The organism is Flavobacterium sp. T12S277, assembly GCF_048514875.1.
Taxonomy (GTDB): domain Bacteria; phylum Bacteroidota; class Bacteroidia; order Flavobacteriales; family Flavobacteriaceae; genus Flavobacterium.
The window spans coordinates 173,014-217,949 of sequence record NZ_JBLYEG010000009.1 but is presented as its reverse complement, the minus strand read 5'-3'; the positions used below and the strand labels follow the sequence as shown (position 1 = coordinate 217,949).

Annotated in this window: 27 protein-coding genes and 1 riboswitch (1 of these 28 running past the window's edge); of the genes, 5 read left to right on the top strand and 22 right to left on the bottom strand. The window is 38.2% G+C overall.

Annotated elements, in window-relative coordinates; translation table 11 throughout:
• Positions 1-808: 808 nt before the first annotated feature.
• The 5 genes from pbpC to ACN1CN_RS14535 all read right to left on the bottom strand — a co-directional run bounded on the left by pbpC (position 809) and on the right by ACN1CN_RS14535 (position 11,532).
• Positions 809-3,184, bottom strand: a complete 2,376-nt coding sequence (pbpC, locus tag ACN1CN_RS14555; RefSeq protein WP_419136169.1) for a penicillin-binding protein 1C — start codon at positions 3,182-3,184, stop codon at positions 809-811.
• A gap of 137 nt (positions 3,185-3,321) precedes the next feature.
• Positions 3,322-8,997 carry an alpha-2-macroglobulin family protein gene (locus ACN1CN_RS14550; RefSeq protein WP_419136168.1) on the bottom strand — a complete coding sequence of 1,892 codons (5,676 nt, stop codon included), beginning with the start codon at positions 8,995-8,997 and terminating at the stop codon, positions 3,322-3,324.
• Between the two features lie 254 nt (positions 8,998-9,251).
• Positions 9,252-9,884 carry a hypothetical protein gene (locus ACN1CN_RS14545; protein ID WP_419136167.1) on the bottom strand — a complete coding sequence of 211 codons (633 nt, stop codon included), beginning with the start codon at positions 9,882-9,884 and terminating at the stop codon, positions 9,252-9,254.
• Positions 9,885-9,896: 12 nt separating this feature from the next.
• Positions 9,897-10,340: a nucleoside deaminase gene (locus ACN1CN_RS14540; protein WP_173964272.1), complete on the bottom strand. Its 444-nt coding sequence runs from the start codon at positions 10,338-10,340 to the stop codon at positions 9,897-9,899.
• Positions 10,341-10,419: 79 nt separating this feature from the next.
• Positions 10,420-11,532, bottom strand: a complete 1,113-nt coding sequence (locus tag ACN1CN_RS14535) for a Fic family protein (RefSeq protein WP_419136166.1) — start codon at positions 11,530-11,532, stop codon at positions 10,420-10,422.
• Positions 11,533-11,695: 163 nt separating this feature from the next.
• Between ACN1CN_RS14535 and ACN1CN_RS14530 the strand changes: the two genes are divergently transcribed.
• Both ACN1CN_RS14530 and ACN1CN_RS14525 read left to right on the top strand, forming a co-directional pair.
• Positions 11,696-13,483 (top strand): 1-deoxy-D-xylulose-5-phosphate synthase, encoded by a 1,788-nt coding sequence (locus ACN1CN_RS14530; RefSeq protein ID WP_419136165.1) that lies wholly within the window; start codon positions 11,696-11,698, stop codon positions 13,481-13,483.
• 32 nt (positions 13,484-13,515) lie between these two features.
• Positions 13,516-14,517 (top strand): DUF3078 domain-containing protein, encoded by a 1,002-nt coding sequence (locus tag ACN1CN_RS14525; RefSeq protein WP_419136164.1) that lies wholly within the window; start codon positions 13,516-13,518, stop codon positions 14,515-14,517.
• A 4-nt stretch (positions 14,518-14,521) separates the two neighbouring features.
• Here ACN1CN_RS14525 and ACN1CN_RS14520 read toward each other — a convergent pair whose 3' ends face one another.
• Complete coding sequence (locus tag ACN1CN_RS14520) at positions 14,522-15,868, bottom strand: deoxyguanosinetriphosphate triphosphohydrolase (protein WP_264526219.1); 1,347 nt, start codon at positions 15,866-15,868, stop codon at positions 14,522-14,524.
• 63 nt (positions 15,869-15,931) lie between these two features.
• Positions 15,932-16,417 (bottom strand): Lrp/AsnC family transcriptional regulator, encoded by a 486-nt coding sequence (locus tag ACN1CN_RS14515; protein ID WP_419136163.1) that lies wholly within the window; start codon positions 16,415-16,417, stop codon positions 15,932-15,934.
• Positions 16,418-16,574: 157 nt separating this feature from the next.
• On the opposite strand from ACN1CN_RS14515, the gene metE reads away from it, so the two are divergent.
• Positions 16,575-18,899: a 5-methyltetrahydropteroyltriglutamate--homocysteine S-methyltransferase gene (gene metE / locus ACN1CN_RS14510; RefSeq protein ID WP_419136162.1), complete on the top strand. Its 2,325-nt coding sequence runs from the start codon at positions 16,575-16,577 to the stop codon at positions 18,897-18,899.
• 290 nt (positions 18,900-19,189) lie between these two features.
• On the opposite strand, the gene ACN1CN_RS14505 is transcribed toward metE, so the two are convergent.
• Together ACN1CN_RS14505 and ACN1CN_RS14500 are read right to left on the bottom strand one after the other, a co-directional pair.
• Positions 19,190-19,765, bottom strand: a complete 576-nt coding sequence (locus ACN1CN_RS14505; protein WP_419136161.1) for an outer membrane beta-barrel protein — start codon at positions 19,763-19,765, stop codon at positions 19,190-19,192.
• A 198-nt stretch (positions 19,766-19,963) separates the two neighbouring features.
• Positions 19,964-20,542: a porin family protein gene (locus ACN1CN_RS14500; protein WP_264526216.1), complete on the bottom strand. Its 579-nt coding sequence runs from the start codon at positions 20,540-20,542 to the stop codon at positions 19,964-19,966.
• Positions 20,543-20,686: 144 nt separating this feature from the next.
• Between ACN1CN_RS14500 and gldA the strand changes: the two genes are divergently transcribed.
• Both gldA and ACN1CN_RS14490 read left to right on the top strand, forming a co-directional pair.
• Positions 20,687-21,583 (top strand): gliding motility-associated ABC transporter ATP-binding subunit GldA, encoded by an 897-nt coding sequence (gene gldA / locus ACN1CN_RS14495; RefSeq protein WP_419136160.1) that lies wholly within the window; start codon positions 20,687-20,689, stop codon positions 21,581-21,583.
• 502 nt (positions 21,584-22,085) lie between these two features.
• The gene (locus ACN1CN_RS14490) at positions 22,086-24,206 is read left to right on the top strand and encodes a TonB-dependent receptor domain-containing protein (protein WP_419136159.1); all 2,121 of its coding nucleotides are present in this window, start codon (positions 22,086-22,088) and stop codon (positions 24,204-24,206) included.
• A 427-nt stretch (positions 24,207-24,633) separates the two neighbouring features.
• On the opposite strand, the gene ACN1CN_RS14485 is transcribed toward ACN1CN_RS14490, so the two are convergent.
• From ACN1CN_RS14485 to ACN1CN_RS14425, 13 genes are all read right to left on the bottom strand, one after another.
• Positions 24,634-25,788, bottom strand: a complete 1,155-nt coding sequence (locus ACN1CN_RS14485) for a PepSY-associated TM helix domain-containing protein (RefSeq protein ID WP_419136158.1) — start codon at positions 25,786-25,788, stop codon at positions 24,634-24,636.
• Positions 25,789-25,880: 92 nt separating this feature from the next.
• Entirely contained in the window at positions 25,881-27,125 is a 1,245-nt protein-coding gene (locus ACN1CN_RS14480; protein WP_419136157.1) for a DUF4374 domain-containing protein, read from the bottom strand.
• 37 nt (positions 27,126-27,162) lie between these two features.
• Entirely contained in the window at positions 27,163-29,508 is a 2,346-nt protein-coding gene (locus tag ACN1CN_RS14475) for a TonB-dependent receptor (RefSeq protein ID WP_419136156.1), read from the bottom strand.
• A 293-nt stretch (positions 29,509-29,801) separates the two neighbouring features.
• Complete coding sequence (locus ACN1CN_RS14470; protein WP_419136155.1) at positions 29,802-31,211, bottom strand: pyridoxal phosphate-dependent decarboxylase family protein; 1,410 nt, start codon at positions 31,209-31,211, stop codon at positions 29,802-29,804.
• 308 nt (positions 31,212-31,519) lie between these two features.
• Positions 31,520-32,743 carry a dicarboxylate/amino acid:cation symporter gene (locus ACN1CN_RS14465; protein WP_419136154.1) on the bottom strand — a complete coding sequence of 408 codons (1,224 nt, stop codon included), beginning with the start codon at positions 32,741-32,743 and terminating at the stop codon, positions 31,520-31,522.
• Between the two features lie 177 nt (positions 32,744-32,920).
• Entirely contained in the window at positions 32,921-33,577 is a 657-nt protein-coding gene (locus tag ACN1CN_RS14460) for a class I SAM-dependent methyltransferase (RefSeq protein WP_419136153.1), read from the bottom strand.
• A 284-nt stretch (positions 33,578-33,861) separates the two neighbouring features.
• Positions 33,862-34,818 (bottom strand): methylenetetrahydrofolate reductase [NAD(P)H], encoded by a 957-nt coding sequence (gene metF / locus ACN1CN_RS14455; RefSeq protein ID WP_291285888.1) that lies wholly within the window; start codon positions 34,816-34,818, stop codon positions 33,862-33,864.
• 140 nt (positions 34,819-34,958) lie between these two features.
• Positions 34,959-37,634 (bottom strand): methionine synthase, encoded by a 2,676-nt coding sequence (gene metH / locus ACN1CN_RS14450; protein WP_291285887.1) that lies wholly within the window; start codon positions 37,632-37,634, stop codon positions 34,959-34,961.
• 531 nt (positions 37,635-38,165) lie between these two features.
• Complete coding sequence (locus ACN1CN_RS14445; RefSeq protein WP_419136152.1) at positions 38,166-39,170, bottom strand: homocysteine S-methyltransferase family protein; 1,005 nt, start codon at positions 39,168-39,170, stop codon at positions 38,166-38,168.
• Positions 39,171-39,446: 276 nt separating this feature from the next.
• A riboswitch (SAM riboswitch) is annotated at positions 39,447-39,561 on the bottom strand.
• Between the two features lie 693 nt (positions 39,562-40,254).
• Positions 40,255-41,307 carry an NAD(P)/FAD-dependent oxidoreductase gene (locus ACN1CN_RS14440; protein ID WP_264526205.1) on the bottom strand — a complete coding sequence of 351 codons (1,053 nt, stop codon included), beginning with the start codon at positions 41,305-41,307 and terminating at the stop codon, positions 40,255-40,257.
• Positions 41,308-41,495: 188 nt separating this feature from the next.
• Entirely contained in the window at positions 41,496-42,077 is a 582-nt protein-coding gene (locus ACN1CN_RS14435; protein ID WP_264526204.1) for a precorrin-2 dehydrogenase/sirohydrochlorin ferrochelatase family protein, read from the bottom strand.
• A gap of 105 nt (positions 42,078-42,182) precedes the next feature.
• Positions 42,183-42,956, bottom strand: a complete 774-nt coding sequence (cobA, locus tag ACN1CN_RS14430) for a uroporphyrinogen-III C-methyltransferase (RefSeq protein ID WP_419136151.1) — start codon at positions 42,954-42,956, stop codon at positions 42,183-42,185.
• A protein-coding gene (locus ACN1CN_RS14425) for a nitrite reductase (protein ID WP_419136150.1) crosses the window boundary here: on the bottom strand, positions 42,949-44,936 show its 3' portion. 103 nt of this gene lie beyond the right edge of the window; only the last 1,988 of its 2,091 coding nucleotides appear in the window; the start codon falls outside the window, past its right edge; its stop codon occupies positions 42,949-42,951. The genes cobA and ACN1CN_RS14425 overlap by 8 nt, the downstream gene beginning before the upstream one ends.

Genomic DNA, 44,936 nt, shown 5'->3' with positions numbered 1-44,936 from the left:
GAAAAAATATAGTTTTTAATCAAAACGGAGGTGGTCATTTTGCTCCGGAATTAGGTGGTCATTTTGAACTGGAATCAGGTGCTCACTTTAAAACGGAATGGGGTGATCAATATAACCGGAATTTGCAGATTATCCACTAAATGATATAATGCAAATTTTTCATGTCATAAAACGTTCGTTTTAACATAAATCACTAATAAATAGCTATTTAAGTCCGCATATTTAAAAATTAAAATAGTATTATCCCCGCCTTAATAGATATATTTTTATCTGTTAAGGCGTTTTTATATGGAATAAACTGCATTTTATAGATATTAAATTATCTCATCCCCTAACCGCAACACTAACCCCAAAGCTAACCGCAAATACAATAAAGTTAGCTTCTCAAAAGAATCAATATTTAAGGTTTTTGAGCATAAAAAAAGCCGTTTAAATAATATTTTAAACGGCTTTTAAAGAGTGCTTACTTCCTGTTTTTAAGGTGCTAACGGTAGTTTTAAGGGTATATTCATTTATATTTGTAATTGCCATCATTTAAAGTGTTTAATAGTAGCAATTAAAAGGTATATAATAAGTAGTTAATATACTTTTTGTTTTGAGTTGGTTCGACAGCCTTTTTAGGCTTAAGCACTGATTTTAAGGGGTTTTTCAGGGGTTTTTATGTTTAGTATATTTATACTTTTGGTTATACCCCCTATAAAAGCTTCGACTTCGCTCAGCCTGACACATAGTACCCCATAAAGAATTGACATTTGGAATTTGGAATTTGGAATTTGGAGTTTCAAAAAATTGGAATTTCCCCTCCCTCTTACTCCCTCACAATCTCGATTTTTCTTCTAATTTCATTACCAAATGCATCAACAACTGTAATGTAATGTGTTCCTGAAGTTGGAGTAACAGGCAGTTCATGAAACGTTTTTGTGGTTGCTTTATAAACGTCATCCACATACCAAAAGAGCTCTTTATCCCTCTCCGAATAGGCTACTTTCAGGATTACCGGCTGGACTTCGCTATTAAAATTCTTCGTTAAATAAATTTTGCCGTTGGTCTTCGGATAAATAAAATCCATTGTTGTGGTTTGTGTACCCTGACAGCCCTCTTTAAACGGAGGCAGTGGCAGGTATTCGATGTGCTGGCTCTTGTAATACCAGGCCATAACCGGAGGCAAAACAAACCAATTTTTAGTCACTATATTATCAATGTTTTCACAGCTGCTATTCACCTGAAATTGTTCTGCACGATCCAAATGAACAGTTTTATGGTACGGACAAACGGCTGTCGATTTTCCTTTTTTGGGAACCCATTGTTTTATTTTCGGACAACCGTCTTTGGCTAAGTAACCGCTTAAACGACACACCTCAACCTCTTCTAAATCCTTATAAGGCGTTTGAAACCATTTTTGTCTTGGCAATAAATTAAAAACATCAAATAAAATTGGTGCTGCACTTGTGACTCCCGTTAAAGTAGGTCGGCCCTCGCCTGTTGCATTTCCAACCCAGATTCCTACCACATATTTTGAATTTGTACCAATTGCCCAGGCATCGCGATTACCAAAACTGGTCCCGGTTTTCCAGGCAATTTTAAGAGAGCTGTCGTAAAACTTCCAGGCTTCATCTCCTTCCGGTCTATTGACCTCTTCCATGGCATTGTAAGTCGCCCAAATTGATCCGGCGCCCAAGATGTTCTTCTGATCACTTTCTGAGCCAAAATGGGGCTCAAAATCGTTCTTGTAATTTAACTCTGTAAATTCATTCGTTCGGTATTCTGCCTGATTCTTAACATAATAATTTAAAGTAGAAGACAGATTTGCATAGGTTCGGCATAAATCCCACAAATTACTTTCGGCTCCTCCCAAAATAAGCGATAAGCCATAATGATCCGGTGTTTTATTAATGTCGCGCAATTTAAACTTTTGCAGTTCTTCATAAAATTTATTAACTCCAAACTCCTGCAGCATTAAAACCGACGGAATGTTGAGTGAGCGCGATAAAGCCCGATGTGCGGGCACTGCTCCATCAAAGGTCAGATTGAAATTTTGCGGTGTGTAACCTGCAATCTGCGTTGGTACGTCGGCAATCAAAGTGTTGGGCAGTAATTCGCCATCGTCCAGCATTCCGGCATATAAAAGGGGTTTCAGGATACTTCCTGTACTTCTTGGTGCGTCGATAATATCCACATCTTTTTGGTGGTCTTTATCCGTTGGAGCATTACCAACGTAGCTGATCACATTTCTATTGGAAACATCAATTACCAGAATCGCCAGATTGTGCACCTCATTCTGCTTGTATTGATTGTAATAGTATCTCGCAATTTGATTGACTCTGTTTTGCAAAGCATAATCAATTGTTGTTTTGACCCTGGTTCCTTCCTCGTTTTTAGCCACTCTTTGTAACAGATGCGGTGCTATTTGTGGCAAATCGTATGGTTTTTGCGGCAAAGGTTCTTCAACTGCAAGTTCATAGGTTTGTTTGTCAATTACACCTTCCTGATGCAATTTTAGCAAAAGTCGGTTTCGTTTGTTCAATAATTTTATTTGATTTTTACCCGGATAAATTAAACTCGGTGCATTGGGTAAAACTGCCAGTGTCGCATTTTCTGCCCACGACAATTGATTCGATTGTACACCAAAATAACGCCACGCGGCCATTTCGAGTCCAACAACATTTCCTCCAAACGGAGCATGAGCCGCATACAATTCGAGAATTTCATTCTTAGAATAACCCAATTCCAATCGGGTCGCGAGAATGATTTCGATCAGTTTTTCAAAATAAGTTCTTCCCTTTCCTTTTCGGGACAGTCGGATCACCTGCTGTGTCAGTGTACTTCCGCCACGAACTACTTTTCCTGCTTTTCGGTTTTGCTTGATCGCATTTACCATCGCAACCGGGTTAAAACCGGGATGTTTATAAAAGTACTCGTCTTCAAAATAAACGATGCATTTCTTGAATTTATCGGGTACGCTGTCCTGTGCCGGAAAACGCCATTGTCCGTCACGGGCGATTTTAGCGCCAAGCAGTTCTCCTTCTTTACTTTCAATAACCGTTGAGTACGGCTCTTTAAACAACGTTCGGGGTATAGAGAAATAATAAATCAGCAAGAGCACAAATGCAATTGCTGATTTTATTTTATTCTTTTTAATCCAGTTTATAATGCGTTGTGAAAACGCTATTAATCTATTTTTCAAAGTTTAGTAATGATTTTAGCCCACGGGTTTTACAGATTAAACAGGTTCGCACAGATCTTTTTTATTGGATTAGACTGAATTAAATTTAACCCGTGAACATCCGCTTAATCCGTAAAACCCGTGGGCCATTTTATTTTCTATTTCACAACCTCAACCCAGAATCCTTTTGTTCTGGCCAGGAATGTATTGTCGTACATGGCTTCGCATTGTAATCCCGGTAAATAATAATTCCCTAAATAGGACGCGTTTAACAATATTCGGAATACTTTGGTTTCTCTGGCTTTCATTCCAAAATAGAAATTGGTTCTGTCGTCGCGAATGTCAATATAGTCTGCGATATTATTGGTTGCATCACCGTAGTCGGTGAAACGGGTATTAACGATTTCAAATCCTGAAGGCAAAATTTGCGACAATGCCACATTCTGAACGCTTTCATTTCTTTGATTTCTTACCGTAACTTCTGCCACAAACTCGGTTCCCTGACTGATTTTCGAAACATTAATGACACTGCCTTTTCTATTTTTGAAAACAATATTGGCAGAAACATCACTCTGAATTGCATTTTCCTGTCCTATTGGTAATATTCCGGTATTTAAAACACGAACATAAACGGTGTTGTTTTTAAGATTCTTTAAAACCACACTATTCGCACCTGCCTGAACAACTAAACCTCTGTCAGCGATTGTTTTTTGCGTGTTTATGGTTTCGCCTTTTCCGTTTTTGCTGAACTGAAGGTTGATTCCTTTTGGCCCGTTACTCGCCGCAAATTTAGACATCGCATACAGGCAGTATGCTGTTGTTTGTGTGCTCATCCATTGGTTTGTCGACATTTCTTTTGCCAGTTTTGAAGCCATAGTGAATGCTTTTTGCGTTTGTCCTAAAAGAAGCATCGTTTCTAAAGCCATTGCTCTGTTTCTTTCGCTTGAACCATAGTAGTAATAATTATACTCATTGGATTCATTGTCGATACTGGTACGCAATAATAAATTTTGTCCGGCTGATTTTTGCCCGGCCAAAACATATGCGGCTGCCAGTCGAAGCTTACTTTCGTTTGAAATCCCTTTAGTTTCACGCAATCTGTTCATCGAAGACAAATCGGCATTGCCTGCCAGTGCCAATGTATACAATCTATAGGCCTGAGCAAGATCATTGCCATACTTCGCTTCAAAACGCCATTGTTTGGCTTCTTTTTGCTGGTATGAAATCCATTTTGATTTGAAGTTAATTGGTAAAACATACCCTTTTTTCTCTGCTTCAATCAGGAAATGTCCGGCATATGAAGATCCCCAATCATCGGCGGTTGTATTTCCCTGCCAATACGACAAGCCTCCGGACGGCAATTGAAAACTTCCTAATTTCGTAATTCCGGCAGTGATATTTTTCTGAATGATTCCTTTTCGGGTATTGTCCAAATCGACAATATCACTTAAAAACAACTGTGGAAAAACAGACGAAGTCGTTTGCTCTACACAGCCATGCGGATACTGGATAAGGTATTGCAGCCTTCCATTCAAATTGATGGTTGGCATTGACGAAACTTCCAATCTGGCTTTATTACTTCCTGAAACTCCAAAGGTTTTCCATGTAATTGTTTTGGTACTGTTTGGAGGTAAAACAACATCGGTATAGGTATTGGTAACCGGATTAGGATTGGTCATATCGATTTCTACATCATAAACTGATCGCTCTTTTCCGGAGGTCGCAATTACCTGAACTTTAGCAATTCCGGTAGCAGAACCTACTACCAGATTAAAATAGGCCATCTTTTCGTCAGGCTGTGTAAAATTCAGACTTTGGGCAGCACTTCCCATTACTTTTAATCCGTTGCTCGTTTTAAGCTGAAGGGTTACTCTTTTAATATTTTTTTCGGTCGCAAAAACAGTAACCGGAAGGGTCACTTTTTCTGAAGGCGATATTTTTCTTGGCAACGAAGCCAATACCATCAACGGACTTTTAACCGGAGTTGCTTTTTCTACACTTCCGTAAGCACTTGTATTGGCATCACCCGCCACAACCATGGTTCGAACAGAACCTATGTATTTTGGTAATTTTAACTGATGTGCTTTTGTCTGGCCTTTTTCTAATTTAAACGGTCCGTAATACAGCACTACAGGTTTGAATCGGTTGGCTTTTTTGGCTTTTCCACCACCTAAATCCTGATCTCCACCAATACTGAAGATTTGATTTATTTTTCCGCCATAGGCCCCGATTACGTCATCGTAAATATCCCAGGTTTTAACTCCTAAAGCTTCGCGAACATAAAAACTATCCCAGGCATTTGGTGTTTTAAAACGGGTTAAGTCCAGAAGTCCTTCATCTACAACTGCAATCGTATAGGTCATTTCTTTACCGGTTTTCTCTCCCACTTTTACCGTAAAAGTCTGCTCCGGTTTTAAAACATCCGGCATGGAAAGGGTTGGTGCTAAAATGGTGTTTTTATCTACTACTTCGATTGGAACGATTCCGTACATACGAATAGGCGAATCGTTTTTAGTCGAAGCATGCGGCTGTAAAAGTGTGATGTTAAAATATACGTTTGGCGCCATCGCTGCCGTAATTGGAACCTCCACTTTGGTTTCGCCCTGTTTTGTTTTGGCCCAGATGGTCTGCACCACTTTTGAGCCGTTTTCAATCGAAATCAAAGCACGGCCACCTTCACTTGACGGGAACGAAATTTGCGCTTTTTCGCCTACCGCATAATTTTTCTTATCGGTAGAAAACACTAACATATTGGCTGTAGACGCATCTCTGTTACGAGTTTTTCCGGACCATACTGGCCAGTCAATATTTACCGTTAAAGCAGTTGCATGTCCATCGGTATTATCCGCAACACGTATTAAATAGCGTCCCCATTCTTCATCGCTTAAAGAAAGATCAATACTTCCTTTCCCTCTTGAATCGGTATCGATCACAAGGGTTTTATAAGAGGTGGTCGCATTTGATGAATTATAATTCGAGAGATTATCGCTAGAAGCATCCCACCACCAGCGCCAGTCTACTTTAAACACTTTTACTTCCAGATTTCGAACTGATTTTGGTCTTCCGTTTTCATCCACGGTAACAATATCAAAACTGTTGTTCTTTCCGGTTTCCAGCATTCCGTATTTATTAGGTTCCGGTGCTTTTATCCCTACGTAGGTTTTGTAAGGCGAATAGGTGGTCGAAATAACATCGGTACTGAAATCGCCTCCTTCTTCATATACTTTTGTAATAAATGAAGCGCGAAGCATTCCCGGAGCCTGTCCTTGCAGTTTTGGCTGAATAGGAACTGAAACTCTTCCACTCTCGTTTAATTTTCCGGAGAAAACATTGATTTCTTCCGTGCTGAACTGGCGTACCAGATCGTCAAAATTAAATTTCTCATAGCCTTTAAAAGTAGTCGTTTGCTGCGAAAATTTCGCCTGCATTTCTACATTCAGATTTTTTGCAATGGCACCATGAAGCCAGGTCACTTCAAGATTGCTGTTGTTCGGATAAGAGGACGATAGCGTTTTTCTGGAGAACGTATTCTTGATTTTTAAACGATTCGGTTTGATCGTTTCTATTTTTATGCTTTTGTAAAACTTAGCACCTCCCACGCTTATCATTGCTTCCCAGTTTCCGGTTGGCGCATCGGCACTTGTCGGAATTATAAAACTATAATGATTCAGGTCATTTGTTTTCTGAATGGTCTGATAGGTCGTTTTACCATTCGGATCGTTAAGTCGCAATTTAATTGGATGTGATTTCGGAAGTTTATTTGACGCATCGTTTAAGATAAAGGACAAATACACATTATCTCCCGGACGCCAAACGCCACGCTCTCCATAAATAAACCCTTTTAAACCTTTTTGCAAAGTCTCTCCTGCAACATCAAAATTACTCACCGATAACGAATATCCGTCATCCAGTTTCACATAAGTCGATTGATCACCCAAAGTAACGATAGCGAAATAGGCAAATTTATTGAGCTGAAACGAAGCAATTCCTTCGCTGCTCGTAGCCGCAGTCGCAATTTTTTGCTGTTGAAAGGTGTACAAATCCACTCTTGCGTTCGAAACAGGTTCTGTGGTTACAATATTATTTACGGCAAATAAGTACGATTTATTTTCACCTCTTTTGGCTATAACTCCCAAATCTGTCGCTAAAATATTGGTCGCAATTCGGGCATTGTAATAGTAAGATCCTGAACAAGGGTCCTGACTTTCTCTCCAGTCGTAGTCGTCATAATAGTAATCATCGTACGAATTGCCACTGTAGTTTACATCATCTTCATCTACCTCTTCTTCCTCTTCACCTTCTGAATCTCCTTCAGACGTTTCACATTTGTACAGTGAATATTTCTTTTTGTAAACAAATTCTACGCGATAAATAGCTCCCGGTTCAGGCGTAATTATTTTAGACAAATCCAAAGCAAAGGTGTTCCATTTCGCCGGATTTATCAGTTTGCTTTCGATTAAATTCAGTGTGGTTTTCGCCACCGGCTGCGCCACTTTCTTAAGGTTCTGACTTCCGTTCAGCTCATTGTATTGCAGGAACTGAAGAATGTTATTTTTGTAAATTTTATACACTTTTACATCTACAGCACTTAGATTTACCGCTTCAAAATTCAGTTTCAAATTGTTTGAACTTGGTAGGATAGTTCCGTTTTTAACAAATCTAACGTTCGGTTTTATCTGGTCAAAATTGATTTTTTCGGTATAATTTGCGTCCATCTTTTTGCCGTACTGGCTCTCAATTCCCTGAAAAACTTCAAGCAGCAATTCCCCCGATAAAACTGGTTCCGGCTCTGGACTAGCTTCCTCTTCCTGAACTACCACCACAGCACTATCGGTCGCTACCGCTGCAGAATCGACCACAACAGCTGCAGAATCAACCGCTATAGCTGCGCTTTCTTCTACCGCTACCGGCACTGGCACTTCTTTTTTCTCCGGGGCTGTATTGCTAAAATATACTTTCAGCAGGTTTCCCTGAGTCGAAAACTTGAGATTGTTGGTATTCTGAATCGAAACCAATCCTTTAAAATCCTGGCCTTTTTCTAAGGGCTCCGAAAAATTAATTACAACGGATTGATTGCTTCCCTCGGGAATATCAACTTTTACAATTTTAAATTCTTTTAAACCCGTAACGGCATAATCCAATTGCCCTTTCTGGTCGATATCAAAATCACCGCCATCGTATGCGATTTCCAGATTCGAAGCTTCTAAATAGCGTTGAATACTGTCGATTTTAAAATTGAATTCTTTGGCTGAGCCTGATTTTTTCTCGAATTTAATTTTAAGATCACTACCATTCTGACGGGCCGTAATTAATTTTTTAGCCGTTTCGACATCCATATTGTCTGCCGTTTTTAAAACGCAGTTCAGATACTGGTAATCTTTGCTGTACGACTGAATATCCATCGTATTGATGGTAAAATCCTGTTTGATTGTTTTGACTGTGAAGTTGAATTTCGAAAGTGTCTCCTCCTTCTCTTTCGGAATGGTGATGAGCTTGTCTAAGTTTAAGGTCACCTGATATTCTGTTCCTGCTTCTAATTTTTTCTCCGGAATAAAAGCAATCGTATTGGTCGAAAGTGCCACTACTTTTCCGCGCACATTTGGCGAAATATCAAATAGATCGTCGTCTAATTCCTGATTGACTTTCCATTCTTTTTTATCAAAAGCCAAAACGACTCTAATGTCAGATTCCGACGAGACGATTCCTCCCGTAAAACTGACAATGTACTCTTTGAATAATGAAAAATCGGAATTGAAATCGGCAGCTGATTTTCTGCCGCAGGATTGAAAAATAAAAAACACAAAAAACGCGAGAAATAGTCCTTTTACTTTCACTTTAATTTAGAATTACAAGGTTTATGAATTTGGAATTGACAGCATGTTTTAGCTTTAACCGCTCTATGATTAACTAGTGGTTTGTCAATTATATTGCATAAATATAATGTATTTTTCTAAATCTTTTAAGAGGAAAATTCAGCAGAGTGAATTATTTAAATGCTCTTGAAAGCAAAAATGGTTTTTAGCGCTTTCAGTAGCTATTTTCTATTCTTTTCTTACCAAAAGAAAACCTTTCATCAAACAGCAGTTTTTTACAATTCTACCCCCAGCTTGGACAATACTTTATCCAAGGCTATAAAATGTTCTTTGGTGTTTGCGGCATAAAACAGTTGATTCGTATCCTGCAATACAATTACATCGTCATCGTAATTACCGTAGAAACTTATTCCTCCAAGCCATTGCTTAAAAGAGCATCCTTTATTTTTGAAGTTGGCACGAATAAAATTCAGTTCCTCCTGTTCTAATTCGTAAAATGTATTAGCAGGGAACTGTAGTGCAAAGCCCGCCTGAAGAAAAGCCATTGCAGTAAAAAAACCGCTTAAAGTTTCTGTTTCCAAATTCCAGTTTTTTTCGTCTTCGCTCATGTATACCGGCGGATCAGCTTTTGACAAATCCTCTTTACGGATTCCCCAAACACAAGCCTTTTGATTTTCAGAATAAAAGATCAAATAATCCTTGTGTGTATAATATTGAAAACGCTCCGGTACGATTAATAAATCCTGCGTATGGTTTAGGTCTTGAATTTTACCCAACTCGGTATAATAATCCACAAATACCTGAGGAAGTTCGCCAAAGATGTTTTTAACAACATTCATTTCACTAGCTGTAAAACCACTAGATTCCGTGAGGTGAAATAGTTTTTTTATTATTGAAAAATCAGTCATGATTTATAGTAATTATTTCCTTCTCTCCACAAAAAAACGTTTCATTAAATCGGCAGCTTCATTGGCCATGATTCCTGAAACTACAGTCGTTTTTGGGTGCAATTTGGTACCCATGGTCATAAAACCACGCTGCTCATCACGTGCGCCAAAAACAATTTTTGAAATCTGACTCCAATACAAAGCTCCCGCACACATCTGGCACGGTTCGAGGGTAACATATAAAGTGCAGTCTTTGAGATATTTTCCGCCCAAAAAGTTAGCCGCAGCGGTTATGGCCTGCATTTCGGCATGAGCCGTAACATCATTAAGCAATTCGGTTAAATTATGACTTCTTGCAATGATTTTATCGGCAACTACAATGATTGCTCCAACAGGAATTTCGCCTTTATCAAAAGCCATTTCAGCTTCCTGCAAAGCTTTTTTCATAAAATATTCGTCGGTGAAGGGATTTATCATAAGTGCAAAAATAGGTTTTTTTGAAATAATTTCCCCTGAGTTAAAATCAAGAAAGCGCTAATAAAAGTGAAGCTTTTACTTATTTTTTGATAACCAGGTTCAAATCATACGAACGATTTCGGCCTTCTCCTCTTGGCATCAAAATCTTTTTTTCTGTCAAATCCTGTAAATCTCTTGTTGCAGTTGCTCTTGAAGTTTTAGCAATTGAAATGTATTTTATTGCCGTCATCCCGCCCACAAAACCGGAAGTTCCTTTTTCGAACATTTTCAAAACAACTTTTGTCTGTCTCTCATTCATTCTATCCTTAAACTCGTCCATAAATTTGCTCTTACTTAATGTAAAAAGTATAATTTGTTTCGCATTTTTTTGAGCGTCTAAAATCAAATTAGAGAAATAAAAAATCCAATCTGTAATCTCCATAGTGCTTTGCGCTTCTTTTAAAGATTGGTAGTACTTTTTTTTATTTTTCTCAATCGCACTTGAAATACTCATTAAAATGGGTCGATTTAAAGATTCCGAAAGACATTTTTCAGCAATAGCCCTTCCAATTCTTCCATTTCCATCTTCAAACGGATGAATGCTTTCAAAATACAAATGTGCAATAGCTGTTTTAATTAATGCTTTTTTAAAATCCGTGGCTTTGACTTCAAAAGCATTGTACCATTGAATGAATTTTTTCATTTCATCCGGAACCTGTTTGGATGGAGGTGCTTCAAAATGAACCGTTTCTCTACCATAACTTCCGGAAATAATTTGCATAGGTTCTTCTCCGGATCTGTAATTTCCAGGACTAATATGTTTTGAATATTCCATCAAAATACCATGCCATTGCTTTATCGAAAATTCCGTTAGTTTATCTGAATAGGCATTCCTTATTGTGACCATCAGCTTTCCAATTGCCTGTGCATTTTTATTTCGAATAGGATCAAAAACACCAGCAATCCCTAAATTTTTCTTAATAGAAGACATTATATCTTCTCTGCTAAAAAATTCTCCTTCTATTTCAGAAGTTTTAATCGCTTCCGAAATCATAAATTGTAAAATAGTTTCCTGCTGAATTATCGTTGACAAGGAATCGACAAGTCCTTTTACCTCTCCTGTTTCAAATGCAAATTCAACACATAATGAATCTATTACAGTATCATCATATGCGAATTTTTCCCAGTCCGGTAACTGCCAATTGTAGCTCATGAGGCAATAAATAAAATTAATCGCCTCAAATATAGCGATTTTTTGAGGCAATTAACGCTTTTAATTGCCTCATTTCTATAAAAACCATCTATTTAAGGTTCGCGTTAAACATTCAAAAAACAATAATTAAATTTAAAACCGTAAATTTGCTTTTTACCTTACAATGAAAAGCAACTTACTCTCCAACATACACAATTCCGCCGATTTACGCTTGTTACCCGAAGCGCAACTTACTCAGGTCGCACAAGAATTACGCGATTTTATTATTGATGTTGTTTCGGTCAAAGAAGGGCATTTAGGATCCAGTCTGGGTGTAATCGAATTGACTATAGCGCTGCATTATGTGTTTAATACGCCTGACGATTTATTGGTGTGGGATGTTGGCCATCAGGCTTACGGTCATAAAATTTTGACGGAGAGAAGAGCCATTTTTCATACCAACAGGCAACTGGAAGGTATTTCCGGTTTTCCAAAAAGGAGCGAAAGCATTTACGATACTTTTGGTGTAGGACATTCCTCTACTTCTATCTCGGCGGCACTTGGAATGGCCATTGCCTCAAAACTAAAGGGTGATTTAGACAAACAGCATGTTGCGGTCATTGGCGATGCGTCGATTGCTTCGGGAATGGCTTTCGAAGGTTTAAATCATGCCGGAGTTACAGATGCTAACCTTCTGGTGATTTTAAATGATAACGCTATCGGAATCGATCCGAGTGTGGGTGCTTTGAAAAAGTATTTAACAGCCGTTAAAAACGGGAAAAACCCAAAGCAGAATAACATCATCAAATCGTTAAACTTTGATTATTCGGGTCCGATTGACGGTCATGATCTTCCGACATTAATCAAAGAACTCCATCGCTTAAAGAAAATAAAAGGCCCAAAGTTCCTTCACATTGTTACCACAAAAGGAAAAGGTTTACAGCAAGCCGAAGAAAATCAGGTAAAATATCATGCACCCGGAAAGTTTGATGCTTCGACTGGAGAGGTTTATTCAAAATCAGAAGAAAACTTAGCGCCCAAATATCAGGATGTTTTTGGTTTGACTGTTTTAGATTTAGCCAAAAAGAACGAAAAGATTATCGGAATCACTCCTGCAATGCCCTCCGGAAGTTCGCTTAAATTTATGATGGACGAGATTCCGGAACGTGCTTTTGATGTGGGAATAGCCGAACAGCATGCCGTAACACTTGCAGCCGGAATGGTTACACAGGGTATGATTGTGTATTGCAATATTTATTCGACTTTTTTACAGCGCGCTTACGATCAGGTCATTCACGATGTTGCACTGCAAAACTTGCCAGTTATTTTTTGCCTGGACCGAGCAGGCTTGGTAGGCGAAGATGGTGCGACACATCACGGTGTTTTTGACATTGCCTATTTACGAGCTATTCCGAACATTATTATTTATGCTCCGCTCAATGAAATTGCTCTACAAAATATTTTATATACCGCTCAGTTAGGATTAAATCACCCCATTGCCATTCGATATCCAAGAGGCCGTGGCGTTTTACCAAATTGGGAAGTAGAAAATTTCGGACATTACAAAAAAATTGAAATTGGCGCAGCGACCTGCTTAAAAACGGGAACAAAAACAGCCGTTTTATCCACCGGAACAATTGGAAATAATGTAACCGCAGCACTAAGCGAATGTGCCAATTCTGACACTATCGCCCACTACGACTTTCCTTTCATTAAACCACTAAACATCAACATTTTAAATGATATTTTTTCAAGCTTTGAGAGGATCATTACGATCGAAGATGGTGCTATAAATGGTGGTTTTGGAAGTGCCATTTTAGAGTTTGCAGCCTCAAACAATTTCAAAAATACTATCGAAGTTTTAGGTGTTCCCGACAAGTTTATCGAGCATGGAACGGTAAATCAGTTACAACAATTGTGTAAAATTGACGTTAAAAGTTTGGTAAATCTTTTTTCAAACGACACAAAATAATTATTTTGCGCTGTCAAAAAATAAAAATCACAATGAAATTATTGCGTTCTACCCTTTTGCTTCTGTTGCTTTTGTGTACTTCAAATAACTTTGCCCAAATCATCCAAACGACTTTAGACCCGGGTGAATTACCTGCTCCACCGTCAAACTGGACGAAAAAAAATCAACTGGGTTTTGACATTTCTGAGATTGCTTTCGTAAACTGGAGTGCAGGGGGAACAAGTTCGATTTCAGGACTTTTTAAAGGCGAATTTAACCGAACTTACGTTAGAGGAAACCACAAATGGGCGAATGAACTTATTATAAAATACGGTTTAAACCAGCAAGACGGTACCGAACTCCGAAAAACCGATGATGCGATTTTATTCAACTCGACTTACGGTTTTAGAAAAGATACCATCTCCAATTGGTATTACTCGGCAAAATTCAACTTCAATACGCAATTCACCGACGGATACAATTACCCGAATAAGGATGTTGCGATCTCCAGACCTTTCGCACCTGCTTATGTCTTTCTTGGAGCCGGAGCTGAAAACTCTAATAAAAAGAAAAACAGAACGCTTTACTTCTCTCCAATAACCTTAAAAACTACTTTGGTTCTGGATCAGGCCTTAGCCAATCAGGGAGCTTTTGGGGTTCGAAAAGCGACTTATATGGTAGACCCTATGGATCCAAATTCTAAAATTTTACTTGAAAACGGACAGAAGGTTAAAGCCGAATTTGGTATTCTGCTTACCGGATACATGAAAACCGAGATTTACAAAAATATCTTTTACGAAAACAGACTGAGTTTGTACACCGATTATCTGAACAAATTTGGAAATGTCGACATCGATTATGATACCCGCCTGGACCTTGTGGTAAATGCTTATGTAAAAGCCAATATTGGTGTACACCTGGTTTATGACGACGATATCAAAACCAAAATAGACGTTTGGGATCCTGCTACCGGAGCGACTTCGCAAGTTAACAACGGACCAAGAGCCCAGCTAAGACAAGTCTTAGGCGTGGGTCTGGTTTATGCTTTTCAATAGCGTATTACTTATTTTTTCTTCCGTTGATTGTTTCAAACAATTCAAGGGCATTCCCGTCAGTTAACAAAGAAACGTAGTGACAAATATGCAGCAAACGTTCGTATAAATTGGTTTTCTCTAAATGGTGTTTTTCAGGCAGCATTTTCAAAAGCAGTTTGTCATAGTTTGAAGCTGTTCCTTCGTATTTATTGTTAAAAGCAGTTATAAACTTGTCCAGTAAGGTCTGGATAATCTGATAGCCTACAATTTCTTTTTCAACCACTTCACGGCTTTGGTAGATTTTATCGACACTTAGCTTGATAATATCATCCATTTGTGCTTTGTATTTGCTTTTATCTGTTAAGGCAAAAGGAAATTTACCCTGTAGAATAGCCTCTTCATTTTCAACAAAAACATTCACAGCATCATTAATCAGGGTTCCGATAGCCAACGCACGTAAATAACTAATTCGGTCTTCTTTTGTTGTTAAAGTCTTGTATTTGGCTACTCCGATATTGTCTTTTACCAGTTTGATTAAGTATTCCAGCGCATAATCCTCCGAAACTAATCCCAGATTTATTCCATCTTCAAAATCGATAATGGTATAACAAATGTCGTCAGCCGCTTCGACCAAATAGGCCAAAGGATGTCTCTCAAAACCAATATCGTCTCCGGATTTGTTGACAATCATACCCATATCATTGGCCACCTCTTCAAAAAATGATTTGTCGGTTTGAAAGAAACCGTATTTTTTATCGGCGATATTCTGCGTTGGTTTTTTAGGTAAACTTTCTTTCGGATATTTCATAAAAGCGCCCAGCGTAGCATACGAAATACGAAGTCCGCCCTCGATTCCCGGGCGACTAGCCGTAAGAACCGAAAAACCGTTGGCATTACCTTCAAAATCAATTAAATCCTGCCATTGTTTTGCCGTCAACTGCTCTTTGTATTTCAATCCTTTTCCTATCGAAAAATATTCGCCAATTGCTTTTTCTCCCGAATGTCCAAAAGGGGGATTTCCAATATCATGCGCCAGAGAAGCTGCTGCCACAATGGCCCCAAAATCGTTCATATGGTAGCCGTGAACTTCTTTTAAATGAGGGTATTTTTCAATGATTTTTTTCCCAACCAAACGTCCAAGAGAGCGTCCTACCACCGAAACTTCCAAACTATGTGTTAATCTGGTGTGTACGAAATCTGTTTTTGAAAGCGGAATTACCTGAGTTTTATCCTGTAAAGAGCGAAAAGCTGCCGAAAAAATAATTCGGTCATAATCAACCTCAAACCCCAGTCGCGTATCGTCTTGTTCTACACGTAATCTTTTGCTAGTGTCGCCTTGGCGCTTGAGTGATAAAAGTTGTTCCCAGTTCATTTTCAATTTTAGATTTCAGATTGTTGATTTTAGACTTTTGGATCTAAACGCCAAAAATACGTTTTATTTTAGGATAATATTGAAGAAAAATAGGCCCCAGATTAAAAAGATTAACGCTGATTTGTCGGCCACGAATTCACGAATTAATCTAACCGCAATGATTTGCGATAATTTGTTCATTACAAAATCCTGATAACTGGCCATATCCTGAACCAGAATCTTGAGCATAAAATCGTAATCACCGGCAATATTATAACACTCTATAATTTCAGGAAGGGCTACGATATCTTTCACAAAATTACTTCCTACATTTTTAGCATGCTCTTTTAAACGCACATTGCAAAAAACAATCATCCCGCGATTCATTTTCTTCTTATCCAACAAGGCCACATATTTGGTGATATATCCGTCACGTTCCAGTCTTTTTATACGTTCATAAACGGGCGTTACAGTTAGAAATAATTTGCTGGCAAGATCTTTTGTATTGATATTGGAGTTTTCCTGAAGGTATTTCAGAATCAATAAATCGGTTTTGTCTAAGTTTTCCATAGTATTTTTTACGGCTAAAGTTCTTCTTACAAGATTTTATCAGTAATATAATCTTTTAAAATCAGCTTTTAAAATACATTTTACTGAAATACAGCTCAAATATAAGTTATAAAATCCAATACAATAAATTTGTACAGTAAAAAATACTGAATCAAAAATGAAAACAAATAATTTAGGATACCCAAGAATTGGTAGCAACAGAGAATTAAAAAAAGCCTGTGAATTGTACTGGGCAGGAAAAATATCGGCAGACGAGTTAATCGAAACCGGAAGAGACATTCGTCGTAAAAACTGGTATTTACAATCGGAAGCCGGAGTAGATTTGATTCCGTCTAATGACTTTTCGTTTTATGATCAGGTTCTGGATCTGACTTTAACGGTTGGTGCAATTCCGGAACGTTACCACGAACTGGCAAAAACAAACAGTTCTATCGACCTGTATTTTGCTATGGCAAGAGGAGCACAAAAAGACGGTCAGGATGTTGTGGCTATGGAAATGACAAAATGGTTCGATACCAACTACCATTATATTGTTCCTGAATTTACGAAGAATCAAAAATTCGAATTGTTTTCTGAAAAAATCATTACTGAATTCAAAGAAGCTAATACTTTAAAAATTGCTACTAAACCTGTTTTGATAGGACCTATCTCTTACTTGCTTTTGGGAAAAGAAAAAGAAGAGGGTTTTCACCGTATTGACCTGATTGACAAACTGCTTCCTGTGTATTTCGAAATTTTCAAAAAACTGCAAGAAGAAAATGTAGAATACATTCAACTTGATGAACCTTTCCTGGCGTTAAACTTAACCGATAAAGAAAGAAGCACCTTCACAAAAGTATACAACGAAATTCATCAAAATTTCCCTCAAATTAAAATAGTTCTGGCCAACTATTTTGATTGTTTTGGAGAAAACCTAAGCACCGCTTTGGCTTTGCCGGTGAATACCTTTCATTTAGATTTAGTGCGTTGTCCTTCTCAATTAGATGATATTTTAGAATCAGGTCAGCTGGCTCCCAACACCAGTCTTTCTTTAGGTGTAGTTGACGGAAGAAACATCTGGAAAAACGATTTCAGCAACTCTTTACAATTGATAAAAAAAGCCACGGATGCATTGGGAGAAAACCGAATTCTGATTGCGCCATCCTGCTCTTTAATTCACAGTCCCTGCGATTTAGACTTAGAAACAAATGATGCAACGCTGACTCCTGAAATCAAACAATGGCTTGCTTTTGCCAAACAAAAAATCAGCGAAATTGTGGTATTGAAGCAATTTGCTTCTAATGAAACTGACATTAAAAACTCGGCAGATTACGAACAAAATGTGATCGCCAACAACAATCGTAAAACCTCAACATTAATTCACAATAACGAAGTTAAAACGCGTGTTGCCGGAATTACAGCTTCAGATGACAAGCGTAAAAGCACTTTTGCAACCCGCAGAAAAAGTCAGATCGAAGCTTTAAACCTGCCTTTATTTCCAACCACAACGATTGGATCTTTTCCTCAAACCGCTGAAGTGAGAAGCTGGAGAGCGAAATTTAAAAAAGGAGAGTTAACGACCGAACAATACAATGACTTAATCGAAAAAGAGACCGAAGCTACGATTCGTTTTCAGGAAGAAACAGGAATTGACGTTCTGGTTCACGGGGAATTCGAACGCAATGATATGGTGGAATATTTTGGAGAACAATTGTCCGGTTTTACTTTTACCAAAAATGGCTGGGTACAAAGTTACGGAAGCCGCTGTGTGAAACCTCCGGTTATTTATGGCGATGTTTCAAGACCAAATCCTATGACGGTAAAATGGTCTAAATATGCACAATCCCTGACTCCGAAATGGGTTAAAGGAATGCTTACCGGGCCGGTTACTATTTTGCAATGGTCGTTTGTACGTAACGATCAGCCGCGTTCGGTAACCTGCACACAAATTGCTTTGGCGATCCGCGATGAAGTAGTGGATTTGGAAAAAGCCGGAATCAAAATTATTCAGATTGACGAGCCTGCCATTCGTGAAGGTCTGCCTTTGCGAAAAGAAGAATGGGCCAACTACCTGGATTGGGCCGTAAAAGCATTCCGTATTTCTGCAAGTGGTGTTAACGACGATACACAAATTCACACCCACATGTGCTATAGCGAATTCAATGACATTATCCAGAATATCGCCGATATGGATGCCGATGTGATTACGATCGAATGCTCGCGCTCTCAAATGGAACTTTTAGACGCTTTTGCCAACTTTAAATATCCTAACGAAATTGGTCCCGGAGTTTATGACATTCACTCCCCACGTGTGCCTTCAAGTACCGAAATGGTTCGCTTGTTAGAAAAAGCAGCTGCGGTTATTCCAACAGATCAATTGTGGGTAAACCCGGATTGCGGTTTAAAAACCCGTCATTGGGATGAAACCAAAAAGGCTTTAATCGAGATGGTTGCTGCAGCCCAGGAAATGAGAGCAGCAGTTGAAAGCACCGCTACTTTTTAATTTTATTTGAATATATTTTGTTTTTTTACTGCCAACCGGCGGAGTCGAAACTCTTGTAGTTATGATTTTTTTCGACTTCGCTAGGGTTGGCATTTTTTTTAGCAGCAGAAGATTTTTTTTTCAAAAGACCTTCAGTCCCGCTATCCGTTATATCTTTTATGGCGAACCCCGCCACAAAAGGATAGCACTTCTATCGGGGCTAAACGACAAATTTTACTTTTCATAAGATAGGCAATAAAAAAAAGCATCCGCTGCGGCGGATGCTTTTCAATTTTATATTAAATCTGCAATTAAAAGTTTTTAGAAATCCCGATGTTAACTGTTTTACCAAAATTAAAAGAGAACTTACTATAGTCATCATCAGCATAATTTAATGTTTCATAGCTTAAACCTCCAATACTAAAATTTAAACCAAACCCTTTCTTCATATTAACAAAAAGAGCCGGAGTCAGACCGGAATAAAAACCGTCTATTTTACGATTTGATACAAGTGATCCATTTACATAATTTTTGCCTTTTTGATTTTGAAAACCTGCTCCTAAATCAGCAAAAACCGAAAAAGTTTCACTCAACGGCACAGTATATCGTACAAATGCTCCCGTTTTAAAATTGTTAGCTTTACCTTCTCCCTCTCCAAACTCACTTTTTGAAGATTGTACCGAAAATTCTATTCCAGCAGTCCAGTTGTCATGAAATTGATATCCAACTTTTGGTAAAAAATCAAAACTATTGTTTTTCACAGGCGAAGTTTCCCTATCAATTTTTTCAGAAGTATAACCAATATTTCCACCAACTAAAATTGTCCCCTTTTGGGCATTTGCAAAGCCAAAAACTGACAATGCAAGAATAAGTAGCATTTTTTTCATGTGTGATATTTATTAATATTTTACATAAAAACAACAACAAGAATACCAACATTGGACACGATTACACTTATTAACAATCACTTAAAAAAGAAGACTGTTTTACAAATGAAAAATGAAGAAAACAAAAAGGAATTGTTACCATAAAAAAAAAGCACCCGCCGCGGCGGATGCTTTTCTGAAATTGAATATCATTTAAGACTAGAAGTTTTTAGAAACTCCGATGTTAAATGTTCTACCAAAATTAAAATTGAAGTTTTTAACTTCTGGTCCATTGTTATCATAGTTTAAAGTGTTGTACCCTAAACCACCAATGTTAAAGTTTAAACCAAAACCTTTTTTCATGTCGATAAAAAGAGCTGGTGTTACACCAATGTACATACCATCTGCTTTTGCAGTTGAAGTAATTGGTCCAGTGTACGTTTTATCTTTTGCACTTTGAAAACCAGTTCCTAATTCAGCGAAGAAAGAGAAAGTTGGATTCAAAGGAATAGTGTAACGTAAAAATGCACCTAATTTAGTAGTGTTGTTTTTAATTTCGTTTACTCCACGATCTTCTTTACTTGAACCAAAAGAAGCCTCACCCCCTACAGTCCAGTTGTCGTGAAATTGGTAACCTACTTTTGGAGAAAAATCAAATTCATTCGTTTTAACCTCATTGTTTCCTAAAGTTCTGGTTTGAGAAGTGTAACCAATACCACCACCAACTAAGATTGTTCCTTTTTGTGCGTTTGCAAAGCTAACCATAGCTAATGCAAGAACCACCAACATTTTTTTCATTATAAATTATTTTAAATTTGATTTCCTTTTAACAAGAACGATGCCGCAACGACTGGCTTTTATATTTTTTTTATGATTTCTTTAAAAGATAAAAATGTAGTAATCGAGCGTATTTCTGTTTACTTTTGTAGCAAATAAAAAGTCATGTCGATAGCAGTAAACAACATATCAAAAAGTTACGGAACTCAAAAAGCGCTAAACGAAATTTCATTCTCTATTGAAAAAGGAGAAATCGTCGGATTTCTTGGTCCAAACGGAGCAGGAAAATCTACATTAATGAAAATTTTGACCACCTATTTGTTGTCAGATAACGGCTCAGCCCTTGTAAACGGTCATGATGTCATGACGAACGCGAAAGCAGTTCAACGTTCTATTGGCTATTTACCCGAGCACAATCCGTTGTATTTGGATTTGTATGTTCGTGAGTATTTGGCTTTTAATGCCGATGTTTATCAGGTTCCAAAATCAAGAATCGAAGAAGTCATTCAACTGACAGGACTGTCAGGTGAAAGCCATAAAAAAATAGGACAATTGTCTAAAGGATACCGCCAGCGTGTGGGACTTGCCAATGCTTTACTGCACGATCCCGAGGTTCTGATTCTGGACGAACCTACTACCGGACTGGATCCCAATCAGTTGATGGAAATTCGAAACGTAATCAAAAATGTAGGGAAAAATAAAACCGTTTTTCTGTCTACACATATTATGCAGGAAGTAGAAGCCATTTGCGATCGTGTCATTATTATTGACAGAGGGCAAATTGTGGCCGACAAAAAATTAGACCACCTGGTTTCTGAAGATAAAGCACAAGTAATTGAGGTTGAATTTGATTATCAAATCGAAGAACAGCTTTTGGCAAAACTGGAAAATATTACGGCTTATAAAAACACGCATGATATGACCTGGGAGCTTACTTTTGTGGCGGACAAAGATATGCGTCCGGCTATTTTTGACTTTGCCAATGCAAATGGATTAAAGACACTACAGCTGAATCAGAAAAATAAAAACCTCGAAGCCGTCTTTAGGGAAATCACAAAATAACCCCCCGGGACTCCGCTTCTTTTCAAAGATAAAACCAATTTATGCTGCTTCAGGATAAATTGGTTTTCTTTTTTTTACTCCGCCTCTCTTCCGAGCTTTTTCCAAAATCCATGAAGCCTTGTTTTTACTGGTTTTAGCATCGATTTCACCTCCTTATTTTCAATTTTTCAGTTTTTCATAAAAATAAAAACCCCTAAAAATCAAGGAGTTAAAATATTTGTCGCAAATTTTAACTATATTTATTTAGACTTATTATAAATAGTGTTATATTTGACAACTGAAACTTCAAATAACATTCCATGTTTTCCATACTCCTCCCTATAAAAACGACCGTTTTCAAGTTATCAAACCGTTTGTCACTTCTTCAAGATATGCTTTCTGACAAACTCGAACAGCTCGTTCTACAGTAGAACACGACTGCCAGAGAATATCAACTTTCTGCTTATACGCCAGATAAACAAATTACTTTAAATCCCCTATCGCATAAAATATTACAAACATCATGAAGCATATTATAACATCTATTGTACTCGCATTTTCAGTCTACGGATACTCGCAGACAGAAAAAGGAAGAGACAGCATCGTCGAAACCTCGATCAATGCACTAGATGAAATTGTAATCACAAAAAAGAAAGTTTTATATACTCAAAAATCAGATCGATTGGTTTTTAATGTCGAAAACAGCATTGTTTCTGAAGGAGGTACTGCTTTAGACGTTTTATCACGCGCTCCGGGCGTTGTAGTGTCTCAGGACGGAGAGTTATCGATTCGCGGACAACAGGGTGTCGGGGTAATGATTAATGGTAAATTAACGCAGCTTTCGCAAAAAGAACTAGCCAATTACCTAAAGTCAACCACCTCATCCAATATCAAACAAATTGAAGTGATTACCAATCCTTCTTCAAAATACGACGCTACCGGAAAAGCCGGAATTATTAATATTGTTCTAAAAAAACCCAATGCAGGCGGACTTAAAGGAACGGTGTTTACCAATTATGGAAGAGGCCGTAAAAACCGAACAAATTCAGGCGTAAACCTGAGTTACAACAAAGATAAGTTTGGCGTTTACGGAAATTACAGTTACACTTTCAGAGGAGAAGAAGAACGCAAAGAATTCGATCAGATTCAATATACGGACAATACCCGTCAAACCCTTTCGACAAAAAACCATCAGACTTCGATTACTGACGAACCGCTGACTTCTAATAATTTTAAAATTGGAACCACTTATGAGGTTTCTCCCAAAACCAATTTAGAAGTATATGTGGATGCAAAACTGGGCCGTTACGAAAACATTGCCAATGGTAAAAACATCTTGCTGAATGCCTTAGATCAGGTGCAGTTTGATGCCTTTACCTACAATGACAGCAAAGAAAAATGGAACGATTATACCTATGGTTTCTCCGGCGTTCACAAGTTTAATACCGAAGGAAAAAACATGTCTTTTGATTTGGAATATGAAACATCAAAGTTCAGATCAAATCAGTTTCAGAGTGCCAAAAACACCAATCCTACAGCTGTAGCTGTTAACGACCGCAGAGGTTTTATTCCGTCGCAGTTGCGTGTTTTTACAGGAAAAATTGATTTCGTCAATCCGTTAAAAGAAAAACAATCTATCGAATGGGGAGTTAAAGCTAGTGTGAAAAACAACGACAATCCATCGGTTTATGAATATTACGATAACAATCAATGGATCGTTGATGCTAATTCAACCAATCATTTTGAATACAAAGAGCAAATTTATGCCGCTTACGCCAATTATAAATACCAGCTCGAGAATTTCAATATTCAGGGAGGTTTAAGAACCGAATATACGGCCATAAATATTTTACAGAAGACCTTAAATGAAGAGCACAAAGACGATTATTTAAAATGGTTTCCGAGTGTTTCTTTGAAATATGAGTTAAGCAGCGATCATTCTTTGCACGCCTCCTATAGTAAAAGAATCAACAGACCAAGTCAGTTTGATTTAAATCCGTTCCGTTTTTATGATGATTCATTCAACTATTCACAGGGAAATCCGAATCTGGTTCCTGAGATTACACATTCAACAGAAATTGGATATGCCTGGAAAAGTGCTTTTATGGCTTCGTTGTATTTCAGCAAAACCAAAGATGTTTTTACAGAGGTTTACGATTACAATCCTGCCAATAACACCACGGTGACTTCTCAAATTAATGTGGCGAAATCATACAATTATGGGGCAAACATTACCAATACAGCCGAAATTTACAAATGGTGGTCGGTGAATACCCTTTTCAATATTTTCGAAAACAGGTTTATGGGGAATGTAGTGAATACGGATAAAATTGACCCGATTGTTACTTTGAATCTAAGTGTTCAAAATTCCTTTACGATCACCGAAAGCTGGAAAGCCGAAGCCAATGCACAGTACCAGTCAAAATCTAATCTTGGGATTTATGAAAGAGATGCTTTTTTTGATTTTAGTATTGGTATTTCAAAACAGGTGCTGGCTAAAAAAGGAAATATCAAACTTAATATTACAGACATTTTTAATACTAATAATTTTCACATCAATTCGGTTATAGCGCAAACGAGCATCAATAAAAGATATGATCTTGACAATCGTATTGCCACTATAGCCTTTACATACAGAATTTAATATTTTGGATCTTTAGTTTCCTTGTTTTTGTTTTTTTTTTGAATGAAAGAGCCTGTTTGTAGTTAGCAGGCTCTTTTTGTTTGTGGGGTTAACCGTAAAGTATAGTGTTTTTTGCTCGCTAAGACGCAGAGACGCAAAGTTTAATTTTCTGGCGCTTAACATCTTGTTGGGATTATTTATCCAGAGCACACTACCACAAATAAAAACCTTGAAAATGATATTGAGACCTTTGTCAGACTGAGCGAAGTCGAAGTCCCCCCAAAGTAATTCGACATACATAATTTCTACTCCTATTCGTCTAACAATCGCATAAGCCTGCCTGCTTTTCATTCCTTACCAAGCAAAAAAAAGTCTTTTGAGGAATCTTACTTCACACAAAAGACTTTAAGGAAACTAACTAACACTAAACAACTAAAATCAGATGAATTTACCCTTTTGATTTTAGTTTTTTCTTTCTTCCCCACCAGATATAAAATCCGGTAAGGGGTAAACTGGCACAGATTAAACTGGCGGTGAAATAAATGATCTTGGTCGACAATCCTCCTATTGCACCAATATGGAGACTATAATTCGATCGCATCAACCAATCCGAAAAACGTTCGTTACCAATATATTTTTCTGATTTCGGAAGTAATTCAAGCGTTTTGGAGTCAAAATACAGATCTCTCCAAATGCCTTTGTGCATATCCGTACAAGCATAAAAATCTTCTTTAGGATCATCGGGAAAATGAATGATGACCGCTTCTTTATTTTCCTGGGCAATTTCTGTCCGAACCTTTTTCCAGATAAAATCGGCAGCGGCCAGCTTATCCAGTTGGGGCTTAGACAGAGGCTTTGCGGCCGAAACCGTTTGTTCTTTTACTTCTTCCCATCCACCACTAATCCAGTACGTACTTTCTCTTAACCAATGAAAACTCATTAACAATCCGGTAAACGAAATTAATAGCGCCAGTATAAGTACATAAAACCCCATTACATTGTGCAAATCATAGTTGAGACGTTTGAATTTAGCATCCCACTTTACTTTAAAACTACTGTTAATGGTTGTTTTGTTCCATTTTTTCGGAAACCATAATATAAGTCCGCTGATCAGCAAAAAGAAAAAAATAAAGGTTGCCCAGGCTGTGATCTGCGCCCCAATATCCCGTTCCAACCAAAGATTTCGATGTCCTTCGTCGATAATATGAAAGAAATCTTCATGATCTACCATTCCGGTAATTTTAGCCGTATAGGGATTTACATAAATCAACGAATCCGATTCGATATCGACTTTAACTGATTTGTCTAAACCATTATACCAGACCCCATGAATTTCTTTGTTGGGCAGTACTTTTTGCACAGCGGCATAAATTTGAGAAGGAGGCAGCAATCGCTCCGGACTTTGAGCCTCGACATTAAGCCAGGGCGAGGTAAGCTGTTTGATTTCATGCTCAAAAACCAATATGCAGCCGGTAATTGCCATGATAAATACAATTATTCCCGAAGCAAGTCCCAGCCATAAATGCAGCCAGGCGTTGATTTTACTAAAACGTGATTTTCCTTTATTGGGCGGCTTGCCGGTACGGCTTTTAAAAATATTCATTGCAATAATAATTAGGAACTAAGATGGTATTGATAAACAAAACGGTTTGAGGATTGTTTCGTAATCCTCAAACCGTTTAAAATTGCATTACTTTAGTAGGTAAGTTTACCAATTGAAGGCAAGTAAAGACCTTCTTTGATAAGCGCTCCGGCTTTTGCAGCACCGGTTGCAATATCAATTTGGTACACGCGGGCTTGTTCTCCTGTTACAAAACTTTTGTACGCTTTTCCGTTTTCTACAAACATACTTCCCAATCCGAAGAATTCATCTCCTCCATGATCCGGCAATCCTGTAACGGCTAAAATGGTTTTGGCAGATAAATCAAGTATAGCCGATTTGAAAATAGGTTTGGTACCAAGGAAACTATAAACGGAATTGACAGCATCAACCTCGTTAGGAATATAAGAGATAAAAACTTTTTCTCCTCCTAAAGGATACGCAGCAAGAACTTTTCCTTTTAAGGTACTTGACTGAAGGTCGAAAAAGTAACCCGGATCAAACTTGGCATCACCTTTTCTAATACGTAAAACTCCGGAAGAAACTCCTGTAACCGGATAACCTCCTGCACAGGCATTAGACGAGAATGTATACACATCTCCTGATTCTGTCTGAACAATTCCGGTATTGGTATAATAAAGTCCAATGGCGGTTGTTCTCGCATCTTTTATTGTACTTACATATTCCAAAGAAGGGTATTTGTAAACTCTTACCGTAGCATCCGATGATAATACTTTATTGGTTCCGTCACTAACATCTTTGGTATAAACCGGAACAAAAAGTTTATCTCCGGAAACCGCCGCTCCTGTTGGCCAGTATAATATTTTTTTATTTGCCGGATTAACGCTAAAATCGTTAAACTTACGACCATCGATAGAAACTGTAGTCGGATTGTAAATCATCAATTCATAATCGGATGAACTACCGTCCCAGGTTGCCCCAATATTGATCATTTTTTTATCGTCGGTATATCCTACAGCATACGAAGACTCAAAAGAAAGTTTATCTCCTGCTGCTAACTTTCCGGTATTATTCAAACGAAACGATACTGATCCTTCGTCTCCGGTACTTAGGGCAAAAAAGGTATTATTCACCGGAAAACAGCTTCCTTCCTGCTCGATTCCAACTCCTTTTGCACTAATTTCTCCGGTCATTAACTGATCTGTAGAATTAAAATCCAATATATACTGCGTATAATCGGCCAACCAGTACGATGCAACATATTTAGTTCCATTTACAGCTGGCGTTTCCTCTTTCGACGAATCATCACTGCTGCATGAAAAGGTAGATAATGACAGAAAAGCCAATGCAAAGCATTTTGCGAATTTGTTTACAAACATGATTATAATTATTTAAGGGGTTATTATTAAAATTGAATTACTGCAGAAAGTATCTGAACTTCACTGAAAAAGCACGTCCCGGTTTTTGAACCTTAAAGTAGTCGTACACCTTTACATCCGTAATGTTTCGACATTCGAAAGCCAGATTGTATTTGCCGTGCAGGAAAGAATAAGCCACCATGGCATTTTGTGTAAATTGCTCGGGGATTGCTTTTTTGGTTTCCAGACTTCCCAATACCGGCCATGTCAGATAAAAAGCATCGATATAATTGGCACTTACGTTTAAAGAAAGTTTATCGTCCTGATATCTGATATTTTTAAAATTAAACGTCAGGTCAGCATTTCCGTAGAAGATTGGAACGTTGGGCAATTGTGCGTTATACAAGGCGTCAGGACTGGTTGTTCCCGTTTTGAATTTGTTTTTATTGAGGCTCTTTTGATAGGTTCCGTTTACTTCAAAATTTACGAAGTCTTTATACCCGTATCTCAAAACACCGTCAACACCTGTTATTTGTACGTTTTGAAGGTTTTCATAAACAGTTTTGTCACCCTCTTGTCTTTCTCTGATAAAATCTTTTGCTTCTCTGTAAATGATACTCGTTTCGGCATTAAAATGATTTTTGCTGTTCTGTGTATTAAAAGCCAGCCCCAGATTGGCATTGTCACTACTTTCCGGTTTTAATCCGATGTTGCTATTTATGGTCAACCCGTCACCCAGCATTTCTGTAGCCGATGGCAAACGATAAGCATGCTCATAAGAACCTTTAATTTGAAATTGTTCGGACAAATGGTAGGCTGAAGTTGCACCATAACCATAATTTGTCGACGATAAAGATTGTGTTACATTGTTGACAATCATTTGAGTGGCCAAATCAAACATTTTTCCAAAACCCGAAATCGCCAATCGATTATCGAGACCACTAAAATTGTAACTCAGTCCCAGTATATTTTTATCAATAGTGGGTTCGCCCAGTTCAACAACTCTTAAGTATTCATTGGTTTCTTTACGTTTGTATCCTAAATAAGAGTAGTTAACCGCCAATGAATGCTGTTCATTTAGCTGATATTTTAGATTTGTTATGACCTGCGAATTGGTCTCATCATAAACGTACAGGGTTTTATTTCCTAGTTCCCCCTTATCATTGGTTCCGGCAAATTGTCGGTACACATAATTGCCTGTCCAGTCGTACACTCTTGACGAAGTATCAACAGAACGGTTATTTACTAAAGCATAAGTGGAGTTAACACTCAAGGACAATCCCTTCGTAAAAAGATCACTTTTTTTGAACTTCAGCGAAGTAATAAAACTTTCACTATCTGTAAAGGCCTGCCCTACGACTTTTTGCATTGTTCTTCCCTGCTGAATTTCCTTTTTGTTACCGGCTACCGCAAAACCAACAAGCAGATAATCGGCAAAACTTTTGTTTTTAAACCCGGCTTCGGCCATTATGGTTCCCGATTTATATGCATCATGAAAATGCTTGTATTTTTGTTCCGGCAGAAACTTCGAAGTATTCTTATCCACCACACTTACATCTACTTTATAATCGTTGTCAGCATAATTTGCAAAAGCGTTAATGTTGGCAATAAAACCATCTCTGCCCGAGAATCTGGTATTTATTGCGGCCCTGTGCGTGTTAAACGAACCGTAACTGTAAGAAGCATCAATGTAGCGGTTTACATTTTTGTTGGTAACAATATTCACAGCACCACCCAACGCATCTGCTCCCAGTTCTATAGGAACAACTCCTTTGTAAACATCGATTCGTTCGGCCATGTTTACCGGAATGTTGTTGAGCGTAAGGGCTGAACCGTAGCTGTCCATAGGTATTCCGTCCAGAAAGAATTTAACCTGATTGCCGGAGAAACCATTCAGCGAAAAGTTAAACGTGGATCCCAATCCTCCATATTCCCGAATGCGGACTCCGGTCGTTTTATTCAAAACCTGATTCAAATCAGCCGATGTGTTGTAGGTTTTCTTTAAATCTATGGCAGTAATGTTGTAAGCCTGCTCGCGTGCTCTTTGTACTTTGGACTTTCCGGTTACCGCAACTTCGTTTAAAGCCGCCATATCTTCTTCCATCGTAATATTTTGAGTTGGTTTTCCTCCCTGCTTCAAAAAAACTGCCGCTTCGGTTGTTTTATACCCTATATGAGTAACAAGCAAAGTATAATCTCCCGGTTCGGCACTAATTGTATATTCTCCTTTACTGTTGGTTAGGGTCGTATAGGCTGTTCCTTTTAAAGCTACCGAAACCCCTTCGGCTGTTTTCCCCAAATGGGTGACAATAACTCCGGTTAAATTTACTTTGTTCTTTTGCGAGTGCCCCTGAAGTGAAGTCAAAAAAATGGCGATCAAGAGCATTAATCTACTTATTTGCATCCGTTAAATTTTGGTTTGAAAATTAAATTAGCAACAAAATTAGGCTCTCAAAAGGGTTTTTCCTAACTATTTTTAATTATTCTAAATAAGAATAATAATTAACTTTTAAACCTAAGAATAAATAACGAACAGACTAATTCTTAAAGAATAATTAAATTTAGCTTAAACTTTCATTAAGATTTTCCGACATAAAAGCTAAAATTTCCGGAGTCCTTCTCCTTAAAATCTCAAAAAAGAACAAAAAAAAGCCCGATCACAATGCGATCGGGCTCTCAAAAATTCGTTTAACCGGATTAAAGATCCAGTTCAGAAATGGTGTTTTTTATTTCTTCCATAATGATTCTGATGTCATTTTCGGTGGTACGCCAATTGACAAATGACGCTCTGATTCCTTTACGGTTTTGATACACTGTTGGTGTCATAAATACTTTCCCACTATTATTTAAATGTGTCAAAAACTTACTTACATGTTCCTGATTGTCGTCTCCTCTTAGCGTAAAACAAACATTATTCAAGCGGATTGGGGCTAAAAGTTCAAAATTATCGTTTTCAATCAATGCGTTTGCAAAGTGCAGCGCCAATGAAGCACTTTTTTCTACAATGTCCTGAAACCCTTCTTTTCCGTACGCCAATAAAGAAAACCAAACTGGTAATGCTCTTAATCGGCGTGAATTTTCAGGTAACACGTTCAGGTAGTTAAAATTCTCGAGCGGGTTCCCTAAATAAGGGGCATTAGAATTCTGAAACGTTTCGATTTGCAGTCCGATGTGCTCTTTTTTAATCAAATAAAAAGCACTTTCGTAAGGCACGTTTAACCACTTATGGCAATCAATTGTAATACTGTCTGCTCCTTCCCATCCTTCTACAAGATGTCTGAATTTTTCAGAAACCGCAGCAAATCCGCCAAAAGCGGCATCGATATGCCACCAGAATTTGTATTTCTCTCTAAGTTTTGCGATGGCTGTAAAATCATCAAAATCGGCAGTATTAACGGTTCCTGCACTCGAAATCAGTAGGAATGGCTTTCCATTTAATTGCTCAATCTTCTTTTGCAGATCCTCGATATCAATTGCCTCGCGGTTGCCTTCTGCGGTTTTAAGTACAGTGTAATTGCTGCTGCCTATCCCCAACATCGATAAGCTTTTTACCGAAGAAGAATGAGGTGTCGCCGTTAAGATATTTACAGGTTCCGAAATTCCATTTTTAGCAAAGTCTTTTCCCAACTGCGCTCCCAGCCATTGTCTTGCCACACCCAGACAGGTAAAATTTGACATGGTCGCTCCCGTCACAAATCCTCCTAAAAAGGATTCCGGCAGTTCCAATAACTGTCGCAACAAATGAATGGTCTCGAACTCTATTAAAGCCGAAGTCCCTCCCTGCCCTTTTACTGCCTGCGTATTCTGATCGTATACAGTAGACAGCCAGTCGCCCACAATAGAGGCTGGTGTCGCCCCTCCCGTTACAAAACCTAAATATCTCGGACCAGGCGAAGCGACCATCAGAGGCGCCAGTCTTTCCTTAAATTCTTCCAAAGCCCCCAAGGATCCTAAACCTGTATCGTTTAATTTTCGGGTGGGGTCAATTGTTTTTGTACTGGAAGTGGGAACGTTTTCAAGATTGTCCAGAAATGCTATTCCGTGTTGTTTTGTTTTTTCGAGGATGTTTTCAAGATCGTTCAGATCATTTTGAAGTATTGAATTCATTGTAAACTACTTTTTTACGCCTAGCTGTGTTTCTCTACTGCCAAAAATTGGCACACGAATTTTACAGCTTAAGCAGATTAACGCTGATTTTAATATTAAGTTAATTTGTTGGGTGTGATTTATTTTAACACATAGTGACATAGGTTTCTGCGTGGAATTAAGGCATTTCACTTTTTATAAAACACAGAACACTATGCGAGAAAAACATGTTTCTTTTAGATATTCTTTTCACATCTCACAAAATCTACGTTCCTTTTTGGCTAATTACAACCAACAGATTACGTTAGATTTATTTTGAAAGATGCCCGCTACCACTTTGTTTTTTCGGAAAACCGCGAGACCATCATCGAACAAATGAGGTCACCGTTTGCATTTAAAAGGGTAGCAATTGGGTCGACTAAGGTTCCTAAAATCATGGCAACCGGCAAAGCCTGTTCCATTGGCAGTCCGTAAACTGTAATTGCCAGGACCTCGCCAATATAACCTCCATTTGGGATTCCACCTTCGACAATAGAAACGATTACCGTAATGCCCAACGCCAAAAGTATAGTTGAAGGCGCGGTGAAATCTTTACCAAACATGGCAAAAAGAACGGTAATTTTCAGAATAGACGACATGCTTGAACCGTCTTTGTGCAGTGGTGCTCCGAGCGGAATAACCAGATTTCTGACATGCTTTGGGATGTTCATCTTCTCGGCTCCTTCCAGATTTGCAGGAATGGTTGCAATACTGCTGCAGGTTCCAATGGCGGTTAAAGCGGGTGTGATATTATTGCTCCAGAATACGACAAAACCTCTCTTGCCTCCGGCCACTACCGCATACAAACTAAAAAACACAAAGAAGTAAAAGGTACAGGCGGCATAATAAACGCCCAATGGCTTGGCATAAACCCCAAACAATTGTGGTCCAAAAACACCAACCTGATAGGCAAAATAAGCCCCCAAACCAATTGGAGCCAATTTCATAATGAGGTTCAAAAGCTGCTTCATGACTTCGTTACCGGAATCTAAAAAGCTTCTGAAAGCACTTCCTTTTTCACCGGAGTGCAGACTCGAAAAACCAATTAAAAAAGAAAAGATGATAAGCGCCAGCATGCTTTTTCTGGACAGCAATTCAAAGAAATCATTTACGGTAACCAGTTGTGCTATTTGCTCGCCAACGCTTCCGGATTGAATGTTTTCTAACGGAACTTTAGACAATACTATGTTCTGATGAATCGGAAAAAGATAAACGGCGACAATCATTACGATTGCCGAGATCAAAATGGTCCCTAAAAAAACAGCAACCATTACCACGAACAGCTTCCCCAGCTTTTCTGTTTTTTCTAAACTGGCAATCGAAGACGCAATGGTAAAAAAGATTAAAGGAATGATTGCCGTAAAGAGCAGGTTCAGAAAAATATCTCCAAGCGGTTTTATGACTTCTACTTTTTCTCCGAAAACTAATCCCAAAATACTTCCGAGCAGGATTCCTCCCAGAAGCAATAAAATACTGCTGTAACTTTTTAGAAAATTGATCTTTTTAACCTCCATAATTTTAACGAATTACATTCAGAAATAGAAACTCAAAATAAAAATCAATGAAATTACTCAAAAAAAGAGTATTAAAACGGACTGTATCCTTTTTTAATTGCAAAGCACCAAATAAGTATAACGCTTTTGAAATATTTGAAAATAGGCGACAAAAAACTGCTGCTGAAGATGGAATAACTAGCGTTTTCCTAAAACGAGAGTTGTAAAATCCCGATCTACCAACTCACCTGTTTTACTTTTTACTTTTTCAGTCAGCGTTTCTTTGTGTACGATTTGAAAAGCAGTTTTCCCAATCAGTTTTTCTGCTTTTTCAGTACTGTAAAGTTCAAATTCAAACTGAGTAAACGGCAGCTGTTTCATGAAACTTTCTTCGGCAAAGGTGATGCAAAAAGTGCCTTTTGGCTGTAAAACTCTGTAAATTTCCGAGAGTAACTTCTCCGGTTCCTGCCAAAAGTAAATGGTGTTTACCGTGAATATTTTATCAAAAAAGGCCTCTTCGAATGGAATATCAGTTCCGTCATAAAGAGAAAAATGAGCCTGCTTTTTAGCCAAGGCCGCAGCATTAATTTGCTGGGCTTCCTGACACATTAACGCCGACATCTCAAGTCCGTAATAGGTTAGATCCTGAGCCTGGTTCACTATATATTCTAAGTGTCCGGCATTTCCATGACCCAATTCTAAAATTGTATTTCCAGCTGTTAATTGCAGATTTTGAACGGAATGGCGCGTCATATTGATGTTGGTTTCATGCATCATATTGGCCATTTCTATTCCTTTTTCTCCTGAAGGATGCTTTAGCTGTGACGCTATTGCCTGTAATTCTTCTTTTTTCATCCTCGTTACCTTTAAATTTTAATTCATCACGAAGCTTCGGAGCCAAATTCCAAGCTGTTTTTTGATTTACTACGCCAATTCGCTATCGCTCGAGTCTCCCTTCGGTCGAAATGACAAAAGGAACTCCACAAAATAAAGTGCCAATCTTTGTCGATTAGCGAGTGTGATTTCTCCCTACGGTCGAAATGACAAAAGAAACTCCGCATAGAAGGTTTTCAGTCCTTATCAAACCATTAATGTAATTTCTCCTTTCAGTCGAAATGACAAACGTTTGGCTTAAATTCTTAAAAAATATGGCTCGCAATCTGGCGGATATTCTCTGATTTCCCCATTGAGTAATAATGCAATACAGGAACTCCAGCAGCTTTTAACTCTAATGATTGCTGAATGGCCCACTCGATTCCAACTTGCTTGATTTCGGCATTATTTTTACATTTATCCACTGCATCAATCAAATCCTCTGGCAAGTCGATTCTAAAAATCTGCGGTAAAATCTGTAAGTGTCTTTGAACCGCAATTGGCTTGATTCCGGGAATAATTGGAATTGTGATACCAATTTCTCTTGCCTTTTCAACAAAAGCAAAATATTTCGCATTGTCAAAAAACATTTGTGTTACCACATAATCTGCGCCCGCATCAACCTTCTCTTTAAGTCTTTTTAAATCCGATTGTAAAGATGGGGATTCTAAATGTTTTTCGGGATAACCGGCAACACCAATACAAAAATCGGCTTTGTTATCAGCATCCATCACTTCATGCAGGTATTTTCCACTGTTTAAGTTGTTGATCTGACGAACCAGATCGATTGCAAAACTATTTCCACCGGCTTTTGGCACAAAAGACTGCTCGTCTTTCATAGCATCACCACGAAGTGCCATTACGTTATTGATTCCTAAATACTGACAGTCTACCAGCATGTATTCGGTTTCTTCCTGTGTAAAACCGCCACAAAGCAAGTGTGGTACGGTGTCCACATTATATTTATGTTTTATAGAAGCACAAATTCCAAGTGTACCCGGACGCATACGCGTTAGCTTTTTGTCTAAAAGCCCGTTGCCTTTATCAATATAGATATACTCTTCACGCGAAGTGGTTACATCGATAAATGGTGGTTTAAATTCCATCAAAGGATCGATGTTGTCATATAATTCCTGAATGCTTTTTCCTTTTTGAGGTGGAATAAGTTCAAACGAGAATAATGTATTTCCTTTCGCGTTTTCTATATGTTCTGTTACTTTCATTTTTTAAATTATGTGTTATGAATTATGTGTTTTGAAAAATTGTGTAAAAAATCTGAATCAAAAACATAAATCAAATATTCTTTTTGTTTCAGGTTTCAGGTTGTTCCGAAGAACCTGAAACTTAAAACTTGAAACCTTTTTTAGTCTGCTATATTAGGGTTTAACCATTTCATTGCGTAATCGGTTGGAACATTACGTCGTTTGGCATAATCAACCACCTGATCTTCTTTTATTTTCCCCAGTCCGAAATACTTACTTTCCGGGTTTCCAAAATAGTAACCCGAAACTGATGAAGCGGGCCACATCGCCATGCTTTCGGTCAGGGTCACGCCTATTTCTTTTTCTACATTTAAAAGCTTCCAGATTGTTGGTTTCTCCAAATGGTCAGGACAGGCCGGATAACCCGGAGCAGGACGAATTCCTTTGTAATCTTCAGAAATCATTTCTTCGGTGCTTAAGTTTTCATCTGATGAATACCCCCAAATTTCCTTACGTACTTTCTCATGAAGATATTCGGCGAAAGCCTCAGCAAAACGATCTGCCAATGCTTTTACCATAATCGAATTATAATCGTCCAAATCCTTTTCAAATTCAGCTGCCCATTCGTCAACACCAAAACCGGTTGTTACACAGAATGCGCCCATATAATCGACTTTCCCGCTTTCTTTTGGAGCGATAAAATCAGCCAGTGCAATATTGGGTGCCCCTTTTGTTTTTTGTGATTGCTGACGTAAAGTCAAAAATGTCTGTAATGGTTTTCCGTTTTCGTCGGTCAATTCGATATCATCATCGTTGATCTGATTGGCCGGAAATATTCCGTAGATCCCTTTTGCAGATAGTTTTTTCTCTTCTAAAATTACTTTCAACATTGCCTGAGCATCTTCAAAAACAGAAGTCGCTTCTTTCCCCACAACCTCATCGGTTAAAATTGCCGGATATTTACCAAACAATTCCCAGGTTCTGAAAAACGGTGTCCAGTCGATATACGGAACCAAAACGTCCAGGTCGACTTCAACAATCTGCTCTCCAATTATATTAGGCTTCACTGGATTAAAATTTTCCCAATCCAATTGCAATTTATTCTTACGGGCGTCTTCAATGTTCAGGAAATTTTTATCTCTTGAACGGTTCAGGAATGTTTCTCTAAAAGAATCATACTCTGCACGAATATCGCTTGCATATATCTTACGATTGTGATCTAATAAATTCCCTGCAACAGTAACAGCTCTCGAAGCATCGTTTACGTGAATTACAGTTTCTCTATATTGAGGCGCAATTTTCACGGCGGTATGCGCACGCGAAGTGGTTGCTCCACCAATCATAATCGGAATTTTAATTCCTTGTTTGTCTAGTTCTTTGGCCAGATACACCATTTCGTCAAGCGAAGGCGTAATCAATCCGCTTAATCCAATAATGTCTACATTGTGTTCTATGGCAGCCGCAATAATTTTTTCCGGAGGCACCATAACCCCAAGATCTACAATCTCGTAATTGTTACAGGCCAAAACCACCGAAACAATGTTTTTACCAATGTCGTGAACGTCTCCTTTTACAGTAGCCATCAGAATTTTTCCGTTTCCTTGTTTGTCTCCGGCCTGCTTGCTGGCTTCAATATAAGGCAATAAATAAGCTACGGCTTTTTTCATCACACGTGCCGATTTTACAACCTGCGGCAGGAACATTTTTCCGCTTCCGAACAAATCTCCCACGACATTCATTCCGGTCATCAAATTGATTTCGATAACTTCAATTGGTTTTGTAGCAGCCAAACGCGCTTCTTCTACATCTTCTTCAATAAAAGCATCCACTCCTTTTACCAACGAGTGCGTAATACGCTCCTGAACGGTTCCTAAACGCCATTCCTGAATTGCTTTTTCATCTGATTTTACTTCTCCTTTTACGTTCTCGGCAAAATCTAAAAGTCGTTCAGTTGCATCATCACGTCGGTCCAGAATTACGTCTTCCACGTGTTCCAGTAAATCTTTTGGAATATCATCGTAAATCGAAAGCATTTCCGGATTCACGATTCCCATAGTCATTCCGTTCTTGATGGCATGGTATAAAAATACCGAGTGCATCGCTTCACGAACGGTGTCATTTCCTCTGAAAGAAAACGAAACGTTACTTACTCCCCCGCTAATATGCGCGTGTGGTAAGTTATCACGAACCCATTTTGTTCCTCTAAAAAAGTCAATCGCATTCAGACGATGTTCTTCCATTCCGGTCGCAACCGGGAAAATATTCAAATCAAAAATGATATCCTGTGGAGGAAAATCAACTTTGTTTACCAGAATATCATACGAACGCTGACAAATTTCAACTCTTCGTTCGAAGTTATCAGCCTGGCCCACTTCGTCAAAAGCCATGATTATGGCTGCCGCTCCATAGCGCTTGATTAATTTAGCATGATGAATAAAGGCTTCTTCTCCTTCTTTTAACGAAATCGAGTTTACAACGCTTTTTCCCTGTACTACTTTAAGACCCGCCTCTATGATTTCCCATTTCGAACTGTCGATCATAATAGGTACTCTCGAAATGTCCGGTTCTGATGCAATTAAATTCAAAAATTTAGTCATTGCCTGAACACCATCCAGCATTCCTTCATCCATATTAATATCGATGATCTGTGCTCCTCCCTCTACTTGTTGTCTTGCAATATCAAGTGCCTCATCATATTTCTCTTCCTTGATTAAGCGAAGGAATTTTCTTGAACCTGTCACATTCGTACGCTCTCCAATGTTTACAAAAACGCTGGTGGGTGTAATAATTAACGGTTCTAATCCTGATAATACAAGGTCTCTTCTGTTTTCTGCCATTTTTCTTAAGGTACTAAGTTCCTAAGGTTCTTAGGTTCTGAGTTTTTTATTCTATTTTCTTTCCTATAGGGCTTCTAAAACCATGTAGGCATTTATGTTTATTAATTTGGGCGTGTTTCGCCGCGGCGAACCGGGCTATTCGCTACAAGTCCTCGACCAATTCCGTTATCACTGCATTGGTCTGTGGGCTTTTCACTGCTATCCCTCACGCAAAATCGGTTTCAAAATAATTTTACATTCTTCACGATTTCAATTACCGTTTTTGACATGTTTTTCATCAACGGAATAAATTCCGTTGCTACAAAATGTATCGTTCCTTCGGAACTTTTATTTCCATTTTGTTTTTTTATGCCAACACCTTATGTAATGTTTCGTTCCTACGGAACCCTTACTGATAAATCATTTTTTTCAACGGAATAAATTCCGTCGCTACAAAATGTATCGTTCCTTCGGAACTTTTTAAGAGCCTTAGGCTCAGGGCTATTTTGTAAGGATGGATTTTAATCCATCCGCGAAATCAATAAAATTGTATTACGCAAAAACCGGCGCTACTCTTGGCTTATAATCTTTTGCCACCTCAGCAATTAGTCGAATATGATCCGGAGTAGTTCCGCAACAGCCTCCAATAATATTGATTAAATTATCGTCTAAATATTCTTTGATTAAGGCTTGTGTCTGCTCCGGGGTTTCGTCATATTGCCCGAAAGCATTTGGCAAACCTGCATTTGGATGTGCCGAAACATTAAACTGTGTATGCTGCGATAAGGTTTTTAGGTAAGGTTTCAACAAATCGGCCCCTAAAGCACAATTAAAACCTACACTCAATAACGGAATATGAGATACCGAGATCAGAAATGCCTCCACCGTTTGTCCCGAAAGTGTTCTTCCAGAAGCATCCGTGATCGTTCCTGAAACCATGATTGGAATATCCAGATTACGTTCTTCTTTTACTTCTTCGATCGCAAAAAGTGCCGCTTTGGCATTTAGCGTATCAAAGATGGTTTCTACCAAAAGTAAGTCACATCCACCATCCATTAAGGCTTCTGCCTGCTGTTTGTAGGCAATTCGCAAATCATCGAACGTTACCGCTCTGTATCCCGGATCGTTTACGTCCGGAGACATACTTGCCGTTCTGTTTGTTGGTCCGATTGAACCAGCAACAAAACGTGGTTTGTCCGGATTTTTAGCGGTAAATTCATCTGCTACTTCACGGGCAATTTTAGCCGATTCGTAGTTCAATTCATAAACCAAATCTTCCAGGAAATAGTCGGCCATACCGATCGTAGTTCCTGAAAAAGTATTGGTTTCTACAATGTCTGCACCTGCTTCATAATAAGCAGCGTGAACATCGCGGATTGCTTGTGGTTGTGTTATGGATAGTAAATCGTTGTTCCCTTTTAAGGGATGAGGGAAATCTTTGAAACGCTCTCCTCTAAAATCTTCTTCCGAGAAATTATAGCGCTGCAACATCGTTCCCATTGCCCCGTCAAGGATTAGGATATTTTTTTTTATTGCTTCCTGAATTGTTATTGACATATTGTTTCCTCTTTTAGCTGCTGCCGCACTAAGGCGCTGAGCTGCTAAGTTTATTTAATTCTATTTCCGATCCTAAACCCGACAGGTTTTAAAAACCTGTCGGGTTTAAATTAGTCCCGATGCGTCAATATCCTCGTAATGAAACGAAAAGATATAGGCGAAAGCGGGAACTGTTGACTGCAAAAATGCGCCAATGATTCGCTCCTGTTACTAAATTGCTTTAGTAAATATTGTATGTTTTCTGGAAAAGTTTTGAGAAATACGTGTAATGTATTTGTGTTATCTATCTTAAATACAATGAATTTGTATTAAGTAGAATGTAGCACCTTCTTTATGATAAAGGGTTGCTAAGGTTTCATTGGGTCTTTCCCTCCGCCTTTCGTGATAACTGTCAATAATTTTAAGAACAGTGCAAAGTAAAGACATAAGCTTAACAATTGCAAGTTTTTTTTAAGTTTCTGAGGGGCTAAGGTTCTGAGGGACTAAGTTTAAAGTTTTCCCTATGTTTTTTGATACTGTTCTCACCTCTATAGTTGAGCTCCAGCAGAGCGACATTGCCTTTCTCTTGCTGATTTATGTATCGCCCCTCTGGGGCTTTTTTCACAAATACCTTTAATCCTATTCTACAAATATGTAATCCCTAAGGGATTAAAAAAAGTTTAGCTCCAAAGGAGCGTAATACTTATAGAAAAACAATTATACAAACAAAAGAGCTCCAGCGGAGCGACATTGCCTCTCTCTTGCTGGTTTATGTATCGCCCCTCCGGGGCTTTTTTACAAATACCTTTAATCCTATTCTACAAATGGATCATCTCTACGGGATTAAAAAAAAATTAGCTCCTAAGGAGCGTAATACTTATAGAAAAACAATTATACAAACAAATGAGCTCCAGCGGAGCGACATTGCCTTTCTCTTGCTGATTTACATATCGCCCCTCAGGGGCTTTTTTACAAATACCTTTAATCTTATTCTACAAATATGTCATCCCTAAGGGATTGAAAAAAAGCTCAAACTAAAAGTTTGAGCTTTACTATATTAAAAATCTTAGCGCCTTAGTCCCTTAGAACCTTAGCAACTTAAAGATTAAATGATCGCTTTAACAACTGCTTTCGGTGCTTCTTTACGAGTTCCGTCAAAACCGTCTACACCAGAAACTGTAGTATATTTTAAAACGTATTTTTTACCCGGATTGATAATCTGGTACGCTGCCTGACACATTAAAGTTGCTTCGTGGAATCCACAAAGAATCAGTTTTAATTTTCCTGGATAAGTGTTTACGTCTCCAATAGCGAAGATTCCCGGAATATTGGTTTGATAGTCTAATGCGTTATTTACTTTAATGGCATTTTTTTCGATTTCTAATCCCCAGTCTCCGATTGGTCCTAACTTTGGTGTAAGTCCGAAAAGCGGAATAAAATAATCCGTTTCGATTTTACGGTGTGCTCCGTTTTCTTCGATATCTAATGATTCAATATGCTCAGCACCATTGATTCCGATTACTTCTGCCGGTGTAATTAGTTTAATTTTTCCAGCAGTTTTTAATTCCTGTACTTTTTCTACAGAGTCTAAAGCTCCTCTGAATTCGTTTCTACGGTGAATCAAAGTAACTTCTGAAGCTACATTCGCCAAAAAGATACTCCAGTCTAATGCTGAATCTCCTCCTCCGGCAATTACCACTCTTTTGTCTCTGAATTTCTCCGGATTTTTGATGAAGTATTTTACTCCTTTATCTTCATAAAACTCAATATCTTCGATAAGTGGCTTACGTGGTTCAAAACTTCCAAGACCTCCGGCGATAGCAATAACCGGTGCGTGAAATTTAGTCCCTTTATTTGAGGTTACAATGAAACTTCCGTCTTCTTGTTTGTCAATCGTTTCTGCACGCTCTCCTAAAGTAAAACCAGGCTCAAATTGTTTGATTTGCTCTTGCAGTCCGTCAATCAAATCTCCTGCTAATACTTCCGGAAATCCAGGAATATCATAAATAGGCTTTTTTGGATACAATTCTGAAAGTTGCCCTCCCGCTTGTGGCAAAGCATCTAAAATATGACATTTTAATTTTAATAATCCTGCCTCGAAAACGGCAAATAAACCTGTTGGGCCTGCTCCAATTATAAGTATATCTGTTTTAATCATTATGTTGTTGTTTATAATCATTCTTAATAATGCAAAGGAACGAATAATTTATTCTATTTTCAATGATTTTTGTCATTGATTTCTTTGCGGAAATTTTTACTCTTTATTTTTTAATGAAGCGGTTATCTCGTTCATCCATCGGGTTAAAACCCGACGCTACAATAGGAACCGTTCTTTCGGAACTATTACTATTCCTTATTTTTCAATGAAGCGGTTATCTCGTTCATTCTTTTAACCTTTTCTTCAAAATTACCTTTTAATGTCTTTCGATATTCATTAAGGTTTTCAACCATTGTATTGATATCTTCAGGAATTACCTCTTCAAAAAACTCCCTGAGCCTTTTGGCTGTTGTTGGTGATTTTCCGTTGGTCGAAATGGCAATTTTTACATTCCCTTTCGTTACAATTCCTCCCAGATAATAATCACACAAATCCGGTGTATCGGCTATGTTGCAAATCAAATAACGCTTTCGGGATAATTCGTATACCTTTTTATTGACTTTTAAATCGTCGGTACAGGCAATTACCATATGGCGTTTTTTGAGCATTTTCTTTTTGAACTTCGATTTTGTCAATGTAATCGAAGGATGTTTCTCGGCCAAAACCTTTATTTCTAAATGAAAATTTGGTGCTACCACCTCAACATTTGCATTCGGACTCGACTTTAGTAAAAAAGAGAGCTTTTCTAATCCAACATTTCCTCCGCCAACAATGAGAACATTCAGATTGTGAAGTTTCAGGAATACAGGATATAATTCGTTTTGTTCCATTTTAATTTTTATTACCGGTGCAAAGTTCGCACAGAACAATTTATCATGCAAACATCGGGTTAAAACCTAAAGCTGCAAAATTGGTTGTTCCTGACGAGACAATTACTAACGAATCATTTCTTTCGAGAGAAATTCTTCATAAAATCCTTTCAGTTTATTGCTTTCGCGAACAACCTCTCCAAGAACAATAATGGCAGGCGAACTCAGTTTTTTCTCTTTTACGATTTCTAAAATCGAATCTACCGTTCCTACACCCACTTTTTCATCGGCCAATGTTCCGTTTTGAATAATCGCTACGGGCAAATTTCCTTTGCTTTCTTTATGAAACAAATCAATAATCTGAGGCAATTTGTGCATTCCCATCAAAATTACGACTGTTGCAGATGATTGTGCCGCCAACGCAACATCCGAAGACAATTTCCTGTCAGAAGTTGTACCGGTTATGGCCCAGAAGCTTTCCGAAACACCTCTTTTGGTAATCGATATTCCCTGACTTGCCGGAACTGCCACTACCGAAGATATTCCGGGAACTACAAACGTCTCTATTCCGAAACTTTCTATAAATTCAATTTCTTCACTTCCACGTCCAAAAATAAACGGGTCCCCCCCTTTTAAACGCACAACGTTACCATAAGTCAACGCATTATCGACAATCAATTGATTGATCTGATCCTGCGTGTAAGCATGATTCCCTATTTTTTTCCCTACAAAAATACGGATTGCATTTTTAGGAGCGTGTGCTAATATTTCTTCATTGGCCAATGCATCGTACAAAACCACATTCGCTTCAGCAAGTGCTTTTACAGCTTTGAGCGTAAGCAAATCCGGATCGCCGGGACCCGCACCAACTAAAGTTACTTTTGGTTTGATATTAAGCATTTTCTAATTCTTGAGCTCTATATTTTTCTATGGTATCAAAAAATGCAATTCCTTCCTGAATGTATTGTTTTGCAAAAGCTTCTGAAGGCTGTGTTGTATTGATTTGATACACTAATTCTCTGAATGACGTTGCCAGTTCAATTTTACCGGTTGCAATGAAAACGGTATCAAATAAATCAACGATTCCTGCGTGATTGTTTGTTTTTTCGTTTTCAGAAAGCAGTAACGCTTTGGCACCGTTTACAAATCCGGCGTAAGCATGATAAATAGCATCCGACCATTTGTTTTCATCAAAAGATTCCTGAGCAAAAGTTAGTTTGTCTTTGGCTTCCAGCAATAAAGTAGCCACCAAATCAATTACCACTCCGGCACATTCTCCCACTCCAACTGCTTTTACGTAATTGTCGGCATTACCCCAATCTACAAAATCAGCTTCGGTTAAATTTGTTACATCTGACAAAGGTTTTAAGATTTCATAGAAATATTTTTCTCCTTTTTCATCATAGTAATTCAGGAATTTTTGTCCGTTTGCATTCGCATTAAAATCATTTAAAATGGTACGCAAAGCATCCGGTCCTCTTCGGCTTGGAATTTTGATTACTTTATCAGCAAAACGTCCTGCCCCATTTCCTAATCTTCCTCCGCCTAACAAAACCTGTAAAGCAGGAGCTACCAATTTTCCAGAATTGATTGACATTCCCTGAAAACCAATTGCCGACATATTGTGCTGCCCACAAGCATTCATACAACCACTGATTTTGATTTCAATTTCGCGGTTGTTTAAATACTGAGGATATTCAGCACTTAATACTTTCTCTAATTCTTCTGCAATTCCGGTACTACTTGCAATCCCCAAATTGCAAGTATCTGTACCCGGACATGCTGTAATATCTGCTGTTGAATTATACCCCAAATGAACAAAGTTCAGCTTGGCTAATTCCTGATAGAAGAATGGTAAGTTTGCTTCTTTCACATGACGTATTACAATATTTTGACGCAATGAAAAACGAAGTTCATTTGCAGCATAGTTTTTAATTAAATCAGCTAATAATCGGGCTTTATCGGTGTAAAAATCTCCTAATAAAACTTTGATTCCAATAGCATAATAACCTGCTTGTTTCTGAGCGATTACATTTGATTTTTTCCAGGCTTCATAAGCTGCTGTATCTTCAATTGTAACTTGCGGAACTTCTAATAACGGTTCCGGAATTGGTCCGTCAAAAGCAGTTGTATCAATTTCGTACGTTTCAAAAGCGATTGCTTTTTTCTCTTTTTCAACCAGATCAAGGAAAACATCTCTTCCCATTTCTTTGATTAAGAATTTCATACGGGCTTTCATTCTTTTTGCACGTTCACCGTATCGGTCAAAAATACGAATGATCCCTTCTGCCGTTGGAATAATCTGATTCGCCGGTACAAACTCTGAAAGCAATTCGGCATGAGCCGGCTGAGAACCTAATCCTCCCCCAAACATGATTTTGAAACCACGCTCGCCATTGACAATTTTTGGAATAAATCCTAAATCGTGCAAATAACTCAAAGCAGTATCTTCGTCTGAAGATGAGAACGAAATTTTGAATTTACGTCCCATTTCCTGACAGATTGGGTTTCTTAACAGATATTGAAATAAGGCGTGCGCATAAGGCGAAACGTCAAACGATTCGTTTACGTCTACACCTGCTAACTCGCTTCCGGTAATGTTTCTAACGGTATTCCCGCAAGCTTCACGTAAGGTAACATCGTCTTTAGCCAAATTTGCCCAAAGCTCCGGAGTTCTGTCCAGACTTACATAGTGAATCTGAATGTCCTGACGTGTCGTAATGTGCAAACGTCCTGTAGAATATTCATCAGAAACTTTTGTAATACGAATCAATTGTTCGCTCGTTACTTTACCATAAGGCAATTTAATACGAATCATTTGAACCCCTTCCTGACGCTGCCCGTAAATTCCGCGCGCTAAACGAAGACTACGAAAACGTT

Excerpts from the sequence above, each read along its gene's own strand:
- ACN1CN_RS14485 (WP_419136158.1), bottom strand. The coding sequence starts at position 25,788 with ATGAATATTTTTAAAAGCCGTACCGGCAAGCCGCCCAATAAAGGAAAA.
- ACN1CN_RS14525 (WP_419136164.1), top strand. The coding sequence starts at position 13,516 with ATGAAATTATTGCGTTCTACCCTTTTGCTTCTGTTGCTTTTGTGTACT.
- ACN1CN_RS14460 (WP_419136153.1), bottom strand. The coding sequence starts at position 33,577 with ATGAAAAAAGAAGAATTACAGGCAATAGCGTCACAGCTAAAGCATCCT.
- ACN1CN_RS14540 (WP_173964272.1), bottom strand. The coding sequence starts at position 10,340 with ATGATAAATCCCTTCACCGACGAATATTTTATGAAAAAAGCTTTGCAG.
- metE (WP_419136162.1), top strand. The coding sequence starts at position 16,575 with ATGAAAACAAATAATTTAGGATACCCAAGAATTGGTAGCAACAGAGAA.
- ACN1CN_RS14545 (WP_419136167.1), bottom strand. The coding sequence starts at position 9,884 with ATGACTGATTTTTCAATAATAAAAAAACTATTTCACCTCACGGAATCT.
- ACN1CN_RS14475 (WP_419136156.1), bottom strand. The coding sequence starts at position 29,508 with ATGCAAATAAGTAGATTAATGCTCTTGATCGCCATTTTTTTGACTTCA.
- ACN1CN_RS14435 (WP_264526204.1), bottom strand. The coding sequence starts at position 42,077 with ATGGAACAAAACGAATTATATCCTGTATTCCTGAAACTTCACAATCTG.
- ACN1CN_RS14480 (WP_419136157.1), bottom strand. The coding sequence starts at position 27,125 with ATGTTTGTAAACAAATTCGCAAAATGCTTTGCATTGGCTTTTCTGTCA.
- ACN1CN_RS14445 (WP_419136152.1), bottom strand. The coding sequence starts at position 39,170 with ATGTCAATAACAATTCAGGAAGCAATAAAAAAAAATATCCTAATCCTT.
- ACN1CN_RS14520 (WP_264526219.1), bottom strand. The coding sequence starts at position 15,868 with ATGAACTGGGAACAACTTTTATCACTCAAGCGCCAAGGCGACACTAGC.
- metH (WP_291285887.1), bottom strand. The coding sequence starts at position 37,634 with ATGGCAGAAAACAGAAGAGACCTTGTATTATCAGGATTAGAACCGTTA.
- ACN1CN_RS14470 (WP_419136155.1), bottom strand. The coding sequence starts at position 31,211 with ATGAATTCAATACTTCAAAATGATCTGAACGATCTTGAAAACATCCTC.
- ACN1CN_RS14530 (WP_419136165.1), top strand. The coding sequence starts at position 11,696 with ATGAAAAGCAACTTACTCTCCAACATACACAATTCCGCCGATTTACGC.
- ACN1CN_RS14535 (WP_419136166.1), bottom strand. The coding sequence starts at position 11,532 with ATGAGCTACAATTGGCAGTTACCGGACTGGGAAAAATTCGCATATGAT.
- gldA (WP_419136160.1), top strand. The coding sequence starts at position 20,687 with ATGTCGATAGCAGTAAACAACATATCAAAAAGTTACGGAACTCAAAAA.
- ACN1CN_RS14505 (WP_419136161.1), bottom strand. The coding sequence starts at position 19,765 with ATGAAAAAAATGCTACTTATTCTTGCATTGTCAGTTTTTGGCTTTGCA.
- cobA (WP_419136151.1), bottom strand. The coding sequence starts at position 42,956 with ATGCTTAATATCAAACCAAAAGTAACTTTAGTTGGTGCGGGTCCCGGC.
- metF (WP_291285888.1), bottom strand. The coding sequence starts at position 34,818 with ATGAAAGTAACAGAACATATAGAAAACGCGAAAGGAAATACATTATTC.
- ACN1CN_RS14490 (WP_419136159.1), top strand. The coding sequence starts at position 22,086 with ATGAAGCATATTATAACATCTATTGTACTCGCATTTTCAGTCTACGGA.
- ACN1CN_RS14515 (WP_419136163.1), bottom strand. The coding sequence starts at position 16,417 with ATGGAAAACTTAGACAAAACCGATTTATTGATTCTGAAATACCTTCAG.
- ACN1CN_RS14465 (WP_419136154.1), bottom strand. The coding sequence starts at position 32,743 with ATGGAGGTTAAAAAGATCAATTTTCTAAAAAGTTACAGCAGTATTTTA.
- ACN1CN_RS14440 (WP_264526205.1), bottom strand. The coding sequence starts at position 41,307 with ATGATTAAAACAGATATACTTATAATTGGAGCAGGCCCAACAGGTTTA.
- ACN1CN_RS14500 (WP_264526216.1), bottom strand. The coding sequence starts at position 20,542 with ATGAAAAAAATGTTGGTGGTTCTTGCATTAGCTATGGTTAGCTTTGCA.